The organism is Arthrobacter sp. ok362 (assembly GCF_900102785.1).
Taxonomy (GTDB): Bacteria; Actinomycetota; Actinomycetes; order Actinomycetales; family Micrococcaceae; genus Arthrobacter.
The window spans coordinates 150,141-205,260 of record NZ_FNGC01000007.1 but is presented as its reverse complement, the minus strand read 5'-3'; the positions used below and the strand labels follow the sequence as shown (position 1 = coordinate 205,260).

57 protein-coding genes and 1 pseudogene (2 of these 58 only partly in view) are annotated in these 55,120 nt (G+C 65.8%); 32 read left to right on the top strand and 26 right to left on the bottom strand.

Going from position 1 to position 55,120, the window contains the following annotated elements:
- The 6 genes from BLQ10_RS11345 to BLQ10_RS11320 form a co-directional block, all read left to right on the top strand.
- Window positions 1-1,834: the 3' portion of an aconitate hydratase gene (locus BLQ10_RS11345; protein ID WP_091561931.1), read on the top strand. 158 nt of this gene lie to the left of the window's left edge; 1,834 of the gene's 1,992 nt are visible here — the last part of the coding sequence; its start codon lies beyond the left edge, outside the window; its stop codon occupies window positions 1,832-1,834.
- A 92-nt stretch (window positions 1,835-1,926) separates the two neighbouring features.
- A complete protein-coding gene (locus BLQ10_RS11340; protein WP_175558583.1) occupies window positions 1,927-2,967 on the top strand; it encodes a DUF3616 domain-containing protein in 1,041 nt (346 codons plus the stop codon).
- A gap of 216 nt (window positions 2,968-3,183) precedes the next feature.
- Window positions 3,184-3,489 (top strand): hypothetical protein, encoded by a 306-nt coding sequence (locus BLQ10_RS11335; RefSeq protein WP_254785517.1) that lies wholly within the window; start codon window positions 3,184-3,186, stop codon window positions 3,487-3,489.
- 72 nt (window positions 3,490-3,561) lie between these two features.
- Window positions 3,562-4,077, top strand: a complete 516-nt coding sequence (locus BLQ10_RS11330) for a hypothetical protein (protein ID WP_091561926.1) — start codon at window positions 3,562-3,564, stop codon at window positions 4,075-4,077.
- Window positions 4,078-4,202: 125 nt separating this feature from the next.
- Window positions 4,203-5,477, top strand: a complete 1,275-nt coding sequence (locus tag BLQ10_RS11325) for an MFS transporter (protein WP_175558582.1) — start codon at window positions 4,203-4,205, stop codon at window positions 5,475-5,477.
- Window positions 5,478-5,574: 97 nt separating this feature from the next.
- Window positions 5,575-5,877, top strand: coding sequence for a hypothetical protein (locus tag BLQ10_RS11320; protein WP_091561922.1), 303 nt, complete (start codon window positions 5,575-5,577; stop codon window positions 5,875-5,877).
- Between the two features lie 87 nt (window positions 5,878-5,964).
- Here the strand turns inward: BLQ10_RS11320 and BLQ10_RS11315 are convergent, their stop codons facing one another.
- Both BLQ10_RS11315 and BLQ10_RS11310 read right to left on the bottom strand, forming a co-directional pair.
- Complete coding sequence (locus BLQ10_RS11315) at window positions 5,965-7,626, bottom strand: alkaline phosphatase D family protein (protein ID WP_091561919.1); 1,662 nt, start codon at window positions 7,624-7,626, stop codon at window positions 5,965-5,967.
- Between the two features lie 66 nt (window positions 7,627-7,692).
- On the bottom strand, window positions 7,693-8,463 hold the full coding sequence (locus BLQ10_RS11310) for a potassium channel family protein (protein ID WP_091561918.1): 771 nt from the start codon (window positions 8,461-8,463) through the stop codon (window positions 7,693-7,695).
- 287 nt (window positions 8,464-8,750) lie between these two features.
- Here BLQ10_RS11310 and BLQ10_RS11305 point away from each other — a divergent pair, with 287 nt between their 5' ends.
- Window positions 8,751-9,602: an MIP/aquaporin family protein gene (locus tag BLQ10_RS11305; protein ID WP_091561916.1), complete on the top strand. Its 852-nt coding sequence runs from the start codon at window positions 8,751-8,753 to the stop codon at window positions 9,600-9,602.
- A 417-nt stretch (window positions 9,603-10,019) separates the two neighbouring features.
- The gene (locus BLQ10_RS11300; RefSeq protein ID WP_091561914.1) at window positions 10,020-10,511 is read left to right on the top strand and encodes a protein-tyrosine phosphatase family protein; all 492 of its coding nucleotides are present in this window, start codon (window positions 10,020-10,022) and stop codon (window positions 10,509-10,511) included.
- Window positions 10,512-10,783: 272 nt separating this feature from the next.
- Here the strand turns inward: BLQ10_RS11300 and BLQ10_RS11295 are convergent, their stop codons facing one another.
- The gene (locus BLQ10_RS11295) at window positions 10,784-11,554 is read right to left on the bottom strand and encodes an alpha/beta fold hydrolase (protein ID WP_091561912.1); all 771 of its coding nucleotides are present in this window, start codon (window positions 11,552-11,554) and stop codon (window positions 10,784-10,786) included.
- A 122-nt stretch (window positions 11,555-11,676) separates the two neighbouring features.
- On the opposite strand from BLQ10_RS11295, the gene BLQ10_RS11290 reads away from it, so the two are divergent.
- On the top strand, window positions 11,677-12,891 hold the full coding sequence (locus BLQ10_RS11290; RefSeq protein WP_254785516.1) for an alanine racemase: 1,215 nt from the start codon (window positions 11,677-11,679) through the stop codon (window positions 12,889-12,891).
- Window positions 12,892-12,934: 43 nt separating this feature from the next.
- Here the strand turns inward: BLQ10_RS11290 and BLQ10_RS11285 are convergent, their stop codons facing one another.
- The 6 genes from BLQ10_RS11285 to pxpA all read right to left on the bottom strand — a co-directional run bounded on the left by BLQ10_RS11285 (window position 12,935) and on the right by pxpA (window position 17,638).
- A complete protein-coding gene (locus BLQ10_RS11285; RefSeq protein WP_091561909.1) occupies window positions 12,935-13,219 on the bottom strand; it encodes a hypothetical protein in 285 nt (94 codons plus the stop codon).
- 202 nt (window positions 13,220-13,421) lie between these two features.
- Window positions 13,422-14,408 carry a 5-oxoprolinase subunit C family protein gene (locus tag BLQ10_RS11280; protein ID WP_091561905.1) on the bottom strand — a complete coding sequence of 329 codons (987 nt, stop codon included), beginning with the start codon at window positions 14,406-14,408 and terminating at the stop codon, window positions 13,422-13,424.
- The gene (locus tag BLQ10_RS11275) at window positions 14,398-15,303 is read right to left on the bottom strand and encodes a 5-oxoprolinase subunit B family protein (protein WP_091561904.1); all 906 of its coding nucleotides are present in this window, start codon (window positions 15,301-15,303) and stop codon (window positions 14,398-14,400) included. Before BLQ10_RS11275 ends, BLQ10_RS11280 begins: the two co-directional genes overlap by 11 nt.
- The gene (locus tag BLQ10_RS11270; RefSeq protein WP_091561901.1) at window positions 15,300-16,652 is read right to left on the bottom strand and encodes an acetyl-CoA carboxylase biotin carboxylase subunit; all 1,353 of its coding nucleotides are present in this window, start codon (window positions 16,650-16,652) and stop codon (window positions 15,300-15,302) included. Before BLQ10_RS11270 ends, BLQ10_RS11275 begins: the two co-directional genes overlap by 4 nt.
- Before the next feature lie 2 nt (window positions 16,653-16,654).
- Window positions 16,655-16,894 (bottom strand): acetyl-CoA carboxylase, encoded by a 240-nt coding sequence (locus BLQ10_RS11265; protein ID WP_091561899.1) that lies wholly within the window; start codon window positions 16,892-16,894, stop codon window positions 16,655-16,657.
- A gap of 36 nt (window positions 16,895-16,930) precedes the next feature.
- Window positions 16,931-17,638 (bottom strand): 5-oxoprolinase subunit PxpA, encoded by a 708-nt coding sequence (pxpA, locus tag BLQ10_RS11260; protein WP_368086513.1) that lies wholly within the window; start codon window positions 17,636-17,638, stop codon window positions 16,931-16,933.
- Window positions 17,639-17,829: 191 nt separating this feature from the next.
- On the opposite strand from pxpA, the gene BLQ10_RS11255 reads away from it, so the two are divergent.
- Complete coding sequence (locus BLQ10_RS11255; protein WP_175558581.1) at window positions 17,830-19,275, top strand: PucR family transcriptional regulator; 1,446 nt, start codon at window positions 17,830-17,832, stop codon at window positions 19,273-19,275.
- 199 nt (window positions 19,276-19,474) lie between these two features.
- Here the strand turns inward: BLQ10_RS11255 and BLQ10_RS11250 are convergent, their stop codons facing one another.
- Window positions 19,475-20,515 (bottom strand): LacI family DNA-binding transcriptional regulator, encoded by a 1,041-nt coding sequence (locus BLQ10_RS11250; protein ID WP_091561892.1) that lies wholly within the window; start codon window positions 20,513-20,515, stop codon window positions 19,475-19,477.
- Window positions 20,516-20,802: 287 nt separating this feature from the next.
- Between BLQ10_RS11250 and BLQ10_RS11245 the strand changes: the two genes are divergently transcribed.
- The 6 genes from BLQ10_RS11245 to BLQ10_RS11220 all read left to right on the top strand — a co-directional run bounded on the left by BLQ10_RS11245 (window position 20,803) and on the right by BLQ10_RS11220 (window position 26,060).
- Window positions 20,803-21,822: an asparaginase gene (locus BLQ10_RS11245; protein WP_175558580.1), complete on the top strand. Its 1,020-nt coding sequence runs from the start codon at window positions 20,803-20,805 to the stop codon at window positions 21,820-21,822.
- A gap of 65 nt (window positions 21,823-21,887) precedes the next feature.
- Entirely contained in the window at window positions 21,888-22,775 is an 888-nt protein-coding gene (locus BLQ10_RS11240) for a polysaccharide deacetylase family protein (RefSeq protein ID WP_091561889.1), read from the top strand.
- The gene (locus BLQ10_RS11235) at window positions 22,775-24,163 is read left to right on the top strand and encodes an MFS transporter (RefSeq protein WP_091561886.1); all 1,389 of its coding nucleotides are present in this window, start codon (window positions 22,775-22,777) and stop codon (window positions 24,161-24,163) included. Before BLQ10_RS11240 ends, BLQ10_RS11235 begins: the two co-directional genes overlap by 1 nt.
- On the top strand, window positions 24,153-24,920 hold the full coding sequence (locus tag BLQ10_RS11230; RefSeq protein ID WP_091561884.1) for an SDR family NAD(P)-dependent oxidoreductase: 768 nt from the start codon (window positions 24,153-24,155) through the stop codon (window positions 24,918-24,920). The genes BLQ10_RS11235 and BLQ10_RS11230 overlap by 11 nt, the downstream gene beginning before the upstream one ends.
- A gap of 20 nt (window positions 24,921-24,940) precedes the next feature.
- Complete coding sequence (locus BLQ10_RS11225) at window positions 24,941-25,663, top strand: SDR family NAD(P)-dependent oxidoreductase (protein WP_091561882.1); 723 nt, start codon at window positions 24,941-24,943, stop codon at window positions 25,661-25,663.
- A 40-nt stretch (window positions 25,664-25,703) separates the two neighbouring features.
- A complete protein-coding gene (locus tag BLQ10_RS11220; protein ID WP_091561880.1) occupies window positions 25,704-26,060 on the top strand; it encodes a hypothetical protein in 357 nt (118 codons plus the stop codon).
- A 42-nt stretch (window positions 26,061-26,102) separates the two neighbouring features.
- Here the strand turns inward: BLQ10_RS11220 and BLQ10_RS11215 are convergent, their stop codons facing one another.
- Window positions 26,103-26,780 carry an FMN-binding negative transcriptional regulator gene (locus BLQ10_RS11215; protein WP_091561878.1) on the bottom strand — a complete coding sequence of 226 codons (678 nt, stop codon included), beginning with the start codon at window positions 26,778-26,780 and terminating at the stop codon, window positions 26,103-26,105.
- 118 nt (window positions 26,781-26,898) lie between these two features.
- Window positions 26,899-27,840 (bottom strand): DMT family transporter, encoded by a 942-nt coding sequence (locus BLQ10_RS11210; RefSeq protein ID WP_091561875.1) that lies wholly within the window; start codon window positions 27,838-27,840, stop codon window positions 26,899-26,901.
- On the opposite strand from BLQ10_RS11210, the gene BLQ10_RS11205 reads away from it, so the two are divergent.
- On the top strand, window positions 27,839-29,254 hold the full coding sequence (locus BLQ10_RS11205) for an aminotransferase-like domain-containing protein (RefSeq protein WP_091561873.1): 1,416 nt from the start codon (window positions 27,839-27,841) through the stop codon (window positions 29,252-29,254). The genes BLQ10_RS11210 and BLQ10_RS11205 overlap by 2 nt on opposite strands.
- A gap of 12 nt (window positions 29,255-29,266) precedes the next feature.
- Here the strand turns inward: BLQ10_RS11205 and BLQ10_RS11200 are convergent, their stop codons facing one another.
- Window positions 29,267-29,671, bottom strand: a complete 405-nt coding sequence (locus BLQ10_RS11200; RefSeq protein WP_091562043.1) for a type II toxin-antitoxin system VapC family toxin — start codon at window positions 29,669-29,671, stop codon at window positions 29,267-29,269.
- Between the two features lie 8 nt (window positions 29,672-29,679).
- Entirely contained in the window at window positions 29,680-30,018 is a 339-nt protein-coding gene (locus BLQ10_RS11195) for a YnfA family protein (protein WP_091561871.1), read from the bottom strand.
- A gap of 258 nt (window positions 30,019-30,276) precedes the next feature.
- On the opposite strand from BLQ10_RS11195, the gene BLQ10_RS11190 reads away from it, so the two are divergent.
- The 5 genes from BLQ10_RS11190 (at window position 30,277) to BLQ10_RS11170 (ending at window position 35,419) form a co-directional block, all read left to right on the top strand.
- Window positions 30,277-31,575 (top strand): acyl-CoA dehydrogenase family protein, encoded by a 1,299-nt coding sequence (locus tag BLQ10_RS11190; RefSeq protein ID WP_254785515.1) that lies wholly within the window; start codon window positions 30,277-30,279, stop codon window positions 31,573-31,575.
- A 91-nt stretch (window positions 31,576-31,666) separates the two neighbouring features.
- The gene (locus BLQ10_RS11185; RefSeq protein WP_091561869.1) at window positions 31,667-32,464 is read left to right on the top strand and encodes a dioxygenase family protein; all 798 of its coding nucleotides are present in this window, start codon (window positions 31,667-31,669) and stop codon (window positions 32,462-32,464) included.
- A 179-nt stretch (window positions 32,465-32,643) separates the two neighbouring features.
- Window positions 32,644-33,495, top strand: a complete 852-nt coding sequence (locus BLQ10_RS11180; RefSeq protein WP_091561867.1) for an SDR family oxidoreductase — start codon at window positions 32,644-32,646, stop codon at window positions 33,493-33,495.
- Between the two features lie 82 nt (window positions 33,496-33,577).
- Entirely contained in the window at window positions 33,578-34,084 is a 507-nt protein-coding gene (locus tag BLQ10_RS11175) for a universal stress protein (RefSeq protein ID WP_091561864.1), read from the top strand.
- A gap of 201 nt (window positions 34,085-34,285) precedes the next feature.
- A complete protein-coding gene (locus BLQ10_RS11170) occupies window positions 34,286-35,419 on the top strand; it encodes a DUF998 domain-containing protein (RefSeq protein WP_091561863.1) in 1,134 nt (377 codons plus the stop codon).
- Window positions 35,420-35,467: 48 nt separating this feature from the next.
- On the opposite strand, the gene trxB is transcribed toward BLQ10_RS11170, so the two are convergent.
- Both trxB and BLQ10_RS11160 read right to left on the bottom strand, forming a co-directional pair.
- Window positions 35,468-36,445 (bottom strand): thioredoxin-disulfide reductase, encoded by a 978-nt coding sequence (trxB, locus tag BLQ10_RS11165; protein WP_091561860.1) that lies wholly within the window; start codon window positions 36,443-36,445, stop codon window positions 35,468-35,470.
- Window positions 36,446-36,674: 229 nt separating this feature from the next.
- Window positions 36,675-37,319 (bottom strand): LysE family translocator, encoded by a 645-nt coding sequence (locus tag BLQ10_RS11160; protein ID WP_091561859.1) that lies wholly within the window; start codon window positions 37,317-37,319, stop codon window positions 36,675-36,677.
- Window positions 37,320-37,711: 392 nt separating this feature from the next.
- Between BLQ10_RS11160 and BLQ10_RS11155 the strand changes: the two genes are divergently transcribed.
- A complete protein-coding gene (locus BLQ10_RS11155; RefSeq protein ID WP_091562041.1) occupies window positions 37,712-39,238 on the top strand; it encodes an MFS transporter in 1,527 nt (508 codons plus the stop codon).
- A 59-nt stretch (window positions 39,239-39,297) separates the two neighbouring features.
- Here BLQ10_RS11155 and BLQ10_RS23070 read toward each other — a convergent pair.
- Window positions 39,298-39,552 (bottom strand): annotated as a pseudogene (locus tag BLQ10_RS23070) (cupin domain-containing protein); the annotation flags it as partial.
- A gap of 13 nt (window positions 39,553-39,565) precedes the next feature.
- Between BLQ10_RS23070 and BLQ10_RS22365 the strand changes: the two are divergent.
- Window positions 39,566-39,871: a hypothetical protein gene (locus BLQ10_RS22365; protein WP_175558579.1), complete on the top strand. Its 306-nt coding sequence runs from the start codon at window positions 39,566-39,568 to the stop codon at window positions 39,869-39,871.
- On the opposite strand, the gene BLQ10_RS11140 is transcribed toward BLQ10_RS22365, so the two are convergent.
- The 4 genes from BLQ10_RS11140 to BLQ10_RS11125 all read right to left on the bottom strand — a co-directional run bounded on the left by BLQ10_RS11140 (window position 39,850) and on the right by BLQ10_RS11125 (window position 42,741).
- Window positions 39,850-40,518 (bottom strand): GAP family protein, encoded by a 669-nt coding sequence (locus BLQ10_RS11140; RefSeq protein ID WP_091561857.1) that lies wholly within the window; start codon window positions 40,516-40,518, stop codon window positions 39,850-39,852. The two genes, BLQ10_RS22365 and BLQ10_RS11140, sit on opposite strands and share 22 nt — an antisense overlap.
- A gap of 39 nt (window positions 40,519-40,557) precedes the next feature.
- Window positions 40,558-41,712, bottom strand: coding sequence for an AI-2E family transporter (locus tag BLQ10_RS11135; protein ID WP_091561855.1), 1,155 nt, complete (start codon window positions 41,710-41,712; stop codon window positions 40,558-40,560).
- 106 nt (window positions 41,713-41,818) lie between these two features.
- Window positions 41,819-42,205 carry an SHOCT domain-containing protein gene (locus tag BLQ10_RS11130; protein ID WP_091561853.1) on the bottom strand — a complete coding sequence of 129 codons (387 nt, stop codon included), beginning with the start codon at window positions 42,203-42,205 and terminating at the stop codon, window positions 41,819-41,821.
- A gap of 92 nt (window positions 42,206-42,297) precedes the next feature.
- Window positions 42,298-42,741, bottom strand: a complete 444-nt coding sequence (locus BLQ10_RS11125; protein ID WP_254785514.1) for a hypothetical protein — start codon at window positions 42,739-42,741, stop codon at window positions 42,298-42,300.
- A gap of 231 nt (window positions 42,742-42,972) precedes the next feature.
- Between BLQ10_RS11125 and BLQ10_RS11120 the strand changes: the two genes are divergently transcribed.
- Entirely contained in the window at window positions 42,973-43,803 is an 831-nt protein-coding gene (locus tag BLQ10_RS11120; protein WP_091561848.1) for a class II glutamine amidotransferase, read from the top strand.
- Between the two features lie 165 nt (window positions 43,804-43,968).
- On the opposite strand, the gene BLQ10_RS11115 is transcribed toward BLQ10_RS11120, so the two are convergent.
- Both BLQ10_RS11115 and BLQ10_RS11110 read right to left on the bottom strand, forming a co-directional pair.
- Window positions 43,969-45,495, bottom strand: coding sequence for a hypothetical protein (locus tag BLQ10_RS11115; RefSeq protein ID WP_139164217.1), 1,527 nt, complete (start codon window positions 45,493-45,495; stop codon window positions 43,969-43,971).
- Between the two features lie 284 nt (window positions 45,496-45,779).
- Window positions 45,780-46,340: a potassium channel family protein gene (locus BLQ10_RS11110; RefSeq protein ID WP_091561844.1), complete on the bottom strand. Its 561-nt coding sequence runs from the start codon at window positions 46,338-46,340 to the stop codon at window positions 45,780-45,782.
- Window positions 46,341-46,588: 248 nt separating this feature from the next.
- On the opposite strand from BLQ10_RS11110, the gene BLQ10_RS11105 reads away from it, so the two are divergent.
- The 3 genes from BLQ10_RS11105 to BLQ10_RS11095 all read left to right on the top strand — a co-directional run bounded on the left by BLQ10_RS11105 (window position 46,589) and on the right by BLQ10_RS11095 (window position 50,959).
- Window positions 46,589-49,129, top strand: a complete 2,541-nt coding sequence (locus tag BLQ10_RS11105) for a helix-turn-helix transcriptional regulator (RefSeq protein WP_175558578.1) — start codon at window positions 46,589-46,591, stop codon at window positions 49,127-49,129.
- 214 nt (window positions 49,130-49,343) lie between these two features.
- A complete protein-coding gene (locus tag BLQ10_RS11100; protein WP_091561840.1) occupies window positions 49,344-49,796 on the top strand; it encodes a universal stress protein in 453 nt (150 codons plus the stop codon).
- A gap of 104 nt (window positions 49,797-49,900) precedes the next feature.
- Window positions 49,901-50,959 carry a hypothetical protein gene (locus BLQ10_RS11095; RefSeq protein WP_091561838.1) on the top strand — a complete coding sequence of 353 codons (1,059 nt, stop codon included), beginning with the start codon at window positions 49,901-49,903 and terminating at the stop codon, window positions 50,957-50,959.
- 39 nt (window positions 50,960-50,998) lie between these two features.
- Here BLQ10_RS11095 and BLQ10_RS11090 read toward each other — a convergent pair whose 3' ends face one another.
- Complete coding sequence (locus tag BLQ10_RS11090) at window positions 50,999-51,295, bottom strand: hypothetical protein (RefSeq protein WP_091561837.1); 297 nt, start codon at window positions 51,293-51,295, stop codon at window positions 50,999-51,001.
- Window positions 51,296-52,132: 837 nt separating this feature from the next.
- Here BLQ10_RS11090 and BLQ10_RS11085 point away from each other — a divergent pair.
- A complete protein-coding gene (locus tag BLQ10_RS11085; RefSeq protein WP_091561834.1) occupies window positions 52,133-52,468 on the top strand; it encodes a YegP family protein in 336 nt (111 codons plus the stop codon).
- A gap of 81 nt (window positions 52,469-52,549) precedes the next feature.
- Here BLQ10_RS11085 and BLQ10_RS11080 read toward each other — a convergent pair whose 3' ends face one another.
- Window positions 52,550-52,816 (bottom strand): hypothetical protein, encoded by a 267-nt coding sequence (locus tag BLQ10_RS11080; protein ID WP_091561832.1) that lies wholly within the window; start codon window positions 52,814-52,816, stop codon window positions 52,550-52,552.
- A 154-nt stretch (window positions 52,817-52,970) separates the two neighbouring features.
- On the bottom strand, window positions 52,971-53,408 hold the full coding sequence (locus tag BLQ10_RS11075; protein ID WP_091561830.1) for a hypothetical protein: 438 nt from the start codon (window positions 53,406-53,408) through the stop codon (window positions 52,971-52,973).
- 272 nt (window positions 53,409-53,680) lie between these two features.
- On the opposite strand from BLQ10_RS11075, the gene BLQ10_RS11070 reads away from it, so the two are divergent.
- The 3 genes from BLQ10_RS11070 to BLQ10_RS11060 all read left to right on the top strand — a co-directional run.
- Window positions 53,681-54,163: a hypothetical protein gene (locus tag BLQ10_RS11070; protein ID WP_091561828.1), complete on the top strand. Its 483-nt coding sequence runs from the start codon at window positions 53,681-53,683 to the stop codon at window positions 54,161-54,163.
- Window positions 54,164-54,277: 114 nt separating this feature from the next.
- The gene (locus BLQ10_RS11065; RefSeq protein WP_091561826.1) at window positions 54,278-54,784 is read left to right on the top strand and encodes a sigma-70 family RNA polymerase sigma factor; all 507 of its coding nucleotides are present in this window, start codon (window positions 54,278-54,280) and stop codon (window positions 54,782-54,784) included.
- Window positions 54,781-55,120, top strand: partial view of an anti-sigma factor family protein gene (locus BLQ10_RS11060; protein WP_091561823.1) — the beginning only. Its footprint extends 386 nt past the window's final position; 340 of the gene's 726 nt are visible here — the first part of the coding sequence; the start codon lies at window positions 54,781-54,783; its stop codon lies off the right edge, out of view. Before BLQ10_RS11065 ends, BLQ10_RS11060 begins: the two co-directional genes overlap by 4 nt.

Sequence of the window (55,120 nt, the reverse complement as noted above, 5' to 3'; positions counted from 1 at the left end):
GGCACAAACTGAAGTATCCGTGCAGTACGTAGACCACAACCTGTTGCAGGCCGACAGCAGGAACGCGGAGGACCATGATTTTCTCCGCTCGGCCTGCCGCCGGTTCGGTCTGTGGTTCTCGAAGGCCGGAAACGGAGTGTCCCATCCGACTCACATGCAGCGGTTTGGTATTCCGGGCAAAACCATGGTCGGCTCCGACAGCCATACCCCGGCCGCAGGTTCACTTGGGATGTTGGCAATCGGGGTCGGCGGCACCGAGGTAGCCCTGGCAATCGCGGGCGAACCGCTCTACCTGAAGATGCCGGAGATCTGGGGCGTGAGGCTTACTGGCAAGCTGCCGCCGTGGACCAGCGCAAAGGACATCATTCTCGAAATGCTGCGCCGGCACGGCGTGAAGGGCGGCAGGGACCGGATCATCGAGTACCACGGTCCCGGCCTCGCCACCTTGAGCGCGATGGACCGGCACGTGATTGCCAACATGGGCGCCGAACTCGGTGCGACGAGCACGGTTTTCCCGGCCGACGACCAGGTCCGGGCCTTCCTGCGCTCCGAACAGCGCGAGGACGACTTCACCGAACTCCTCGCCGATTCCGATGCCACCTACGACGTGACCGACGAGATCGATCTCGCTACGATCGAGCCGCTCATCGCGCTGCCCAGCTCGCCCGGCAACGTCGTTCCGGTGCAGGAGGTGGCAGGCAGGGCGGTGGCGCAGGTCGTGATCGGGTCCTCAGCCAACCCGGGCCTGCGCGACTTCGCCATTGTCGCTGCAATCACGAAGGGGCGGCAGTGCCACCCCGGACTGTCTTTCGACGTGAATCCGAGTTCCCGAGAGATCCTGCAGGATCTCACCAAGATGGGCGCCACGTTTGATCTGATCAGCGCCGGAGCCCGGCTGCATCAGACCGGATGCATGGGCTGTATCGGGATGGGCCAGGCCCCCGCGAACGGAAGCAACAGCCTGCGCACGATGCCCCGCAACTTTCCCGGCCGTTCGGGCACGAAGGAAGACTCGGTCTACCTGTGCTCACCGGAGACGGCCGCGGCTGCCGCGCTCACCGGAACGATCACCGACCCGCGGGACCTGACAGAGCTCTTCGATTTGGAATACCCCGAGATCGAACTTCCCGAGGTGTCGAGCGTGAACCTGACAATGCTGGAGAAGCCGTTGGCGCCGGAGGAAGCCGGCAAAGTAGCACTGGTCAAGGGCGAAAACATCTCCTCGCTTCCGGTATTCGGTCCCCTCGCCGACCGCATCGAGGCACCAGTCGCCCTGGTCGTGGGGAATGACGTCTCGACGGATGAGATTCTGCCAGCCGGTGCGCGCGTTCTGCCCTACCGCAGCAATATCCCCAAGCTCGCCGAATTCACCTTCGACCAGGTTGACCCCACCTACCCGGCCCGCGCAGCACGAACCCGCGACTCGACAGGCCACATCCTGGTCGGCGGCACCAACTACGGCCAGGGATCCTCCCGGGAACACGCAGCTATCACCCCGCGCTTCCTCGGGCTGAGGGCAGTCGTGGCCGTCTCGTTCGCGCGGATCCACTGGCAGAACCTGGCAAATTTCGGCGTCCTCGCACTCGAGTTCACGAATGCCGCCGATCACGACCGGATCGAACAAGGCGATGTTCTCCTGCTGACGGGGATACACGACGCCCTCGTGACAGGCAAAGAAATCCTCGTGCAGAACGAGACCCGAGGCGAGGTCTACCCTGTGCGGCACAGCCTCTCCAGTCGCCAGGTGGACATGCTCCTGGCAGGTGGTCTCATCCCTTGGCTACGCGAACGGAGAGCGCGGGACACCCGGGATGTGATGAAGGATTGGAGCTGAAATGAGGGACCGACCGCCGCTGATGAGGATGGGGTGACCCGCGGGTGAGCGGGTGGCCGCGGCCGGACGAGCCCTCCGGCAAAATCACCCTCGTGCTCGATCAGCGCAGCACCCTCGACCCGAAGGATGACCTTCGCGATGGGTTGTCCGCGGTCGCTCGCCAAGGCCCCCACCTTTGGGTCGCCAATGACGAGACGACCAGTGTCGAGCGCCTCACGCTTGAGGCTGGCGACCAGGCTCGCGCCCATCGCAGCTTCGATCTCACACAGCTCCTTGAGCTGCCCGGGGACAGAGGCGAGATGGACATCGAAGGCCTGGATGTCGAGAGTGACACGCTGTGGCTGGTCGGATCGCACGGCTCGGCCCGCAAGCAAGTCAAGGGCAACGCCACGCCCGCGGAGGCGCAGAGATCCCTGGCGACAGTGGAGGCCAGCCAGCGCCGACGGGTGTTGGCCCGACTCCCGGCTAAGACCCTCCTCGGTCCGGGCGGCAGCGGGACCGGTCACCAGCAAGGCCCCGCCGTGCTGGGCCTCGGTCGGGGCGCTGACCTGGTGGATCTCCTGGCCGATGACCCACACCTGGGGACCTTCATACAGCCTTCGACGACCGGGCGGCGCCCGATCCCGGGCAAAGACAACGGCATTGACTGCGAGGGCCTCGCCGTTGCGGGCGACCGGGTGTTCATCGGTTTGCGCGGGCCGGTGCTGCGCGGGTGGGCCCTGATCGTCGAGCTCCAGGTTGGCGACGGGTCGGGCCTGGAGCCGCAGCCGATCGGTCCCGGGAATCGTCGCTACCGCAAGCACTTTCTTCGCCTGCACGGTTTGGGCGTGCGGGATCTGTGCCGTCACGGAGAGGATTTGCTGGTATTGGCGGGACCCACCATGGAGCTCGACGGGCGTACGGCCGTGTTTCGCTGGCGGAACGCTCTGACGTCGCAGGCCGAGGCGGTCCTGCAGAAAGACGACTTGCATTGCGAATTTGACGTGCCGTTCGGTGAGGGTGAGGACCATGCCGAGGGGATCACCGTGCTCGACGACGGCAGGTCGGCCTTGGTTTTGTATGGGACACCGGCTGGAAAGCGGAAGACCGGACGCCATGAGATCACGGCCGATGTTTTCCGTCTCAGCACGTAGGAAACCAGGGTCGCCACGGTCCCGCCTCAGCCATGTCGGCCACCGGGACCCGCCTCATTCGTACTCCTCCGGTGAACAAAGTCTGCCACCGCGGCGTTCCCTCGGGAGCGCCCCGCAGCAACGGCGCTGCGATGCGACTTCTCTGGCGCACACCGGCGAAGGAGACGAGAATGGGCTCGTGCCCGCCCCGGGTCGAACCCCAAAGGAGGGATTATTATGACGCTGTACCAGCCTGAACCGGTCGAAATCTCAACGAGGATGCGACCGGGGGAGTGGAGCGAGGAAAGCCTGGTTGCCCTGGAAGCGTCGTATCGCGAACAGCTGTCGCGCATGGGCGCGGCCGCCTCCGAAATCGACGTCGCGATTGACCGCGACGACGGCGGCGGGGTCAGCGTGGTCGCATCCTGGCTTAAGCCTGACGTCGCGCAGGAGCTGACAGAGGTGGTGGGCGACACCGGGCTCGTGGCGATGGACCCCGACGCCGAGACAGGGCGCCCGACGCACGACGATTCGCCTCGGTAGCCTTCTGGGCCTGCCGGGGGCTCCTGTAGGGTGGTGACCCCGAAACAACTCTTCCATCAGAGTGGAGCTTTCATGGCACCGCAGATTTCCGGCACCGTCGATAAGAAATTGTTCGGACTCTACCTTTCGGACCACCTCGCGGGGGCCACGGCGGGGCAGGGCCGCATAGAGCGCATGGCGCGCGACTTCACGGACACTCCCTTCCACGCCGAGCTTGCGGCGCTCGCCACCCAGATTCGGGAAGAGCGGGAGTATGTACGTGGATTAGTGGGGGATTTTGGCTTGCCGCGGCGAACTCCGCGGCGGGCGGCGGCGTGGGTCGCGGAACGGGCCGGCCGACTCAAACTAAACGGGCGGGTGGTGAGCCGGTCGCCGATGACGCTGGTGCTGGAATCCGAGTTCATGCGGTCGGCTGTGATAGGAAAACTGGGGCTGTGGCAGACGCTGCACGACCTCTCCGGCGATCTGGGACTGGACGGGTCCAGATTCGACGGACTGGCCACGAAGGCACGCGAACAGATCGCCACCCTGGACCGGGTACATGAGTACGCGCGTCGGCGGTCGTTCTACACGAACCGGGGCAGCTGAAGAGGCCGGGTCGCGGCTCGGTCGATTGCGTTATGCCCTCAGCCCGAGTGGCTCTGGCGCGCGCCGGCAGGGGGGACGAGAATGGGCTCGTGCTCCCTCCTCGCCCAGGCGGGGACGGCGACGCGATGAACGCCGCCGCCCGAAAAATTCAGCGCATCTATCTGACGTTGACGCTGGGCAATACCCTTGCGGCCTCGTTCATCTGGGGGATCAACACCCTCTTCCTGTTGGACGCCGGACTCAGTAACCTCGAGGCGTTTGCCGCGAACGCCTTCTTCACGGCCGGCATGGTGCTGTTCGAGGTGCCCACCGGGGTAGTTGCCGACGGCTGGGGGCGCCGCGTATCGTTCCTGCTCGGAACCGTGACCCTCGCCGTCTCGACCTACTTTTACTACCTGCTCTGGCAGTTTTCCGCCCCGTTCTGGTGGTGGGCAGTGGCGTCGGTCCTGCTTGGCCTGGGCTTCACGTTCTTCTCTGGAGCGGTCGAGGCCTGGCTCGTCGATGCGTTGCGCTTCTCCGGGTATGAAGGCGGGATGGAGACCGTACTAGGGCGGGGCCAGATGGTGTCCGGCGTCGCGATGCTTGCCGGCTCTGTGGCCGGCGGCGTGATCGCGCAGGCCACCAATCTAGGCGTGCCGTTTCTGATGCGCGTGGGTGTGCTGCTGGCCATGTTCGCGGTGGCCTTTGCGCTCATGCGCGACGTCGGATTCACCCCCGAACGCTCGACCCATCCTCTCCAGGCGACCCAAGCTGTGCTTGCCGCGTCGATCGAGAACGGCTTGAAGAATCCGCCCGTACGCTACGTGATGCTGGCCGCGCCGTTCAGCGCCGGCGTCGGGATCTATGTGTTCTACGCCCTGCAGCCTTACCTGCTCAATCTGTTCGGTGACCCTCACGCATACTCCGTCGCGGGCCTGGCGGCGGCCATCGTGGCCGGAGCGCAGGTGCTCGGCGGCTGGATGGCGCCCCGCGTCCGGCGCCTCGTCCGCAGACGCACCACCGTGCTGATCCTGAGCAGCATCCTGGACGCTGTGATCCTGGCGGTGCTCGGGTTCACCCAGGCATTTTGGGTGGCCCTGGTGCTGTTGGCGCTCTGGGCGTTGGTATCGTCGGCGGGCATGCCGGTGCGGCAGGCGTACTTGAACGACATGATCGCCTCGAAGCAGCGGGCAACAGTGCTCAGTTTCGATTCACTCATGGGCTCAAGCGGTGGCGTGGTGGTGCAGCCGCTGCTCGGTCGGGCGGCCGATGTGTACGGCTACGCGGCCTCGCTGGCGATCGGCGGCGTGATCGAGCTGATCGCGGTGCCCTTCCTGCTTGCGAGCCGCCGACAACGCCACCAGGCCGATCAGGCCAACGCGCCGACCAGTACGACGAACACCGGATCCCAACCGGCGTAGGACGCCACACGGAATATCACTTCGGCCGGGCGCCTTACTTGGCGAGGCCTTCCGGGCCTACAGTTGGGCGTGTAGAACCGTCGACAGGAGCGCCTCAGTGATTACCCTGCAGATCGAACACCAGGTCCGGGATTTTGCCATGTGGCGGAAGGCTTTTGACAGTGATCCGCTGGACCGCGCCGCGTCGGGCGTGCGGTCATACCGGATCTCGCGCCCGCTTGACCAGCATGACTATGTGATGCTGGAGATGGATTTCGATACGCAGGCGGCTGCTGTGGACTTCCTGGGCCGGCTGCAGAACGATACGTGGAAAACCGGTGTGACAGCGCCGGCGCTGGTCGGTGAGCCATCGACCAGAATCATCGAAACGGTCGCAGTCGAGAACGTGGGCGCTCCCTAAGCCCGGCAGCGAGATTGCTTCGGGGATTGGCGCCATCCGTGCAGCGTTAACGCAGATGCCGCCCCCGGTGGGGTCGCCTGTGGGGTCCTAGGCCTCCCGCGGGGCCAATGTGAGGGAAGCGACACGTTCCAGCCCGGGATGCTCGTGGTCGCCGTCCTCCACCACGCCCGTCTGCCACCATAGGTTCAGCCCTTCCGGCACCACCTCCAGGTAGGCCAGGTTGTTTTGGAACCACGGGCCCCTGACGCCGGACCAGTGAAACGGCGGGTCCGGGACCTTTGCCGAGCGTGCGACCAAGGCACCTACCGGCGTGGCCAGGCCGTAGGACATGATGGCCGCGAAGGACCTCATCAGTCGGGGCAGCGGGTTGCGGATGGGGGAGCAGACTGCCTGCACGATCCGGCTGCCCGAGGGGCGGTCCACCTCCGCAACGTAGGAGTAGTGGACGTCCCCCGAGAGGAAGGTGATCGTTTCCGGTGCAGGGCCGCGTTTGCCATCGGCGACCTCGCTCGCCATGGCCGCCACTTCCCGGAAGCTGTTTTGGAATGCGCCCCAGTGTTCAAGGTCCAGCGCCTGGCGCAGCTTTTCGCCGGCCCGGGCGGCGCGTTTCCCCCACGCACCTTCGGAGACGGCCTCATTCCACGACTCGACGTAGTGCAGGCCCATCGGCAACAGGAAAGGCAGCGACGTCGCCACGAGCACGTGGCGGAAGCCGCCACGCATCCGGCCATCAAGCCAGGCCATTTCCGCAGAGTCAACCAGTGCCCGGTCGTCCGGCGTAAGGTCCCGGGCTGCGCGGGAGTCCACCACGATCAGCCGGGTGTCCCCGAAATCGCGGCAGTAGCTCCACCGGTAGGATTTCGGGTCCCGGTCAGCCCGCTCCGCAAAGCTGTCCAGCTCCGCGCCCACATCGATCTCATCCTCGCCTGCGTGCCGGACGATCCGCTGCCAAACAGCATCCTCCGCCCGCTCCTGCGGTGACAGGTTCCCGAGGTGCTGGTAGACCCAGTAGGAGGCCAGCCCCGCGACAATCCGCTGATGCCACCACGAGGTCGCCTCCATGTTCTTCTTCCAGGTCAGTGAGGTGTTCCAGTCGTCGCGGATGTCGTGGTCATCGAAGATCATGGCACTGGGCAGGGTGGACAGCAGCCACCTGTTTGCAGGGTCTGACCAGGCCAGATAGTAAAGGTGCGCGTACTCCTCGTAGTCCTTGAGCTCTTCGCCGGGAGGTGCCTCGATGTCGCGTCGGGCGCGGATGAACTCCTGCATCTGCTCGCTGGTCAAATCGGCGTACACCTGGTCTCCGAGGAAGGCCACCAGGTCCGGCCACGGCAGGTCTCCACCGGAGGCCATCCTCAGTGCATAGGCGCGCAGTGAGTCCACGCCGTGGGTCCGGTTGCCGGACGCATCGTGCGGGACGCTGGTTCTGCAGGAGCCATAGGCCATCCGCAGCGGCTTGCCGGTGGTCAGGGTGGCGATCATGGACGGCGGGAAGCCGGACGAGGGATCGGGCCAGACCTGTGTTCCGTTGACATCGAGGGCGTAGGGCGTGACCGTGCCGGGCTCCAGTCCGTCCAACTCCACCAAGGCGTAGTGGTGACCGTGAACTGCGAACGTACGGGCGGCCCAGTCCCTGCCGCCGGCACGGATGGAAACCCGGGCAGCGGATTGGGTCTCCATCCAGACACTCGCCGTCGTCTCATCTACGTACCGCACCATGGGGCCGAGCACCAAGGGGGAGGTGGTCATGAATCAGTTGTACCCGCTCCGGCCCGATGCGGCCATGGAGTTAAGGAACAGACAGCGTTATTGCCTTTAATGTGGTTCCTTGCGTTCTTGTCCTTCGGCCAGGCCATTGTCGGATTCACCAGGGCCCCGTGCCAGCTGCTCATGGAGCCTATTGATCTGGGTCGTGAGGCGGGCAAGCTCCTCGCTGCCGATGGGTTCGTCCGCTTTCTTCCGGACATGGGTTGCGGCCGTCACGCTTTCAACGAGCCAGGAGGACACTGCCGCCGTGACCATGCTCAGCACTGCAAACCCGCCGACCATCAGCGCGGTCGCAGCCCACCGGCCGGGAACGGTAACGGGGTAATAGTCCCCGTAACCGATCGTTGTAAGGGTGACCACCGCCCACCACAATGAGTCGCCCATGGTGGTGATGTTCGCGTTCGGAGCGCCCTTTTCGAAACTGAGGACGCTCAGCGCGACGGTGTAGACCAGAAGGATGGCGGAGACAATGACGTAGGCCATGACGCGGGTCCGGATGGCAGTGCCCGGGGCCCGCTCCATGACTCGACGCAAGGTGAATGGACGCAGGAGCCGCAATGGCCGCGCCACCGGGAGCACCACCATAAGCAGGTCCAGCGGGTGGCGGACGAACCATCGGCCCCGGCGGGGCGCCAGGAGCAATTTCACGACGTAGTCGACGCCGAAGGCAAGCCACGTTGACCCTATTAGGAGTGTCAGAGCGGCGGCGTAGGGGTCCGGCGGATCGACGATGACCAGGATGGAGTAGGCCGCCAAAAAGAGAAAAGCCGCGCCGACGAGGGGCCACTCGGAATACTTTTGCCAGGTTTCTTGCCTCATGGCTGAATGCTAGGACTTTGTCCCGCGGATGTCCCCACGAATTTGCAGGCCGAGACCCTGCTAGTCGTCGCGGCTGTCTGCCTTTCTCTTCCCCCGAACCGCGGGCGCCGCAGATGCTGATCAGCCCTGAGCTGCCCCAGGTGGCGGAAGGAACCAGCCAGCCGCCAACCAGTAATGAGCCACCCGCGCAGCGCTGACAACCGTCCCGGGCAGCGGTACATTGGGGGTCTTAGGTGCCGGCCTGCTCTGGGCAAGGCACCATTTCAGGACCGCGGAGGCGACAAGCCATGACGGAAGATCAGGGCAAAAAAGGCGCGCGTGAGAATCGGGCGCAGAACCACAATCTCGCCAGCGAACTGGGAGTTGTCGAGCAGAACATCCTATTGCGAATCCAGGATTTTGATGATCCCCGCCAGGAATGGCGGCGTTTGTTCTCGGAGTTGTACGGCACATTTTTGCTCGTCATTGTCGCGGCCGGCGGTGGGATGATGAGCCAGGCGTTCCCCGGTGTCATCAGCCGCACGGCGGCCGTGGTGGCCCCGGGCCTGATGGTGATGGGGATCATCCTGTTCATGGGCAAGATCTCGGGCGCGCATCTGAACCCTGCGGTCAGCATAGCGTTCGCCCTCCGCGGTGACTTTCCGTGGCGCCGGGTGCCGGGCTACATCGTTGTCCAGCTCATCGGAGCGACGCTGGCCTGCCTGCTGCTGCAGGGCGTGATCGGTGTTTCCGCCACCTACGGGTCAAACTATCCGGCGGCTGGTTATTCGGCAGGCGCCGCGTTCTGGATGGAAGCACTGCTGACGCTGGTGCTGGTCAGCGTCATCCTGGGAACGGCCTCCGGGGCCCAGAATGTCGGGCTGTTGGGGGCCTTTGGGGTAGGCGCGTACATTGCCTTGGCGGGCCTGTGGGGCAGCCCTATCTCCGGTACGTCGATGAATCCGGCACGTACGTTCGGGCCCGATCTCGCCAGCGGCAATTTCAACGACTACTGGGTGTATGTCGCCGGGCCGCTCGCCGGGGCCGTGGTCGCCGTCGGCATCGCCTTCATCCTGCGCGGCGCGGGCGGCGGCAAGTCGGGTTCCGGCGCCGCGCAGGGAGGCCTCTTCACCGAGGCCGCCGCGGAAGAGAAGCCGTAGCGCCCGGTTGGACCGTCCGCTGAGTGTCCTTTTCATGCCCGTGTTGGTGTACATGTCCTGGTCCGCGCTGATGGCCGAAGGGGCCACCGACTGGCGGTGGTGCGGGGTGTTGCGGGATCGGTCCGGCGCTACGGGAAGCCCCGCAGCACCGGACCGTGTGCGTGTCGCAGGTCTAGATAGCTAGCGGAAAAACGCCCTGAGGGTGGGACGCGGCGCCGAAGACACCGAACGCTTCGAACCCTGGCCGGAACCCAGTCCAACCGTGATGCCTCTCGCACGGCCGCACGCGAGCTCTGAAGCCCCTCTCCGGGACCACCGGCGTGCCCACGGCACTGAGGGAGGTGGCTGGGACGACCGTGCTGTGGTGCGGGATGAAATGGCGGAGAATTTAATCCAGGTTCTGCTGAAGGAGCGGACATGACTGTGGACCCGACCAGGATTGAGATTCAATTCGATCCGACTGTCCAGCGCATGCGTGGGATCTCCAAGCACGGCCTGCTGCCGTTCGACGTGCCGTTCGTCAGTGAAATCGTCGCGAATCTCTGGCTGGGCGGCTGCCAGGCCGGCCTGATCCTCCCCAAATTCGTCAAACATCTCGTTTCGCTGTACCCGTGGGAGTCGTACATTGTCGGGCATCCCATCAACTCGCTGCTCCTTGTAACCATGTACGACAGTGAGGATCAAGGTTTTGCGCAGGTCGATGCCATCTCGTACTGGGTCAACGTCTGCCGGGCGGACGGGCCGACCCTCGTGCATTGCCAGGCGGGCCTCAACAGATCGGCGCTCGTCGTCGCGCGGGCGCTCATCCTCGAAGGGATGCCGAGTGCGGAAGCGATCCGTCTGGTTCGCGAGAAGCGCTCTCCCGCGTGCCTCTGCAATCCGTCGTTTGAGCGGTGGCTGCGGCAATGAGCGGCCGCGGATGCGGATCCAGAGGGTGATGACGCCCGGCGGACGGCCGTCTCGCACGTGGCGGGAGTTGGTCCGTGCCGGCGGACCGGTGTCACCTTGGTTGAGGCGCTCGCACTTTCTCATCGGCGGTAATTCCGGCGACTACTGGTCAAAGCGGCGGGGGAAGTATTCGACGGCGGGCGGTCGCCTCGAGGTGCTGATCGACGTCGGAACTTCCGGCCGCGCAGTACACCGCGCCTAGAGAGCGGCCCGCATCCACGATCACCAATTGCTCAGCCGCCGAGGAATTCCTCGGTCACCCGCCCAAGCTCGTCCGGATGCGTCCAGATGAGCGCGTGGTCAGCCGCGTCGATCATGACAAGGCGCGACCTGGGGATACCATTGTGGAGCATTTTCGCGTGATGGATCGGTACCGCCTGGTCGTTGGCGGCGGCGACGACGAGCGTCGGACAGTCGATCTCGGCCAGCCGGCGCCTGCTGTCGAACGCCATCGCAGCCTTCCAAGCGGACGCCATCACCCGGGCGTCCTGGCCTGCCATGAGCCCGGCGAGCCAGTCGGCACGTTCGGCGCCCAGCTGTGGAGCGGCCTGCGCGACTATCAGCTTTGACAGCCGCCGCATCCCGAAGATCTGGAGCGCAGGCGGCAGGAGGAGGCCTTCAACCCACTCGCGCCATGTGGCCATGTTGAAGGCATAGGTGCAAACGAGCACGAGGCGGTCGCATCGCCCGGGATAGTCCAGAGCCAGTTGTTGGGCGATGGCACCACCATGCGAGTAACCAAGAACGTCCGTGGAGTCGATGGCGAGATAGTCGAGCAAGCGCGCCAGATCAGCTGCCAGCATCGCGGCCGTGTAAGGCGGCGGAAGTCCCCGGCTTCGCCCGTGGCCGCGCAGATCCGGGATGATCAGGCGATGCCGGGCGGAGAGACGCTCGAGCAATGGGTGGAACGTCTCGCCGGTGACCATCAACCCGTGCACCAGCAGCAGGGGCCTACCCGATCCGCGCTCGGTGAAGTGAAGTAGGTCTGAAGGTGCAGAGCTCATGTCACCAGTGCAGTGTCAACTGGCCAATTCCGCCAGACCCATGGCTCTCAAGTAAATTTGTCGGAGTGTCGAAGCAGCTAGTGCCGAAGCAACCTATTGGGACCGAAGAACCGGGGAGTGGTGTGAACAAGCTGAGCGAGAGCCAGGGCGGGGCCGATGGAGTCTTCGCGGCAAGGATCGTCGACGGTCCGGCGTATCCGCAGCTGCGGCTCGACAGCGATGCCCTCGAAAACAATATCCGGGTCATGGCGGAGTGGTGCCGGGAGCGGGGCGTGGAACTCGCCCCGCATGTAAAGACAACGATGTCGGCGCCGATCATCGAGCGGCAGTTGGCTGCCGGCGCAGTTGGGGTTACCGTCGCCACCGTGGACCAAGTGGCCTCCGTGCTGGCTTGGGGAAATGGCCACGTTCTCGTGGCCAATGAGATCGTCGACAGGTTCGGACTAACGCGTGTCCGCACGTGGCTGGAGGAAGATCCCGGACGGGAGATCCGTTGCTTCGTTGATTCTGCAGCCGGGGTCAGGGCGGCGGGGGAAGTCTTCGACGGCGGCGGAGGGCTCGCCCTTGAGGTGCTGATCGACGTCGGCACACCCGGCGGCCGCACTGGAGTACGCAGCCTGGACGAGGGTCTGCTGTTGGCTGAGCTGGTCCGGGACACGTCGGGACTGAGGCTGGTAGGGGTTGCCGGTTACGAAGGTGTCGTGCCCAACAGCAGGGCGGCGGATACGGTCACCGCGGTTGACCGACACTGCCGGCTGGTGCGGGACGTGTATCTGGAGGCGGCGAAGTTCTTTGAGACTGCCGCTCCCATTTATTCAATGGGTGGATCCGCGTTCCCGGACCGCGTGGTTGAGTTCCTTCCCGACGGCGGCCAAGTGCCTGGAACACGGATCATTCTCCGGTCAGGTTGCTACGTCACCCACGATCACGGCACGTATGCCGCCGTCAGCCCCGTTCCGGGACTCATTCCAGCGATTTCCGTTCGCGCCGTCGTCCTGTCCACCCCGGAAGCGGGGATGGCCGTCGTCGGTGCCGGCAAACGGGATCTTCCCTACGACGCCGGACTGCCAACCTTCCTCTCGGCCCGGACGGCGGACGGTGCCGAAAAGAAGGGCGCAGCCGCAGAAGTGCGAAATCTCTACGACCATCACGCAGTCCTTACCGGCGTCACCGGACTGGATGTCACCGATACAGTGGATTTCGGGCTATCCCATCCCTGCTCCGCGTTCGACCGCTGGCCTGAATACGTGCTCACCGACCGGGACGGTCACGACGTTGGAGTGTGGCACACCGACTTCCGCCGATCGTCCCTGACGGCCGTGCCCGGCAACGGCTGATTCCTGGCCGTCCTGGACTCCTGGCCCTCACTCCATCTTGGCCTTACTCCTTGAGGTGCCGGGTCAGCACTTCGAATTCCTCGACGCCTAGGATCTGCATGTGCTGTTCCGCGCTGGTTTCGGAACGGATCTTGCCGGCAGCCTGCTCGCTGCCGGCAAGGGCGTCCGCGTCCTCCCACAGCGTGATGGACAGTGACTTGTTGTCCTTCCCAAGCAAGTAGTAGATGCCCAGGCATCCCGGCAGCTCAAGCACCCGCTTGACGGTGTCATCTGAGGGTGTCCCGGTGCTGTCCGGGCCGGGCTGGTAGGTGCTGACGCGAGCGAACATGACTGTCCTCCTTGATCCAGGTCCGACGGTTGGAGCACCTGACGCCCAAGCCGTTGAACCGGGAGCTGGATCCTTGGGATATCGCGTCCTGGTGGCGGGCGGCCAGGTCTCCTCAGACCAGTAAGGACCCGTCAGCGCAGAAGCACAAGGCTCCTGTTTCGGGGCCATCCGCCACAGTCCGCCGGGTCCGCCGGCCCGCTGCTCAGCTGCCCTCGCCGATGGCCGCCCGGGCGTTCCTCTTGAGCTCGGCGAGTTCTTTGCGGGCCACCAGGGCCTCGTCCAGGCTGATTGCCACGAACCTGGTGGACGTGCCGGGGGCGGCGCGGGCCACCAGATCCATGTCGGCGCTGATGACCGTGCCCACCATGGCGTAGCCGCCGCCGGAGACGGCGTCGCGGTGCAGGATGATCGGCTGGGTGCCGCCGGGAATCTGGATGGAGCCGACGGCATAGCCGGCATCCACGATGTTGGACGGATCAGAGCCGGCGCCGAATGGCTGTTCCCGCTCCTTCCACTGCACTCCGGGACCTGAGTACCTCAGCCCCATCCGGTCAGCCACCGGTGTCACCTTCCACTCGCTGTGGAGGAGGCCGTCCAGTCCCTCGTCCGTGAGCCGGTGGTCGTACAGGCCCAGGACAATCCGGACGGCCTGTTCCTTGGCAAAGGCGGGACGGAATTCGTCCGGAACTGTATCGGCGTCGGGCAGGGCTCCGGCGTTGAGCGGGGCGCCCACCGGAACCTGGTCACCGGCCTCCAGCTTGCGGCCTTGGAACCCGCCGATCGCGCCCAGGCTGTAGGTGGACCGGCTGCCGAGCACCTCGGGGACATCGATGCCGCCCTGGACCGCGATGTAGTAGCGCGTGCCGCCCCGGATGACCCCGAAGCTGAGTTCGTCGCCGGCCTTCAGCTGCAGCCGGGTCCATTGGGGCCGGGTTTCGCCGTTGACCCTGACGTCCACAGGTGCCCCGGTGACGGCGACGACGGCATCCTGGTGGGTAGTGAGCACCGGGCCCAGGTACGTGCATTCGAGGACGGCTTCCTTGGCGGTGTTGCCCACCAGGGCATTGCCGAGTTCGGCCGAGTATTGGTCCATGGAACCGCTCTGCGGGATGCCCACGTTGTAGTGGCCGGTGCGTCCCTGGTCCTGGACCGTGGTGGCCAGCCCGGGGTTCTTGATGTCAAACGCCATTGAGGGCCTCCATGAGTTCTTGGTTGTAGCCTTCGGGATCCGCCAGCGCCTGGGACAGATCAAATGTCACGGGCACTTGCCGGTAGCGGAACGTCCCTGCGGAGATCTCGGCCTGGATGTTGTTGTATTCAGCCTCGGTGACCGGCCTGAACTTCACGATGTCGCCCGGTTTGAAGAACACCATGAAGTCCTTGAAGTCGGCCAGGGACTGGGCCGGATCGAAGATGGGCGCGGCAGCGACCCCGAACATCTGGTAGCCGCCGGCACCCCGCACGGAGTAGATGCAGCCGAAGCAGCCGCCGTGGCCCACGGTCAGTTTGGGGGTATCGGTGCGGGGACTCAAATACTTGGGGACTTCGAGTTGTTTTTCCCGCTCTACCAGCTGGAAGAGGAACGGCAGGCCGGCGACGAAACCAACCATGGAGACAAGCCACGGTTGCTCATGGTGGCGCTGGATGAATTCGGCGGCATCCTTGAGGTGGTTGACCTTGGCTGCGTAGTCAATGTCGGAGCCGCCGGGCTCCTGATGGAATCCTTCGCGGAATCGTTCGGCCACTTCCGCCGTGAACGGGTCCTCGTACCAGACCGGGACCTCGATGATCCGGGTTTCCAGCGAATGGTCGTGGTGGTGCGTTAGATCCCCTTCGATGGTCCGGATAGTCTCTTCAAGGGTCGACGGCGGCAGGACGTCGGGATCGAACCTCACCAGCAGCGAGGCGTTGGCGGGGCAGACGTCCACGATGCCGGGCAGCTGCATGGCCGAAAGCTTCGCGGCGATGGACATCACCCTGAAATTGGCGGCCAGGCTCATGGACTCCGAGACCTCAACGAACAGGAATTCGTCTCCGCCCCAGGTGTAACGGGCCTCCAACGCGGCGGGTTCCGGGCTGCTCATTGTGCCTCCATCAGATCGGGGACGGTTTCGAGGAATTTCGAGTGGTGGGTGACGGCCGCAAATTCGGGCCGGCTCAGCAGCTTCTTGTGCACCGGGATGGTGGTCTTGACCCCTTCGATACGGGTCTCATCCAGGGCCGTCAGCATCGCCTCAATGGCCAATTCGCGGGTGTCCGCATGCACAATCAGCTTGGCCATCAGGGAGTCGTAGTACGGAGTGACCGTCGAACCGGTCTCCACCCCGGTGTCCACCCTGATGCCTGCGCCCGCGGGCCAGTCCATGGCCGTGATGAGGCCAGGGCTGGGGAAGAAGTGGTGGTTGGGGTCCTCGGCATTGATACGGCATTCGATGGAGTGGCCGTTGAATGTGATGTCGTCCTGGCGGAGGGTCATCGCCCCGCTGAACGCGATCTGCAGCTGTTCGCGGATCAGATCGACCCCCGTGATCTGCTCGGTGATCGGGTGCTCAACCTGGATTCGCGTGTTCATTTCGATGAAGGCGGCCTCATGGTTCACCGGGTCATAGAGGAATTCGACCGTTCCGGCGCCGCTGTAGCCGCACTCGCGGGCCAGCTCCACGGAGGATTCCCGGATCCTCTGGCGGACGTGGTCCGGGAGGTCAGGCGCCGGTGCTTCTTCAATGACCTTCTGGGAGCGCCGCTGCATGGAGCAGTCGCGGTCGCCGAGATGGACGAAGTTTGTGCCGTCGCCGAGGACCTGTACCTCCACATGACGGGCATGCTGCACAAAGCGTTCCAGGTAAACGGTGGGATCGCCGAAAACGGCCGCCGCTTCGCCGCGCGTCTGCTCAATGGATTCCAGAAGCTTGTCTTCGCTGTGCACAAAGCGGATGCCCCGGCCGCCGCCGCCGGCGGAGGCTTTGATCACGAGCGGGTAGCCGATCCCACTGGCGATTTCTACGGCGTCGGCGGCCGGATCCAGGGGCCCGTCCGAGCCGCGGAGCACGGGAACGCCGGCCTTCCGGGCCGATTCCCTCGCCAAGGACTTGTTGCCCATCATCGCGATGGCGTCCGCACGCGGCCCCACCCAGATCAGGCCCGCATCAGCGACCTTCCGGGCGAAGTCCGCATTTTCGGAGAGGAACCCGTAGCCCGGATGGACGGCATCGCAGCCGTTGTCCACGGCCGCGGCAACGATGGCGTCCTGGTTCAGGTAGCTGGCGGTGGCAGGCGCCGGACCCACCACGACGACGTGGTCAGCGGACCGGGCGGCCAAGGATTCGACGTCGGCTTCGCTGGCCACCACGAATGTCTCGACGCCCATGTCACGGGCGGTCCGGGCGATGCGCACGGCGATCTCGCCGCGGTTGGCGATGAGCAGTTTCTTCATGGCTATCCTTCCCGGACTATGACGATTGCGTCGCCTGGGTTGACCATGTCGCCCTCGTTGACCTCAAACGACTCCAGGGTGCCGGCCACATCGGACTGGATTTCGGTGAACTGCTTCATGATTTCGATAATGCCGAGGGTCTGCCCGACCTCGATGGCGTCGCCTTCATTGGCGAAAGGCGGCTTGCCCGGGCCGGGCTTGCGGTAGAAGACGCCGGGGAGCGGGGAAACGATGGTTGCCACGGGATGCTCGCTTTCAGATGGTTTGGTTAGATCGGTTCAGCCCAGGACCGCACGCACTGCGGTGGCCACTGCGACAGAATTGGGTGCGTCGGAGTGGACGCAGATGCTTTGGAACTGGATGTCCAGCTCGGTGCCGTCAACAGCGAGGACGGGCTTGCCGGCCAGCGCCCTGCTGACACGCTCGGCGGCGGCGTCGGGATCGGTGGGCGCCGGGCGGCGCTGGATCAGCAGTTCACCGGCCGGTCCGTAGTTGAGGTCAACATAGAGTTCGGGCACGAAGTCCACCCCCATGGCCCGGCACACGCGTTCGTGGGCGGTCCCCGCGAGCCCGAAAAACGGGACGCCGAACTGCAAGGCTGTGCCGGCGGCGGCCCGCATCAGTTCCTCGTCGCCGGCCAGCATGCCGTAGAGGGCGCCGTGGGGCTTGATGTGGTTCAGTTCCAGCCCGTGCTTTGCGAGGAACGCCGTCAGGGCTCCGGTCTGATACAGGATGATCGACTCGACCTCCGCCGGGGTGAGCACCATTCGGCGGCGTCCGAACCCCACAAAGTCCGGCAGCCCGGGGTGCGCTCCGACTGCCACGCCGTGCTCTGCGGCCAGCGCCACGGTCCGTTCCATGACGTCGGGATCGCCGGCGTGGTACCCACAGGCCACATTGGCGACGTCGATGATGCGCATGAGTTCTTCGTCGTTGCCGAACTCGTGGAGGCCGAGGCCTTCGCCCATATCGGAGTTCAAGAGCACCCTCCGTTGTACGTGGGGGGCGGCAGAGGAAGAGGTGTCAGCAGAGGTGTCGGGGGTCACATTAATTTGCATGGGTGCAACGCTACTCAGCAATTCACACGCCCGATATTGTGCAGGTCGCTGAATCTGCGGGCATCAATTATGGTTGTTGCACTGTCCGGTGGTGAGTCCCGCCGTGGTTGGAGGGTTCCGTGCGAATTTCAGATTTAGCAGACGACGCCGATCTCAACATCCGGCTCCGGGTTGCGGGCGGCGAGGGCCGACTGGCCCGGCCCATTACCTGGTGCGCCCCCACCGAACACATGGACCCCACGCCCTTCCTCAGCGTGAACGCCCTGGTGCTGACCAACGGCATGGGCCTGAACGTCAAGGACTTCAGGACCTGGGACGCGTACGTGGAACGGCTGGTTTCCGTCCCCGTCTCTGGGCTGGCGTTCGGCTTGGGCGCGGCGCACAGCGAGCTGCCAGCCGGCCTGCTCCGTGCCTGCGAGGTGCACGGCCTTCCGCTGTTGGAGCTCGCGCCTCAGGTGCCCTTTGTGTTGGTCATGCGGCACGTAGAGCGGGTCATCGCCGCCGAGCGTTATGAGGAGCTGCGGAAGGGCTGGGAACTGGCGGACCAATGCACCCGGTTGGCGGCCGACGGGCACTCCCTCGCGGAGGTACTGGCGCGGGTGGCGGATGCCATCAATGCGAGGGTGGCCGTGATCGACCAGAATGCGTTCGAGCTTGTCTCGGCTGGCGCGGCTCACGGCGGGACCGCGCGGACCGCGCTGCGCCTGCCCAGCGGCGAATCCGAGCAGTTCAGGCTTGCCATCGAGGGGATCGGGAGCAACATTGTGCTGCAGCCCATTCTGGGCCCTGTGGCTGCCGTGATCGCCATGCAGCTGAGCTACACCCTCGGGTCGCATTCGCCGCTGCATTCCCGGGAAGCCGCACGCTTCATGGAGGCCCTCTATGAGGACCGCGGCGAGCCCTCCGCGCCGCTGCGCCGCTACGCCGTCGAATCCGGGTTCGATCCTGACAGCGACTGGGGTGCGGTGCTCATCGGCAGCTCAGAAGAGGTGGCCCCCGCAAAGCTGCGTGCCATCGCCTGGCGCGCCCGGGTAGGGCTGCAGGCCGGGTTCGGCACGGTGCGGTTCATGGAAGAAGCCGGGCTGACGACTCTCTTGCTGCAGCACCGGCACGCGATGGCCGACTTGCTGGATGCCGCGCGGGGATTCTTTACGGACGCCCCGGAACTCTCCGTCATCGTCTCGGAATCGGCGGGCCTCAGTGAACTGCCGCTGGCGCTTCAGCTTGCCCGCCGCCACCTGGGACGGCCCGGCGTGCACCAGGCGCCGCTGGCCGATCTCGCCGGCATTGCGCAGGGACTGCCCAGCCCGGGCCTGGTGGCAATGTGCCAGCGGCTGCTGGCTCCCTTGGCCTCCGATGGCGGCAGCTCGCTGCGGGAGACCTTCGACGCGTACCTGCGCCATAGCGGGAACTCCGCGAAAATCTGCGATGAGCTCTTCATCCACCGCAATACGCTCAGCTACCGGCTGCGGAAAATCGAGGAGCTGCTGAAACTGGACCTGTCCGATGGCGAAGTCCGCGCCACGTGCATGCTCGCCCTCGGCATCGTTGCGGCCGCCCGCTAATCAGAATGTGCAGATTGCACGAAAAATAGCCTCAACCTTGGGCGAACTTCCGATATGACGCTGTGAGTCGGATCACTAATCTCAACTCATGGGCGTGGAGCCTGCACGGTCGGGTCATTGGTTGACGGACTGGGCGGGACCATACGGCCTACCGATTCGATCCACTAAGTCGACTGACTGGAGGATTCCCCTTGCCGTGTCACACCGCGTTCCCGAAGGCGCTGCTTTCCCGCACGCACAGGACCGGCTCCAGCCTGACGGATTCGACCTCCCGGCCGTCCAGGACGCCCTTGAGGAGCTGCACCGCCGTCCGCCCGATGTCCAGCATGGGCGAGCGGACCGAAGAGAGCGGGATGGGAAGTTCCGCGGCCAGGGAGGTGTCATTGAAGCCAACCACCGCCACGTCGCGGCCGACGCTGAGGCCATGGGACCGCACGGCTCCCATGGCACCGATTGCCGCGAAGTCGTTGACGGCGAACAGTGCAGTCGGGCGGGGGTTGCAGTGAGCCAGGATGATCTCGGCCGCTTCCCGTCCGCCGGCGGTGTCGAAGCGGGACCACACCACTGCGTTCCGGGGAATCTGCCCGCCCAGCGCACGCCAGCGGTCCACGAAGCCGGCCGTCCGGTCGACGGCCGTGCTGGCATAGGGCTCGCCGGCGATCACGGCGACGTTCCGATGCCCCTTCCTCCACAGGTGGTCGGCCACAAGCTCGCCGCCAAGGACGTCGTCGCACGTGGCCGACGGGAAGCCCGGGACGCGGCGGTTCATGAGCACGAACGGCACCTTCCGGGCAGCCAGCTCCCGCAGCAGACCGCTATCCAGGTGTGCGTCGCCGATGATCAGCCCGTCCACGCGTCGGGCCAGCATGGTGTCCGTCTTGCGGCGCTGTTCCTCCGGGTCGTCGCGGGAATTCATGACAAAGGTGGAATAGCCGAGCTCCGCCGCGGCCTCGTCAATTCCCTCGTACATGATTGCCAGAACGAGGTCCGAGAGCCGGGGGACGATCACGCCCATGAGGCGCGTGCGCCGCGTCCGCAGGCCGGCGGCCTGCGGGTCGGGGGAGTAGCCGCGCTTCCGCGCCAGCTCGCGCACGCGTTCGGCCGTAGCCACGGAAGCTGCCCCTCGGGCCACTTCGGAGCCCGAGTGCAGGATCCTGGACACGGTCGACGGGTGGATGCCGAGCTCGCTCGCGAGATCCTTCAGCGTCACTGTCCGGCCACCGGCCGTGCTCTCGTCCATCAATTTCCCTGCCTCAGCTCAAAAGGTCGTCTTCACCAAGAGTGCCTGATGATGCCTCGATCCCTGCTCCAAGCACCCTTGACGTGTCGCACATCACATTCTATAGTCAATCAAACAACGTACCCAATCGATTGGGTAGACGGAATCCCGGCAGCCTGCGGCAAAGTATTTACCCCCTTGAAACTTCCGGGAGCATCTGCAGGAAACATGGCAGGAATAACTTTTAGTCAACAACCCAATCGATTGGGTAAGCATCCGGAAATGGATGCAAGACAAACGGAGTGGAAATGACAGTCACAGATTTGGGCGGTCCCCACGTGGTGCTGCTCGCCACGGGAGGAACCATTTCCTCCCGTGCGTCCGAGGGCGGGGGAGCCGCAGTGGCGTCCGACACCGGGGAGCAGGTGTTCGCCAGCATGGGGGTTCCAGCGGCGTATCCGGTCCGCGTTGTCGATGTTTTCCGGAAGGGTTCGTACCTGCTGACAGTCGACGACATGATCGCCATCTGCGCCAGGATCCGGCAAGCGCTGGCCGACCCGCAGGTGCTGGGCGTCGTGGTCACCCACGGTACGGACACGATGGAGGAAACGGCGTATCTTGTTGACCTCACTCACGATGATCTCCGCCCGGTGGTGTTCACGGGCGCGCAGCAGGCGGCCGACGCCGACTCGCCGGACGGTCCCGGCAATCTGTCCCGCGCCGTCGCCGTCGCCGGTTCACCGCAGGCGCGGGGAAAGGGCGTGCTGCTGGCGTTTGCGGGGACCATCTTCCCTGCGGCCGGAGTGCGCAAGCGCCACACAACGAGCCTTGATGCGTTCGCCAACCCGGACTTCGGAACCGCAGGATCGGTGAGCCAATCCGGCGAGGTCGAGATCCAGGCGGTACGGCCCGGAATCGCGCCCTTGCCGTTACCGGGCATGGACGCCGGTTCGCCGCGTGTGGACCTTATTGCTGCCTACCCCGGAGCGGACTCCACTCTTCTGCGGGCCGCACTCCAGGCCGGGGCGGCCGGGATTGTGCTGCAGGGGACGGGAACTGGCAACGCCAACCGCGTGCTCTGCCGGGAGGTCGCCGATGCCACCGCGGCCGGCGTCGTCGTGGTGACCAGCACCCGGGTGGAGGCCGGCGCCGTCGTGCCCCGATACGGCGACGGCGGCGGCGGGGATCTGCGCGCTGCCGGTGCCATCCCCTCCGGGCTGCTCAGGCCATCCCAATCACTGGTCCTGCTGAGCCTATTGCTCAGGCTCGGCACCCCCGCCGCCCGGATTGCGGAGACCTTCGCCCTGCGGGGCACGCTCCCGGACTAGTTCCCGCACCGAATCCGAATCTCACGTACAAACCTCAACAAAAAGCGCAGTGAAAGGTTGATCTCATGACAAAGGACATCCAAGTCGCTTTCGGCGTCGACGTCGACGCAGTTGCCGGAATGCTCGGCTCCTACGGGGGCGAGGACTCGCCCTGCGATATCTCCCGCGGCCTGTTCAGCGGCGAGGTCGGCGGCCCGCGCCTCATCCGGCTCCTCGAGAAGTACAGCCTGCCCGCTACCTGGTTCGTGCCCGGCCACTCGATCGAGACCTTCCCGGACCTGACCCGGATGATCGTCGACGCCGGGCACGAAATCGGCGTGCACGGGTACTCGCATGAAAACCCCATCGCCATGACCCGCGAGCAGGAGACCGCCATCCTGGACCGCTCGATCGAACTCATCGAGAAGGTCTCCGGCCGACGGCCCACGGGCTATGTCGCTCCCTGGTGGGAATTTTCCCCGGTCACCAACGAGATCCTGCTCGAACGCGGGATCAAATACGACCACTCCCTGATGCACAAGGATTTCGAGCCCTACTACGTCCGGGTCGGCGACAGCTGGAAGAAGATCGACTACACCAAGGCTGCCGAGACCTGGATGGAGCCGCTGGTCAGGGGCACGGAAACCGACCTCGTCGAGATCCCCGCCAACTGGTACCTGGACGACCTTCCTCCCATGATGTTCATCAAGGCGGCCCCGAACTCCCACGGATTCGTCAGCCCCCGGGACATCGAACAAATGTGGCGCGACCAGTTCGACTGGGTGTACCGGGAAATGGATCAGGCCGCCTTCACCATGACCATCCACCCGGACGTCTCGGGCCGCCCCCAGGTCCTGCTCATGCTTGAGCGCCTCATCGAACACATCAACTCCCACGACGGCGTCAGCTGGCTGACGTTCGACCAGATCGCGGACTCGTTCCTCGCCCGCAGCCCCCGAAAGGAAAACCAGTAATGACCATCCAACAGCCCGCCGTCGACCTGACGCAACCCGCACCGGACGAAAAACGCCGCTTCCCGGTATTCTCCAAGCACCACACAACCACCGCCACCGTGCTGGCGCTGTGTGCCTGGACCGTCGCCGTGTTCGACTTCGGACTTTTCGGCACCCTCCTGCCGGCCATGCAGCAGGAATTCGGCTGGACCGCGACCGAGGCCTACGCACTCAACACCTGGATCGCCGTCGGCACCGCCATCGTCTGCTTCGGAATCGGCCCCGTCATTGACCGGCTCGGCCGCCGCAAGGGCATGATGACCACTATCGGCGGAACCGCGATTGTCTCCGGCCTGACGGCCCTGATCCCGACCGGAATCCCGTTCCTCAGCAACGGCCTGCTGGTGCTGGTCCGTTCCTTCGGCGGGCTCGGTTTCTCGGAGCAGGCCGTCAACGCGACCTACATGAACGAGGTCTATCAGGTCACCGAAGTCGCCGACAAGCGCAAGCGCCCCGGCTTCCACTACTCCTTCATCCAGGGTGGCTGGCCGCTGGGCTTCCTGCTCGCCAGTGCCCTCGCCCTCGTCTTCCTTCCGTCCCTTGGCTGGCGCGCCCTGTACCTGATGGCGTGCGTCCCGGCGGCAATCATCGTGTGGGTCATCTCCAAGAAACTGAAGGAGACGCCGCAGTTCGAACTGCACCACAAGCTGACCCAACTTGAGAAGAGCGGCAAGACCGAGGAAGCCCACTCCCTGGCCCACGCATTCGGCGTCGAGCATTCCTCCGCGGCCCCGCTCAAGCGCATCTGGGAGCCGCACCTGCGCCGGAACACGATCGTCTTCTCCCTGGCCTGGATCTTCAACTTCTTCGGCATCCTGATCTTCAGCATTCTCGGCAGCTCCGTCCTGAAGAACGCCAAGGGCGTGGAACTTTCCGATGCCTTCTGGATGCTGATCGTCATCAACGCGCTGGCGTACTTCGGCTACGTCTTCCACGGGTGGCTCGGTGACAAGATCGGCCGGAAGCGGACGATCATCGGCGGCTGGATTCTCTCCGGCATTTCGTTCACCATCATGCTCAGCCCGCTCGCCGAGAGCCCCTTCATGATCATCGCGACTTACGGCGCCGGACTGTTCTTCCTGGTCGGACCGTACGCCGCGATCCAGTACTTCATGGCCGAGTGCTACCCCGTCAGCTGCCGTGCCACCGGCACCGCCTTCATCGGCGCCATGAGCCAGCCCGGTACCATTCTCGGCGGTGCCCTCTTCACGGCAGCAGCCGCCAGCGCAGGAACCGGTGCTGCCGCCCTGTGGGTCGGCGCGGCCGGAACGCTGTTCTCCGGCCTCCTGATGATCGCCGCAAAGCCGCCGGCCGAGGCCCTGCTCGAGGATCACCCCCATGACGCCTGAGAACAGGGTGGCCGTGATCACAGGAGCGGCCAGCGGCATTGGACGGGCCCTCGCGGTCCACTACGCCCACCGCGGCGTACATTCGGTGATCGGCACCTTTCCCGGCGACCCGCACGACCCGGAGGAAACCCTGCGCCTGGTGAAGGACGCCGGCGGCCAGGGGGTCGTCCATGAAGTGGATGTCCGCAGTACTCCGTCCGTTGATGCTTTCGCCGAACGCGCCGTCCACGAGTATGGCCGCCTGGACTACGCGGTGGCCAACGCCGGAATCCTGCGCAACTCACCGCTGGAGGAGATGACCGATCAGCGCTGGCACGACATGCTCGACGTCGACCTCACCGGCGTGATGCGGACCCTGCGCGCCGGGTCCGCGAAGATGGCCGACGGCGGAGCGATGGTTGCCGTGTCCTCCATTGCCGGCGGCGTCTACGGGTGGGAGGAACATGCCCATTACGCAGCCGCCAAGGCCGGTGTGCTCGGGCTGATCCGCAGCGTGGCCGCCGAGTTGGGGCCGCGCGGCATCCGCGCCAACGCCGTTATCCCCGGACTGATTGAAACGCCCCAGTCCCTGGATCCGGTGAACTCCCTCGGGCCCGAGGGCCTGCAGCGCGCCGGGCTGGAGATCCCCTGGGGCCGGGTCGGACGGCCCGAGGAGGTTGCCAGCGTCATCGGCTTCCTGACCTCCGATGACGCTGTCTACGTCACGGGCCAGTCGCTGATTGTCGACGGCGGCCTCACCATCAAGATGCGTGCCTGAAAAGCCCCGGAAGGACAAGCATGAACAACCCTGACGCCTCCCGAACCACGGAGGGCCGCGCTGTAGTGGTCACCGGGGGAGCAAGCGGCATCGGCAAAGCCATCGCCGAAGCCTTCACCGCCAACGGCGACAGAGTCGCTGTCCTGGACCGGTCGGGCGCGGCGGGAAGCATCGCCGTCGACGTCTCGGATGAAGAGAGCGTGAAGGCGGCCTTCGCCGCCGCACGGTCCCAGCTCGGCAGCATCGACATTCTCGTGAACAGCGCCGGCCTGCTGACGGAATCGCCGCTGGAGGACATGACGCTTGCCATGTGGAACGAGACGATTGCCGTTGACCTGACGGGTGTCTTCCTCTGTTGCCGGGAGGTGGTGGGGGAGATGCGGCAGCAGAAGTGGGGCCGCATCATCAACATCGCCTCCCAGCTGGCGATCAAGGGCGGCACCGGGCTGAGTCACTACAGTGCCGCCAAAGCCGGAGTCGTGGGGCTGACCAAGGCCTTGGCCCTGGAAACCGCCGCCGACAACGTGCTGGTCAACACCATCGCTCCGGGCCCCATCGAGACGCCCCTGGTTGATGGCATCTCCGAGGAGTGGAAGGCGGCGAAGCGCGCCGGGCTGCCGCTGCTTCGCTTCGGGCTGGCGGCCGAGGTGGCCCCGACGGCGCTGCTTCTTGCCAGCGATCCGGGCGGCAACTTGTATGTCGGGCAGACACTCGGGCCCAATTCCGGCGACGTCATGCCCTAGGAGGGACTTTCACATGTGCGGTGCCTGCGGACGAAGTGTAGTGCGCGATCCCGTCCTGGGGCCGATCAGGACGCTGCGGAAGCACCTGATCGTCGCCCAAACGATCAACGGTGCCTGCCACTCCTGGCCGGGAGCCCCGAAAGTGGCCGCGACCAGCAGCGGCTGGCTGGTCTCGGGACCGAAGGGCGTCACGGAAGCCGTGTCAACCGTGGAAGCGCTGTGGTGGGCTGTCCTACGGGGCAAGCCGGGGGCGCGGTGGCAGGACCTGCGTCGTGCCGCGGACCTGGAAACGGGGGACCTGGAACCGGGCGAGCTGGACACGGCGGAACTGGCGCTCCGGGTGCTGAAACTCGGCCACGAGATGGCACAGGATTCCGCTACTGAAACGGACTCGTGACGCGGTAAGGGTCCGGGGCTGCGGGTATCCAGCAACCGGCCATCAGGAAGGAGGCCCGACCGGGACGTCGGAGTGCGGGCAACGAATCTGCTCGTCTGCCTGGGCACGCGCGTTCTCGACGTCAGCGGCGCTTTGCAGCTGCCCGCGGGCCCGCAGCCCGGCCACCACACCGTCAACGTCGGCGTCGGGCCGGTTCTGGCTCAGCTTGTGCTTCGCCTCGATCCGGGTGATGAGAAGTTCGACGCCGACGATCGCACGCAACTGGCCGGCAATGTAGCGCTCGGGGGCGTCGTCGACCGTCCACGGCCGCTTCGAGCCGGCTTCATTGTGATCGCTGAGCCGTCTCACATGGCTGGCGAGCCAGGCCGGGTCGTCGTGGATGATGAGGTTGCCGTACACGTGGGCGGTGGAATAGTTCCAGGTCGGAACGACGCGTCCGTGCTCTGCCTTGGACGCGTACCACGACGGCGAAATGTAGGCGTCGGCGCCCTGGATGATGGCGAGCGATTCACCGGCGGCAGGTTCGGACCACTGGGGATTGTTGCGCGCGAGGTGCCCGTGCAAGGCACCGTGTTCACCCGACGTCGGGTCGAAGACAAAAGGCATGAGCGTGGCGAGGATGCCGTTCGCCGTTGCGGTGATCAAGTTGGCGGCGGCCGGGCGGCTGAGCAGTTGCTGGACTGAAGCGGGGCCGGCAGCGAAATGTGCGGGGATGTACACGGGGATCTTCCATTCGGATCGCGGATCGGACACGGGCTGCGGAGTGTGGGGCGTGCGCGCGGTTTGCCGGCAAGGGGCCGGGAGGAACCGCGGTGGGGTCAGCGGGACTGTTGCGCCGTCACCTCGCCATCTTGGCCCTAGGGGGGCCGGACCGGGAGCGGACGGCCAGGCCGGCACAGAAAACCACCGCGGCGCCGCCGACGATGGTGGTCCAGGTCAGGTCCTCGCCCAGTATGAGCCCGGCCCAGCAGATGCTCAGCACAGGCTGGACGAGCTGGATCTGGCTGACCTGCGCCATAGGGCCGATGGCCAGGCCGTGATACCAGGCGAAGAAGCCGAGAAACATGCTCACAACCCCAAGGTACGCGAAGGCCGCCCACTGTACAGCAGTGGCGGATGGCGGCTGCCCGGCCATGGAGAAGGCCGCCATGCCCACCATTAGGGGAGATGCGAGAACAAGTGCCCAGGAGACGGTCTGCCACGCGCCGAGTTCGCGGGCCAGCTTGCCACCTTCGGCGTAGCCGATCGCCGCTGACACGACCGCGCCGAAGAGCAGCAGGTCCGCCAGCTGCAGCTGTCCGATGCCGCCGGACTGCACGGACGCGAAGCCGATGGCCGCAACCGCGCCAACGCCGGTGATGGCCCAAAAGGTGTTTGACGGGCGTTCATGGCCGCGAAGTACCGCCATCGTCGCGGTCCCGGCCGGGAGTAGCGCGATGACGACGGCTCCGTGGCTGGCGGGAACGGAGGCGAGGGCGAAGGAGGTCAGCAGCGGGAAGCCGACCACCACTCCGCCGGCGACGACGGCGATGCGCGCCCACTGGACACCGCGGGGCGGACGCTGCCGGGTCAGAGCGAGGGCGCACGCCGCGAGGGCCGCAGCGACAACGGCCCGGCCCGATCCGACGAACAACGGAGACAGCCCGACAACCGCCACACGGGTGAACGGCACCGTGAAGGAGAAGGCCGCGACGCCGAGCAGTCCCCACCACAGTCCGGTTGCCGGTCGGGTGGATAGCGGTTGGTCTATATCGGTAGTAGCGCTACTATTGGCTCTCATGTACCACGATAGCACCTCGCGAATTGCGGCTCGGCTCCGGGAATGGATTGCAGATGCCGCGCCCGGTGCCCGGCTGCCCTCGACGCGGTCCCTGGTTGCCGAATACCAGGCCAGCCCGGTGACCGTGCAGAAGGTGCTCCGGATGCTCGACGCGCAGGGCGTGATCGAGAGCCGTCCCGGCGTGGGGACCTTCGTGCGGGCCGTCCGGACAGCCCGGCCTGCGGACTACGGCTGGCAAACGTCCGCGCTGGGCTCACCCCGGGCGCCGCTGCGCCCCGTCTCCACCGCAATGCGCAGCGCGCCGAACGATGTCATCGCATTCCACTCCGGCTATCCGGAGCGGGAACTCCTGCCCGAGCGCCTGGTGCGGGCGGCCCTGACGCGCGCAGCCCGGGGTGAGGCGGCCTTGTCCCGTCCGCCCGCGGCGGGCCTGCCCGAACTGCAGTCCTGGTTCGCGCAGGAACTCCGGGCCGCCACGCCGGCCGGCGTCACGCCGCCAACGCCGAGCGACGTGATCGTACTCCCAGGCAGCCAGAGCGGGCTCAGTTCCGTGTTCCGGGCACTGGTTGGCAGCGGGCAGCCGCTGCTCGTGGAATCTCCAACGTACTGGGGGGCTATCCTGGCTGCGGCGCAGGCCGGGGTCCGTGTTGTCCCGGTGCCGAGCGGCCCCGAGGGCCCGGACCCGCAGGAACTGGCCCGCGCCTTTGACGAAACCGGCGCGCGGGTTTTCTATGCGCAGCCGAACTACGCCAATCCCACCGGCGCGCAGTGGCCGGCCCGGGTGGGCGAGGAGGTGCTGGAGGTGGTGCGGGCATCTGGGGCGTTCCTGGTTGAGGACGACTGGGCGCATGATTTCGGCATCACCACCGTGGCCGCGCCCGTGGCCGCCCGTGACGATTCCGGCCATGTCGTCTATCTTCGCTCGCTGACTAAGAGCGTGTCCCCGGGCATCCGCGTTGCCGCGGTAACCGCCCGCGGCCCGGCACGCGACCGTATTCTGGCGGACCGCGGCGCCGAATCGATGTATGTCAGCGGCGTCCTCCAGGCGGCCGCCCTCGACGTCGTGACGCAGCCGGCGTGGCAGACGCACCTGCGCGGGCTGCGGCACCAGCTCCTGGTCCGGCGCGACCTGCTGGTCAGCAGCCTGCGGGAGCATGCCCCCCAGGCCCACGTGGAGCACGTGCCCACGGGCGGGCTGAACCTCTGGGCACGCCTGCCCGACGGGACCCACGTCGACCGAATTGTCAGTGACTGCGAGGCTGCCGGGGTCATCATCGCCGCCGGCACCGAGTGGTTCCCGGCCGAGCCGGCGGGACCGTACATCCGGCTCAACTACGCCGGCCCCAACCCGGGTGCCTTTCGGGAAGGCGCCCGTATCCTCGGCCAGGTGCTCGAGCGCGCCGTCGGGAGGTAGGCCGGAGCCGCCCTATGCGGGCGTAAGCAGCACCTGGGGCTCCGCGATCGTCACGAATGCCTGCACGGCCTTGGCAAGCCCGGCATCGAGCGTCACAAACGCGTCCGCCTGAAGCCGGGTCAGGGCCACGTATTCGGCGTCGAGGGTGTCTTCCCATCCAAGCTGCTCGGCGAGCCTCCAGGCAGCGCGCTGCAGGACACGGTCGCCGAGGAACCGGATGCGAAGGCCCCGCAGGTAGTCGAGCTGACGATCGGCCTCGGCCTGCGTCACGTCGCCGCGCCGGACCGACTGGTACAGGAGCGAGAGCACCTGCGAGCGAAGTAGCGTCGGCGCCACCAGTTGATGATCCTCGGCGATCGCCGCCCCGCCACGGGCGAGATAGAGGGCCACATCCGGGCCAATCACGAATCGGGTCACGGTCACCTTCAGCCGGCGTCGCGGGGAACGAACATGATGACGGCGACCCCGAACAGGCAGATCACCGTGCCCAGGATGTCCCACCGGTCGGGCCGGAAGCCGTCGAAGATCATGCCCCACATCAGGGAGCCGGCCACGAACACGCCGCCGTACGCGGCGAGAATGCGGCCGAAGTGGGCGTCCGGTTGGAGCGTCGCGGCAAAGCCGTAGATGCCCAGCGCCGCGACCCCCAATCCGGCCCACCACCAGTCCCGCCCCTCGCGGACGGACTGCCAGACGAGCCAGGCCCCGCCAATTTCAGCTGCCGCGGCAAGGATGAAGAGCATGATCGTTTTCGCTATGGTCACGTCTTCATGATGGCACTGTCTTGATGTTGGCACTGTCTTCTCGTTTGGGCTGCCCGGTCACTCGCCCGCGCGGTGCACGCCGATGCCTCCGCCGGACCCGTCACACAGGGACATCGCTTGCGCCGCCAGCAGACGGGTATTATAACTTTAATGTTCAAGTAAAATTGGGTGAGGGGCCAGGGAAGCGACGCCGTCGGGCTGATCGCTTCCGTTCTGTCCGGACACTTGAACCCATTGCCGAAGACCTGAGGACCTGAGATGACCATTGCGTCAATCAAGCGCGATTACACTGCCCGCGCGATCGCGCCCCCTTCCCACGTCGGCGTGGGCGATGATGCGCGGAAAGCCACCGTCCGCGCCGAGCCGGGGGCCCGGGGCGGTGCTGCGGAGCCTGCCGTCGTCCCGACCGGCGAGGACATGATCGCCCGGGCACAAGGGCTCGTTGCCGGCCTGCGCGAACGGGCCGAAGAAACGGAGCGCCTTCGCCGCATCCCGGACGCCACCATGGTTGAGCTGCAGGCCGCCGAAATCTTTCACACACTTTCGCCGAAGGCCGTCGGCGGATTCGGCATGGGACTGGAGACCTATGCTGAGGTGGTGCGCCGGCTCGCCCGGGGCTGCGCCTCCACTGCTTGGAGTGTCGGCCACCTGATCGAGCACGTCTGGATGCTCGCGCGGTGGCCCCGGGAGGCGCAGGATGAAGTCTTCGCCAATGGTCCTGCCCCGTTGGCCGCCGCTACCGGTTCGCCTGCAGGTGTGGCCGAAAATGTCCCCGGAGGCTATGCCATCACGGGCCGGTGGAACTTTGCTTCCGGGGTCATGCATTCGGAGTGGGCGCTGCTCGCCGCGCAGTACGGCAGCGTGCGTTTGCAGTGCCTCGTGCCGCTGGCCGACGTCGAGCTCCTCGATGTGTGGCAGACGGCCGGGCTGCGGGGGACCGGGAGCAACGACATCCGGGCCGAGAACCTGTTCGTCCCTGAGTATCGAACGCTGGACTGGGAGCTCCTGGGCGCGGAAGCCAACCCGGGCAGCATGCTGCACCAGGATCCGCTGGTCCACACGCCCATGGGGCCGCTCCTGAACATGGTGGCTCCGGCCGCCGCACTGGGCTCCGCCGAGTACGCCATCGAACTGTTCCGCGAGCTAATCATGGTGCGGAAGGTCAAGCACACGGTGGAGGATCGCCAGGCGGATTCACCACTCGCGCAGGTCCGCTATGCCCAGGCCTATGGACTGGTTGCTACGGCTCAGCTGCACTGGCGGGAAGCAGTCCGGTTGGTCGCGGCTTCCCATGCTCGCACGCCCTCAACCATGACGGACCGGGAGCGCGGAGCATACCGGCTGTCCCTTGCGCTGAGCGGCGAAGCATCGGCCGAGGCGGTCCGCCTCATCATGACGGGATCGGGCGGGAGCGTCCACCGACTGTCGAACCCGCTCCAAAGGATCCAGCGCGACGTCAATGTCCTGATGAATCATGCGGCGCTCACCAGGGATCCTGTCCTCGAGCAGGCGGGACGGGGCCTCCTGGGCCTGGGGTTCACTGTGCCCTCGTTCTGACTATGCGCTCGTTCTAACCGTGCGCTCGTTCGGAACTGTGCCAGCGCACAGGAAACTTGAAGCTTCAATAAAAACGAGTTACGCTGATTCCATGACTCAGACAGCCGACCGGCCTCCCGTCCTCTTCCTTAGCCATGGAGCGCCCCCGCTGGCCGACGACTCCACATGGACCCGCGAACTCAATGGCTGGTCCGGCACGTTCGGCAAGCCCAAGGACATCCTCATGGTCTCCGCCCACTGGGAGAATGCCCCCGTGACGCTCAGTGCCACCGGGCGTGATCCCGGGCTGGTCTACGACTTCGGCGGCTTCGCCCAGAAGTACTACGAGGTGGCCTATGACGCGCCGCAGGCGCCCGAGCTGGCTGCGGAAGTGGAAAAGCTCGTGGCCGCCCACGGCCATCACGTGGCGCGCGACGAAAGCCGCGGCCTGGACCACGGTGCATACGTTCCGCTGAAAGAGATGTACCCGGCGGCGGACGTGCCGGTGGTGCAGATGTCCATGCCGACGCTCGATCCGCAGGGATTGTTCGACCTCGGAGTCTCACTGGGGCCCCTGCGTGAGCGGGGCACGCTGATCGTCGGGTCGGGATTCACCACGCACAACCTGCGCTGGTTCAATCCCGCCGGCGGACCGGACAGCACCCCGCCCGCGGCGTCGAGTGAGTTCGACCACTGGGCCGAGGAGGCCATGGCCCGCGGCGACGTCGACTCCATCCTGGACTTCTTGAACAAGGCGCCGGCCGCCCGCGAAGCGCACCCCCGCAGTGAGCACTGGGCCCCGCTCTATGTTGCCCTCGGGGCCGCCTACGCCTCGGGCGACATTCAGGCCAAGGCGGCGATCGACGGGTTCTGGTTCGGGCTGTCCAAGCGTTCGTGGACCCTGACCTAGACGTGAGGTCCGAACCGTAATCGTCGGCCGCAGTTGCCGGCGACGCACAACGTAATACCGGGAATGACGTGCAGGGGGAGTCGGTTGTGGACTCCGGGCGCCGGTTCGCCGGCCTGCCAGAAACTTGGCATGAACTTCACCACTGATTTGAACTTCACCGCGAATTCTAGGAGCACAACATGACGATTGCAGTAACGGGTGCCACAGGACAGCTGGGGCGGCTGGTCCTCGAAGAACTTCTCAGCAGCCAGGAACCGGGTTCGCTCGTGGGCGTGGTGCGCGACGCAGCGAAGGCCGAGCAGCTCCGTGCCCGCGGCGTCCAGGTGCGGGTCGCGGACTATTCCGATCAGGCGGCGCTCACGGAAGCCTTCGCGGGCGTCGACAAACTCCTGCTGGTCTCCGGCAGCGAAGTTGGCTCCCGCGTCGCCCAGCACGCCAACGTGGTCAACGCGGCCAAGGCCGCAGGGGTCGGGTTCATCGCCTACACGTCCGTCCTCGCCGCGGACACCACCGAGCTGATCCTGGCGCCCGAGCACAAGGCGACAGAGGAGCTTATCCGCGCGTCGGGGCTGGACAACACAATCCTGCGCAACGGGTGGTACACCGAAAACTATGCCCAGACCGTGGCCACGGCCCGGCAGACGGGCGCCGTTGTGGCCGCTGCCGGTGACGGCAGGGTGGCCAGCGCCACACGGGCAGACTATGCGGCCGCCGCCGCGGCTGTGCTCAGCTCCGCCGGGCACGAGGGGCGCACTTACGAGCTCTCCGGCGACTACGCCTGGGACTTCAAGGAACTGGCGACGGCGATCACCAAGATCGCGGGCAGGGAAGTTGTCTACCAGCCCGTCTCGGCCTCCGAACTGGTTGAGGTCCTGACCGCTGCCGGGCTCGACGGGGGCACTGCAGGATTCCTCGCCGCCCTGGACACGGACACCAAGGCAGGTCTGCTGGCTACCGTCACTGGCGAACTGTCCGGGCTGATCGGACGGCCGACGACGCCGTTGCTGCAGGCTCTGGAGTCCGCGAGCTAGTGCCTTCGCCGAAGGGCCGGCAATGGGCATAATGAAGGCGTGGATTCTCTGCACGTCCGGGGCATAGACGGCCAGTGGTTCCGTGGAACCGCCAGCTGATTTCGGGCAGGCCGGTCACGGGGCGTGGACGGACGGCCCGCTGGTCCTCGGCGCGCCGTGGGAAATCGAAGAGCGGCTGGTGCGGACCGCCGCAGGGCTGGCCGCTATAACCGGGGCGCACTTGATTTGCGCATTCGTGGACCCGGCCAGCTATCTCACGGAGTGGGAGCCGGCTGGTTTCCTGGACGCCACTTCCTTGGATCCTGTCCGCAATATGGAAGCCGAATTCCCCGCCTCGCAGCTGCTCGCCGGCCTTGAGGGCTTTCTCGGGCCGCCGGGCGGGTCGTGGTCCTTCAGGGTGCTGAACGGTGAAGTCGCCCAGGCCCTGGGCCGGCTGGCGGAAAGCACGGATGCGGCCGCGCTGATAGTCGGCGGACAGCGGCCCGGGCGGATTGCCCGGATGAGCCGGCTGCTGGAGGGCTCGGTCAGCGTGTCCCTGACACGTCTGCAGGCCAGGCCCGTGCTGATCATTCCGCATTTGGGGCCGTAACCCGCGCCCGGCCATGCCGCCCGCAAACATGGGTGCGGCGCCCACGCCGTCCGCCCCGGCGCCCACGGGTTTCATCCGCTCTGGGTGACGGCACCAAGCCCAAGCGGTCATAACGTTGGGTTATCGCCGGTGTAGGCCGCCCGGGGCTGGCCCTGACGGCGGAACTGCAGCGGTTGCAACGCCAGCGAATCGAAGTGAGTGATGTCGGACCCAACCCACCGCGCAGCCGTCACATCCGAGTCGCGGGCGCTCGTCGTGGGCAGCGCCGGCTTCCTGGTCCTAGGCGTCGTCGCGTTCCTGCTGGTGTGGCGGGAACCTGTCCCATTGTCCGGACGAGGATCGGCCGGTGACATAGCGGCTCTCGGCACGGCGGTTCTGGGGGCAGGGGCAGCGGTGGCCGGTTGCGTGCAACGCGGGAAGTCCTGGTCACTGCCGGCCCGCGGGGGCAGCCGGATTCGCAATGGCATCGACATCGCAGGTCTCTCGCTGGCACACGCGTGTATCTTCCTGCTCGGCTGGCTGGCGCTTTTCTCGATCTTCCAGCGGGCGTTCATCGGCGCAGTCCTCTATCCACTGGCGGCTGCCATCCTCGTCGGGACTACGGGCGCCATCAGCGCCTACACCGCCTACCTCTCCGCGCTCAGCATGACCGCCTACCGGCTCTCCGCGCTCCTCGCCGGGTTCCTGGTCACCGGGGTACTCACAAGCATGCTCACTGCCGAGAACCCGCAGTGGTGGCAGGAGAACCTCAGCGCACTCGGTACAAGCTCCGACGTTTCCGGGGTGGCGTTCAACTTCACCTTGATCGTCGCCGGCGTCGTGGTCACCACCCTGGCGGGCTATGCGACGGCGACGCTCGCGGCGACCGCGAAGACCGCCTCGGCGCGGCATCAGGTCAGGGTACTCGAAGGCGGCATCGTCCTCATCGGCGTCTTCCTCGCCGGCGTGGGATTATTTCCCGTCGATGAGCGCTTCGGGATTCATACCCTGGTCGCTTCCGGCATGGTGGTGGTGTTCGCGTCCTTGATCGTCCGTATCCGAGCCCTGGTTCCCTCCATCTCGGGGACCTTCGCTGCGCTAGGATGGGTCTTCCTGGCAGTCATAGTCGTCGCTGCTGTGCTGTGGTTCCCCGTCGGCTATTACAACCTCACCGCTGTGGAGCTCATCGCATCCTCGCTGGTCTTCGCCTGGCTCATCGTCCTGATCCGCAACCTCGCCGCCGTCGATGCCGACCAGTTCGGCGCAGACCTCCAAGCGCGCCGGCTGTCACAGCCCACCGGTGCGGCAGCCCGGCCTGCCCCAACCGCAACGGACGAAACATCGGCCGAACCGTGAGTGCCGCCGGCCAGGTGTGAAGCTTCCCCCCGTGGCCGGTGCCGTGGTCTACGAGTGGGTGGGTTCCTCGACCAGGGCGGTGGCGATGCTGGCGGCGTCGTCGAGCGCCGCAAGATAGCGCTCGGCGTCGAGGGCCGCGGCGCAACCGGTCCCGGCGGCGGTGATGGCCTGCCGGTAGCGGTGGTCCACGGCATCCCCGCAGGCGAAGACGCCGGAAAGGTTCGTGACCGTGGTGGGGGAGTCGACCTTGATGTAGCCCTCGGCGTCGAGGTCCACCTGGCCGCCGAGCAGTTCGGTCCGCGGGACGTGGCCGATCGCGACGAAGATGCCGGTGGCTCCGTGTTGACGGGTTTCACCGGTGCGGGTGTCGGTCAGGGTGACGCCGGTGACCTTGGAGTCCCCGTGGATGGCGGTGACGGCGGAGTTCCACGCGAAGCTGATCTTGGGGTTGTCCTTGGCGCGCTGGGCCATGATGCGGGAGGCACGGAGCTCGCCCTTGCGGACAACCACCGTGACGGTCTTCCCGAAGCGCGTCAGGAAGGTGGCTTCCTCCATGGCCGAGTCGCCGCCGCCTACCACGATGATGTCCTGGTCCCGGAAGAAGAAGCCGTCGCAGGTGGCGCACCAGGAGAGTCCGTGGCCGCTGAACTTCTTCTCCTCGGGCAGGCCGAGTTCCTTGTAGGCGGAGCCGGTGGCGAGGATGACGGCGGGCGCTTCGTGGGTCTCCCCGGCTCCGGTGTCCACTCGCTTGAGATGGCCGGCGAGCCGGACTTCGGTGACGTCGTCGAACACCACCTTGGCGCCGAACTTCTCTGCCTGCTGCTGGAGGCCGTCCATCAATTCCGGGCCCTGGATGCCGCCCGGGAAGCCGGGGAAGTTCTCCACCTCGGTGGTGTTCATGAGGGCGCCGCCGGCGGTGACCGCTCCGGCGACGACCAGCGGCTCGAGGCCGGCGCGGGCGGCGTAGATTGCCGCGGTGTAGCCGGCAGGACCGGATCCGATGATGATCAGCTGTTGAGTGCCCATGGGGGTGTCTCCTGACGGAGCTGAACTGACGGGGAACTACGGGGTAACAATAATGAACGCCGGGCCGCCCGGGGGCCAGCGCGCTGGCCATCGCTCCGGGAGACCATGTGGCGTTCATACTTGCACACGGTCCCAGAGCCAGCCATCACCCGTTTCGGGTGACCCGGAGACCCTCGCGGGACGGCGCAGCTTTGTTGCGCAGCTGTGCGGCGCGGGTTGTAGGGAGCGGCTAGGCGGAGACCAGCGTCTGCGTCAGGATCGTGCCGCCAACCCCGACCAGGACCGCGCCCGAACTCCCGACGACGATCCGGCCGGTTCGGGGCCGGGCGAGAAAACCGGTCACTTTCCTGAGCCCACTAAGCACCAGCACGTACCAGGCCAGCGCGATCAGTAGAAAAATGGCCGCCATCAAGGCGTGCTGGGCGAAGGCAGGCAACGGGGCAACAGTAAATTGCGGGAACAGGGACAAGTAAAAGACCGCGACTTTCGGGTTGAGCAGGTTGCTCACCATTCCCTGCACGAAAGGCGAACTCCCACCGGGTTGGCGTCCAGGGCCGGGTACCGCGGGCAGGCTGTCTTTCATGGGATTTCTGGCGAATGCCTCTGCGAGCGCCCGGGCACCAAGGTAGAGCAGGTACGCGGCCCCGGCGATCCGGATTCCGGTCCCAAGAACCTCCGATGCCCCCAGCAGCGCCGTGACACCGAGCACGGCCAGCGCGGCAAGAAACGTGTTGCCCACCATGATTCCGGCGACGGCGGCTGCTGCGGCCCGAGGGCCGCGGGCCGCATTCCTGAGGACGAGCGCAAAGTCCGGGCCGGGCACCAGGACCACGACAAGGCAGGTCAGCACAAAGGCCGCTAGCTGTTCGAGCATCTTGGTTTGCCTCCGGGGATCGGGCGCTTTGGTGGGACGTGAAAAGACTGCCGGGCAAGCTAGGGCAGTCTTCAAGGTTAGGCCATCTTGGCGGTGGCCCGTGTTCGTCCCTGGCCACTCCGACCCTTGGGGGCTGAAACCTCACCCGCCGGGCATGATTCGCTGTGGACGCCGGAAAGCTAGCGTGGCATCAACATCGCACTACGGTGGGCTCTGGCGAGACATGTTCCCCTGCTTGCGCCTGCCCCGCCCAACGCCAGAGGAGGCGGCATGTCCGGCTGTGCAACGACCAGGGACGCGGCTCGCCGCGGGGACGGCCAACCTTGAACTCTCCCAACGACGGCAACTCCCAGACGGTGCCGTTCAACCAGAAACTCGCTCTGCTGCTGGCGATGGCGATGTTCGTCCTCGTCGTCGATACGTCGATCATGAACGTCTCGATCTCCGCCGTGGTGAACGACATTGGCGCGACCGTCAGCGGGCTCCAGTCGACAATCGCCCTTGAGGCGCTTGTATCCGCGGCCTTTATCCTTATCGGCGGCAAGATCGGCGACCTGTTCGGGCGCAAGCGCGCTTACGTCATCGGGCTTGCCTGCTACGCCGTCGGCGCCGTGTCGATGACCCTGGCCCAAAGTCTGCTCCCGATCATCATCTGCTGGGCCCTGATCGGCGGCCTTGGCGCCTCGCTGCTCCTTCCCGCCATGCAGTCCCTCATCCATGGAAATTTCGAGGGAGATGCCCAGCACCGGGTCTACGCCCTGGTCGGCGCCTCGGCCGCGATCGCCGCCGCCGTCGGGCCTCTGCTGGGCGGCTTCCTCACCACGTTCCTGTCCTGGCGCGTCGCCTTCCTGCTCGAGGCCCTCATCATCGCGATCGTCCTGTCCGGAATCAAGCTCGTCAAAGACGTGCCATACACCGGGCCCCGGGAACTGGATATCTTCGGATCATTCCTGTCCATCGTCGGCATGGGCGGCGTCGTGCTCGGCATCTTGGTCTGGCAGGAAGGCGGCGAGGCGGTGGCCGCACTCCTGGCCGTGGGCGCCGTCGGACTGGGCGGCCTGGTCTACTGGCTCATTCAGCGCAAACGCCGTGACAAGCCGACACTGCTGGATCCGGACTTGTTCCAAGCGAAAACCTTCCGCTTTGGTGCCACGGGACAAATGCTCCAGCAGATCGCTCTGGGCGGCACCATGATCGTTCTGCCCATCTACCTTCAGATGGTCCTCGGATACAACGCGATGCAGTCAGGTCTGTCGATCGCCCCGCTCTCGCTCACCATGTTCGCGGTCGCCATGATCGCCGGGAAGAGATCCGGGATGCGGCGCCCGGCCAGCCTCATACGGTGGGGCTTCCTGTTTCTGATCGTGGGTTTGGTGGTGCTGGTCCCAATCGTGCCGCGCGCGGACTCCGGCTGGTGGCTCCTGATCCCGCTGATCATCTCGGGATGTGGCCTGGGGCTGCTGGTATCCCAGCTCAACAACTACACCTTGTCCCCGATTTCGGACGAGCGAGTCAGCGAGGCCGCCAGCGTGAACTCTGCCGCGGGATCGTTCGGCTTATCCTTCGGGCTCGCGTTCGCCGGCGGCATCATGCTGGCATCGCTGTCGACCATCTTCATCGGCTTGTCGGATTCCAGCACGGTCCTCCCGCCCGCCGATAAGCAGCAGGTCGCGACGGTTCTGGAAGACGACGCCCAGGTGATGAGCGACGCACAACTCCAGGAACAGATCGCCGGACAACCGGAGGACATCCAAAACGAAATCATCCGCATCAACACGGAGGCACGGCCCCTGGCCCTCCAGATCGCACTGCTCGTCCCGATCCTTGCCGGTCTCGCCGGGCTCGGCACCTCCTTCCGCATGATGCGGCTCCCCGACCCCAAGCCCGCCGGTACCGGTGAGGGGAGCGTCCTGGGCTGAGCCCTCGGGTTCCAATCGCGGGCCGGTTGGTATCGGGCCACGACGAAGAACTTCATGAACGGTGACCGGGTCCGCCAGGTGGCCGTGAACCCCTCGGGGAAGGAGTAGATGCCGCCGGTGACGAGCTCGATTCTTTCCCCGGCGGGGGTTTCCAGCTCGGCTTCGCCCTGGATGACGTGGAAGTTGTCGAAGCCGAGGATGGCGCGGTAGTGGAATTCGCCGTCCTCGGGGCTAATCCTCCACAGCCCCGCCGGCGGGCCTCCTTCTGGCCAGATCGCCCCGTTCCTGGAGGACCTGGTCAAGCGTGACCTCATCAGGGTGCTCGACATGGTCTTCCTGAGGAAGACCGAGGATGGCACGCTGGAGACGGCCGAAATCTCTGACCTCGACCCGAGCGAGCTCGGCGAGGTGCGCATGGCCGAGGCCGACCTGGCCATGGTGCTCTCCGAGCACGTGCCGTTGGCTAGCGTATCCAGGTTCGCCTGTGAGGCTGGAGCTACGGACACGGAGCTGTTCTCCTTCCTCGCACTCAGCTTCGGCCTTGAGCAGGACCCGCGTTCGGCCGTCGCTGCCTCGCGGCGGCTCAGGCCCAATCTGCCTGGCAACCCAGGTCAGAGTTGCAGGAAGCCGTAGCCGACGATCAAGAGCCCGATCGCCAGCGTGACGATCGCCGCTATCCGGCGTCCGTGGCGCTGCAGCCAGTTGTAGAGGGTGGTCAAGGGTGCTTGGGCGCGTTCCGGTGAGTGTAGCCACACCCCGACGGGAATGACGACGGCGGACTGGGCCACGGCGGCGTAGGCGAGGACCAGCACGCTCCCTTCCAGCGGCGGCGGTTCCTGGACACTGATCACGGCGCCTGCCGTGACGGCCAGCAGGATTGCCTTGGGACGCAGGTTCAAGCCCAGGCCCAGGACCACGAATTCCCAGGGCCGGGCGGAGCGGAACCTCGACGTCATTTTGCCAAGCATGGCGTTGTCCCGCTGGCCCTTGCTCACGAAGAGGTACACGGAGTACCCAATCAGAATTGCTCCGATAGCAATGGCAATCTGGGCCAGTAGTTCGTCCTTGCGCAAGAGCGGCGGCCTGCCGGGAAGGAATTGCAGCCCGACCGCCGACAGGCCCACCACCATAATCGAACCCGCCAGGCTGCCGATCAGGAAGGGCAGGGCGCCGCGGCGTGGATCTGGGGAGAGCAGAATCATGATCGTCACACTGACAGGCACGGTGCTCATCGCCCCGGCGAGGCCGAAGAGCACCAGGCTGGTGATGGTGCTCAGCATGCGTCTCTCACCTGCCCCGGGCAGGACCCTGACGGCACGTCACGCCTTCGGCGCGCTGCCGGTGTCCGGGCGGCCTGGCCGCGGCCGGCCGCGGCGGGCCCGGATCGCCTCATCCTCTTGTTTGAGGAGCATTGCCACGTCCGTCTGGTCGCCCGTCAATGGCCGCCACCATGCGATCCTAGGATCGGAATCGAGCAAGATGGCGCGAACGAAGAGCGTCAGTGGTACGGCGAGGATGGCGCCGACAGGGCCCAGGACCACGGCCCAGAAGAGGACGGAGACAAAGGTCAGAGTCTCGCTGAGCGACACAGCGTTGCCCACGAACTTCGGTTGAATGATGGACTGGATGACGCTGTTGATCCCGCCATAGATGACGATGATGGCCAGCACGGTCGGCCAGCCACCGGTGAGGAATCCAAAGAACAGCGGGGGGACGATCGCGATGAAGTACCCGATGTTGGGGATAAAGCTGCAGATGAACGAGAGCAACCCCCAGAGCAGGGCCCCGGGGACTTGCAGGATGACCAGGACCAGCCAGTTGAACACGCCTTGGGCGAGCCCGAGGACCGTCGTGGCGACCATATAGCGGCGCACGCTGGTTCCGAAGCCGTCAAGGGCGGTGACCAGCGCCGGCCGGTGGTAGTTCAGAAGGGCCAGGATCACCGGTACGCGCGAGCCATCCAGCGCCATAAGGATGAGCATTGTCAAGATGATCACGAGGCTGGTCACCAGGCTCGCGATGTTTCCAAGGAGGCCGCCGAGGAACCCCAGGATACCGCCCGGAGTAACCCCGTTCAGGACTTCCTGGGCTTGCTCAGGGCCAAACCCCATAGACTCCAGCGCACTGGCGATCGTGGCGGCGAGTTGCTGCACTTGGGGGGCGTATTGCGGCAGCAGTGCGGAGAACTGTGCCAGTGAGGCAATGAGGACCGTGGCGAAGGCGGTCAGCAACCCGAAGACGGCCGCGATTGTGGTCCCCGTGGCTATGCCCCGGGATATTCCTCGTCCTTGCATCCAGCGGCGCAGGGGATGAACGCACAGGGTGAGCACGAACGCGAAGAACACCGGTGTGACGATTCCTCGCATCGCACCAAGGCCGAAAGCGACTACGGCGGCGCCGGCCAGGGCGAGCAGGATGGTTACGCTGCGGGGGAGGGCCGGACGTGGATCGGATTCCGATGATGCCGGCTCCATTGAGCCCTCCTTGGTTCAGCCTGGCTCCAGCTTAGAGGCGAGGAGACCTGCCGAGTAGTGAGTTCATTGTGGCTTGTCCCCGACTATGAGGGTTTCCCAATCTGAGTCAGACGCCTGCTTTGCTCTTGATCCGGTTGAACTCCTCCGCAGTGATGGTTCCAGCGTCCATGAGCGCCTTGGCCTTGGCGATCTCCTCAGTCGGGCTCGCTGCGGCTACCTGGCGTATATACGCATCGGTTTCAGCCTGGCTCTTGCGGGCCTGGGCCATTGACCGCTCCGCCATCCCCTTGCCGCGCGCAATCATGTACGCCAGCACGGACAGGAGAGGTACAAAGACCAGGAAGAGGATCCAGACGGCCTTCCACCAGCCGCTGAGTTCGTGGTCCCGAAAGAGGTCGCCGATCACCATGAACAACGCCCAAAGGAAGGCGAAGAACGCATAGAAGATGAACAGCCACCAGAAAAGTTCCCAAAAGTTCTCGAAGAAACTCATTTTGGCTTCCCTACTTTCATTTGGCGAACGTTGTTTGTGGACGGGGCTCTGGGCGGGGATGAGTTCAGATGTGCGGGTTCCGGGCGGCCGACCTAGCACTCGATGTCATTCGCGAGGTCGCTGATGGCGGCCTGCACGTTCGCGGCTTCGTCCCGCAGGGAGTTGGCTGCCTGGCTTAGTGTCGCGGTGTCGGGAACGGCGTTGACTGCGGCAGCAAACTTTTGTTGGGCAGACTTGACGGCATCCACCCGTTCTTTGGCCGCGTCACCGGCTGCATTAAGGAGATCGTCGTAGGCCTTCTTGACCTGATCCCGGGCCGACTGGATCTGCTCCACTGTGACACCTGGCTTGAGCGTGTCCTTAAAATTTGTCAGGGATGCGGAGAATGCATCGGAGGCGGCGCAAACCGGTGAAACGCTCTTAGTCTGGCTGGTCGCGGGGCTGGTGCTCGGGGTGGTGGTGCTGCAGCCGGCGAGTAACGCGATGGCTGCCCCCAGCGCCATCATCCGCGCTAGGACTGGTTGTGGTCTCGTCATTGCAAGGCCCCTCTCTCCGTAGGCTTGCACTTCTCATGGGCTGACGCCTGGCAGCCCAATCACTGGCAGGTACCACCAGTGTTGGCTTTGGACAACGCAGGCGCGTCACCCGCCGGGGGTGATCCTGCAGGAGGTGCCCAGTCCCGCCCACGGCTGGTCGAATCACCCCCGGATGATGATGTGCGCGCCCGGTACGCGTGATGGACTGCTGTCCAAAATGAGGAGGACGTCATGTGCCGTTGGCTCGCGTATTCAGGTTCGCCCGTGAAACTTGATGATCTTTTGTACAAACCTGTCCACTCGCTCGTCATGCAGAGCAAACACGCACGCATGGGAGTCGAGACCACCAACGGCGACGGATTCGGCGTTGGCTGGTATGGATCGGCCCCGACGCCCGGAGTGTTCCGCAGCACCGAGCCGGCCTGGCATGACCGCAACCTCCGCGAATTGTCCGCGCTGGCATCGGCCGGCCGCGTTTTCGCACACATCCGGGCCACGACCGGATCTGCGATCCAACAGACAAACTGCCATCCGTTCCGGCACGGCCGCTGGCTGTGGATGCATAACGGGCTCATCACGGATTTCCCGACGGTCAAGCGCGACTTGGCCTTCGCCGTCGAGCCGTCGTTGTTTCCGTTAATCGAGGGAGCGACGGACTCGGAACTGTTCTTCTACGTCGCGCTCACGTTCGGCCTGGAGCAGGACCCGCGTGCTGCGGTCGCCTCCGCGGTTGGACTGATTGAAGACGTCGGAAAGCGCCACGGCATCCAGTACCCCATCCAGATGACTGTGGCAACCACCGACGGCGAGAGCACGTGGGCGTTCCGCTACTCGAGCGAAGGCATGTCGCGGACGCTGTTCCACAGTGCCGACATCTCCACACTTCGCGCCCAGTACCCGGACAACCCCATGCTCCAAGGGCTCTCCTCCGACGCGCGCGTGGTGGTTTCCGAGCCGCTTGGGGATCTGCGGGGCGCGTGGAGGGAGATACCGGAATCTACCTGCCTTGTGGTGCACGGAGCCGGAGAAGACCTCTTCCCGTTCTCGCCGACAGCTCCCTAAGCTGCAATGCGCCGGCCGCAAAGTGCGGTCGGCCTAGCGCGGCCGGCTAATGCCGGTCGCAACCGGCCGGCCCGCCGCAAAACAGGACACTGTGAAAACGCAGGTCGCTCCTGATCAGGCGTCAGTCTCTCAGCAGTCGCGAGCCCTCAGGGGGAATGCGTGCCCTCAGGGGAGACGGAGTGTGGGATTCGGCTCGTCCGGGGGGCCACCCGCGCTGGCGGACTTTGCTGGGGCGGCCTCCGGGGAACCAGCCGCCCTGGCCGGCACGTGGGGAGTGGCGGGCACGGCGACAGGTTCGGTGACGGGTTCGGTGACGACAGGCTCGCCGCCTGAGACGGCTGGCACGCCGCCGGGGCCGGGAGCAACGGCGGGGCGGCACAGCAGTTCGATCACGAGAATGGCCAGCACGGCCAGGACCGCTGTCCAGATGGCGACGGCCGCCGTCGGGTCCTGCCAGAAGATCAGTACCAGCACAGCGATACCGACAACCGCGGCTTCCAAAATCCGCCGGTAGCGGGCCAACCAGAGTTGCCACGGTTGGGCCTGGCCTGCTCCGACCTTCCCGGTGATGTAGTCTCCCGCACGCGCCAGGCCGTGCCGGACAAACTCCGCCGGACGCGAGTGCCCGCCCAAAAACGCGGCCAGAGCGATGATGAGTCCCACCACGAAGACGAGGCGCAGGCTGGTGCGCAGCGGCACCAGGAATGTCTCGACGAGGTTTTGAGCCGCCGCCGGGGTGACAGAACCCGGCGGAATCGAGTTGAGGAGGACAGTTCGCCCGATGACAAGTCCCAGGGCCAGCAACGCCATGGCTATCGCCACGGCCAAACCGACACCGCTGGTGGTGCTCCGTTTCCGGCCACGTGGGGCCACAGCGATTGCGCCTACGGCCGTAATCACCGTCAACCACGCCAATATCGGGGCGGTCGCATCCAGCGTTCTGATGGCGTTCGTGGCCCGGACCAGTTCGGGCGACTGGAACAGGGTGATCTGCCTGTCAATGTCGGGGATCCTGGCGGCGATGCCGACCCCCTGGTCGACGAGGGCGGTCTTGACCCGGGCAACGATCTCCTTGGTAGAGATTGTCACCGTGCCGCTTTGGTCGATACTTACGGCGCCGCCCGTGTTTCCGGTGGCGAGGTTCACGATGCCTTGGTGCGCCACCCGATTCACCTGGATCCAAAGATCCTGGAACTGCGGTGTGGCCACGAATTTGGATACGGTGGAATGAATGAGGTTCCTGGTCTGCTCCGCAATCACCGGTGCCAGCCCGGTGATCACCGCGGCCACGCGCGGCGCCGTCTTGCTGAGTTCGTTGAGCGCATCCCGGGTGATAGCCTCGAAGTCCACGGAATCGGAGATCTGTTGTGTGACCTTGTCCGTGATCTCGGCCTGGATCGCAGGGTCCGAGGCCAGCGGCGCCACCGTTGCCACGTAGCGATCGGTGTCCAGGATTTCACTGCGCAAATACATGGCAGGCACGGCGGCGAAGGCCAACACGGCCGTCAGGACCACCAGCACGATGGCCACTATCCGGCGAGCCAGCCCCTGATGGCGTGGCCCGGAGGGCTTCGGTGGGGCCTGCCGTGTGTCGTCCCGTTCTCGCTGCAACCGGGCAACTTCTGCCCGTAGCCGCAGTATTTCTTCCTGTTCGGTGCTGCCGGAACTTGGGGGCTGTTCTTGGAGAGACATGGGGTACCGCCTAGGTAGCAACTCGTCGACCGGGCCCGATGTACCGCGGTTGGGCACTCATGACAATTTTCATTGTCCACTCGGGGCGTTCGTGCAAACCCACCCACACCGGGTGATCTAACCCCGCGGGCAAGGGGCCGCCGCTCATGCCACGCCGTGTCGATCAGCCCGCCGCATCGCTGTCCGGCCATGAGTTTTGCGTGTCCGCTGCCTCATTTCCCGCCAGGCTTCTGCCAATTGCCCCCTCATCATCCGTTTCGGGTGATGAGGAAGGCGGGTTAGGCTCACAGGCCCAGGCGCCGGCCCGCCGCGAAAAAGGCCACTTTGCCGACTAAGAGGAGAGCCCCCAAATCAGCAATCATTTGGACCGAAACGACTGACCGCGCCAGCTGACTCACCGGGGTAATGTCGCCGAACCCGACGGTGGCAAAGGTGGACGTTGTGAAGTATAGGGCGTCTGTTTTGGTGAGGGATTGGCTAAACGACGATGGGTCCGTTAGAGACAGTGACATGTATAGCAGCGAGAAAAGACACAGAAACATGAGAACGGCCTCGACCACAGTCACGGCCGCCCGGACCTGGGGGATATGCGCTGCGAGTATCATCCGCAATTGAAGGGACAGGGCCGCGAGAAAGACTAATACGATAGCCGCCAGACGGATCCAGGCGGCCGCCGGATTGTCCCCGTTGAATCCCCCGATCGGGATAACGAAGTAGAGGGAGAGGACTAGCACCGTAAAGGCAGCCAGACGTACTCCCGCCCAAATAAGGACCTGCCGCCGGCCTGCTTTGTCGAGGTCACGGAGGAAAATCGGGCCCGGCTGGCTTCCGTGCTTCGTCGCCATGACTGATGATACCCCCGCCCCCGGAATTCGCGCCGCGCCGCAGATGTGTAGCGCCGACTGCTATTTGGCCGCATCACGCGGAGGCGCACAAGGGGTCTTTGCGCCCTGTTAGGGCCCTTTTGCGTCGGCCTAGCATGTGCTACGTGGGAGAAATGCCAAATGTCGGATGGCTGCCTGGTCCTCAGTTCAAGATCCGGCCGCCCTTGCGCGGTCTTGGAGCGTTGGGGCGTCCTCGTCTGGAAAACGCATTGTCCGCGTCCGCCGATTCGCACCGCCTGACGCTCGTCGCAGCGCCGGCTGGCTACGGCAAGTCCACATTCTTGGGCGACTGGGTCCGCAACTGCGATCTGCCGTGCGCCTGGCTGTCACTCGATCGGTTCGATACCGAACCGGTACGGCTTTTTCACGGGGTTGTCGGGGCAATCCAGCGTGCGGCAAGCACGTTGCCCCTGCCGGGCAGCGATGCACTGCTGGCCCTTGACCAGTGCCTTGCCCATGACCGGGCGGCCTCCTACGACCTTTTGCTCCGGGCCCTCGAGGAGCTCACGGAGCCGATTGTCCTGGTGATTGACGACGTCCATTTGGCCGGGCCGGGGCTGGCGAACGGAATCGTGGGAGTGCTCGCCGCGTCGGCGCCCCCATCATTGCGGCTGGTCCTCTCAGGGCGGGGCCATACGCCCATCCAGCTGGAAAGGTTCCGGTACGGCGAGGGCCTCGGTGAACTGCGCGCCCCCGAACTTGCCTTCACACAGGAGGAAGTCGCCCAGTTTGCGTTTTCGCTCGGACAAGACGCGGCCTTTGACGCCGGATCCCTCTGGACGATGACTGCCGGCTGGCCGGTCGCCGTGCACGCGAGCATCGTAGCGCTGGCGCAGTCCGGCACCGTGCCGGTCACGACGCCGGGCACCACTGCTAAGCACGTACCGCTCGCCGACTACGTCGCGGAAGAGATCCTTGACCAGCTCGAACCGTCGCTGGCGGAGTTCATTTTGCGGGCAACAACCTGCGACTGGCTTGGCCGCCGACTCGCCGTCGAACTCTATGGCCGGCCGCACGGCGGCGTGCTGCTTGAGGAGTGCCTGCGCAATGGCCTCTTCATCGAGGAGCACGATTACCGCGGCGGTGAATCGATGTACCGCTGGCATTCCCTCTTCGCGGCGCAGTGCCGGCGAATCCTGGAGCGGCGCGACCCCCTCCTTGCAGAGCGTCTTCACCGCGTGGCGGCGCGGTACTACCAGGACACCGACGTCGTCGAATGCGCAGCCCAGGCGCTGCAAGGGCGCGCACCACGCCAGGCCGTGATGTCGCTAGGGGCGCACTGGCTCGACTTCGTGCTCGGCAACGACGCCCAGACTCTCGAACGGCTGTGCCGGGACCTGCCCACGCCGTGGAGCGAGGACCCTGAGATATTGATGATCAGATCCGTCTGCCGCCAACTTGCCGGCGACAGCACCGCGGCGTCCGAGCTCACCGTGCGGGCGCTGTCGCGGACGTTTGTCCTGGATGCGCTTCGCCGCCGGAGGCTTGAGGGTTGCCGGGCCCAGTTCGAACTGACGCCGGGCATCGGCCGCACGGACCTCCACGCCGCCCCGGCTGAAACCGGCCGGCTGAGCAGGGACGTTTCTGGAGACCGCCACTCCGCCGCCTGTTCGACAGGACTCTTCCTGCTTGCCCAGGCGGAATTTCGGTTGCACCGCACCGGCGAACACGCGGCTGCCCTGCTCCAGGCGGCCGGCGGGACCGGCGCCCCGGAGCAGTTGGAAGCAATTGAGATCTGCGCTCAAGCGGATCTGGCGTTGGCGTTTGCCGGAGCCGGTGATCTGTTGGGCGCTTCAGAGCATGCCACGCGGGCGGTGGAGCGGGGAGACACACTCGGCTGGAGTTCGCAGGAACGGATGGCTCCGGCCTGGCTGGCACGCGGAATTGCGTGCTACTGGAATGACAACCTGACGGCGGCGCAAACTTACCTGGCGAAGGCCCAGAGATTGGGCAGTGACCTGCTCCCGTCCGGGCCACTGAGTGTCATTTATCGGGTCCTGACTGCTTGTGCCACTGGCGACCCGGCCCGGCTTGACGAATCCAGCTCGGTTTTGGAGTCCTTCCACACACGTGGGCTGTTCAGCGGGTCTTGGAACGCCTTGCACACGATTGCCGTAGCGAAGGTCGCTGATGCCCAGGGCGACTTGGACGGTGCGTTGGCGATGGCGCAACCGCTGGGTGCTGGCGGGCACGGGGCACTGGTGGATACGTTGCTGGCGGAGCTGCTGCGTCGCGGAGGGGAGATCACCGCCGCCCAACGCTGCACGGAGTCACTGGCTCGTCGTCGTGGCAACTCGTATGTCGACACCTGCGCGAGTTTGACCGAGGCGCTTGTGGCGCACGGAACCGGAGATACTGCCACGGCGCATGAGCGGATTGAACATGCGGTCCACCGGGCCGAGCCAGGATCCGTCCTCCGCCCCTTTGCGGAGCGGAGAGAGGAACTCGCTGAATTGCTCGTGCAGCACGCTGTCTGGGGCACCGCCCACGAATCCTTCATCGCAGCCCTGATGGCACGTGACAGCCAAGGTGACGCCCGGCTTCGGACACAGTCCTACTGGAGCCTGACCGAGCGCGAACGCGAAGTCCTGGCCTACATGCGCTCCATCATGACCGCGGCCGAAATTGCAGATGCGCTGTACATTTCCGTCAACACGGTCAAGACGCACGAACGGTCTATCTACCGGAAACTCGGGGCCGGAAGCCGGCGCGATGCCCTAAAAACGGCCGCCAAGCGCGGCATCGTTTGAACCTACTGCCGGGAGGGTCCGGGGCCGGGAAGTTCACCCGGACCGGGTGAGGTCAGGGTTGCGTGAGGGCTTGTTGTAACCGTCAGTGATTGAAGACGGCGGAACAGAAATTTGATGCGGCCGTGAAGGCTGTTCCCAATGACGCGACGCAAGGTTGCCCGCGGAGGGCCGGAGGCCTCTAGGCACCCCTTGGCGGCGGTGAAAGTCTGGAATCATGACAAATTCGGATCCCTTTGTGATTGTGGTCGGGTTCGACGGCTCCGAGCAGTCGCGCGGCGCCCTCGAATGGGCCGTCGACGAGGCACGGTACCGCGATGCCGAGCTGCGGATAGTGACTGTTTGGAGCAAGGCGCCTATGTCGTGGTACCCCGCGCTGCTGGAAACCGCCGCAGGGGAAGTCGTGGCAGAAGCCTCTCCGGAGCAGCAAGCCGAGGCCCTCGGCGCGGAGGCGGCGCGGGCCGCGGCGGGTGTGAGCGTGGTGACGCGGACCGTCCACAGCGACTCGGCGGCGTCGGCAATTCTTGACGCCGCACGGGAAGCCGATCTGGTGGTGGTCGGCTCCCGCGGCCACGGCGGCTTCGCGGGCCTGCACATCGGATCGGTCTCTGCCCAGGTGGCCGGCCACGCGCCGTGCCCTGTCCTGGTGGTCCGCCCGATACCGTCCTGAGTCTCCGGCTGTCCGGCTGCGGACGCTCAGGGGCGAAGCCCCCTGCCTGCTCGGCGGCGGCGACCCCTAATGTCAGCGCAGGCTGGGAGCGCTATCATCGGCGCATGACTGTCCTGGACTGGCTGCTGGATTCGGATCCTTCCCTTCGGTGGCAGGTGCTGCGGGATCTCGCCGGCGCCGCGCCCGAGGCGGTTGCCGCAGAGCGCGCGCGGGTCGCGACCGAGGGGTGGGGCGCCCGCTTGCTCGCATTGCGGGATGACGACGGCCAATGGGCGCACGGCGCCTACTTCCCCGCTGACGGCGACCTTTCCGAAAGCGCCAGTTCCGAAAGCGACGGTCCCGAAACCGCCGGTACCGACGTCGACCGTTTCGAAAACGACGGTGCGGATCATTCCGGCCGTGACGAAGGATGGGACAGCTGGCCCCAGCCGTGGACGGCGACGACGTACAGCCTGCTCCTGTTGCGTGACTTCGGGATTGACCCGCGCAGTGAGCCGATGCGTCGGACAGTTGCACTTGTCCGGGACAACTGCCGTTGGGAGGAGGGCGGTCAGCGGTATTTCGACGGCGAGGTGGAGGCGTGCATTAACGGCATGACGGTGGCGCTCGGCGCCTACTTTGATCAAGACGTGGACGGCGTCGTCTCCCGGCTGATCAGCGAGCAACTGGACGACGGCGGGTGGAATTGCTGGGCGGAATCCGGCGCCGTGGTGTCTTCCGCCGCAACGACGATCAATGTACTCGAGGGCCTGCTGGCCCATGAGCGGGCCACTGGCGGTTCGGAGCAGTCAGCGCACGCGCGGCGTCGGGGCGAGGAGTATCTGCTGGAGCGAGGGCTGTTCCGGCGTAAGAGCACCGGCGAGGTCATCGACCCGGCCTGGCTGACATTCTCCTTCCCAACCCGGTGGCACTATGACGTACTCCGTGCCTTGGAGTACTTCAGTTCGGCAGGAGATCCGCCGGACCCGCGCGTCGCCGAAGCCGTGGAGCTGCTCCGGACAAAGCGGCAGCCCGACGGGACCTGGCTGCTCGAAAATACGCATCCCGGGAATGTCCATTTCACGGTTGATGACGGTGATGGCCGGCCCAGCCGGTGGAACACCCTCCGGGCGCTGCGTGTGCTCGATTGGTACGGGTCCCGCTGTGTTAGCGGGTCGGCGTGAATATGACTGTGTGAATTTATCGGTGTGAATTACATGGCTTCAGGGCAGGACCTTGTAGAGGTCGATGACCGTCTCTTCGGGCGCAGCGGTGAAGCCGCCCTCAATTCCCTGTTGCATCCGGGGCATCAGGATCGTGTCCCGGAATTTCTCCCAGCTCTCCTTCGAGTCATGGACGGCCATGATGGTCCAACCGCCCTCGGACGACCCGCCGGCGTGGAAGATCTGACCCTCCGGCAGGCGGCCCTCGCCTGGATGGACCGCCGCAAGCGACGCCTCGTACTGCTCCTTCGTGCCTCCCCGGAAAAAGTGCACGATTCCGTAGGGCGTGGTCTCCATGGCTACTCCTAGGCTGGTGGATGGGACTCGACAAGGCCAGTCGTAGACTTCGCCCTCGGCCATGTCAAGGGGTCAGTTAAGGAGGCTCATTTCCTCAACATCGCATCCTTCTTTCCTGTCAGTGGACCGCGGGCTGTCCCCGAGACTGCCTCGGGTTCTCCGCAGCGACGACATCCATTTCCAATGGATGAAACACTTCTGCCGATCCGCTCCGCGTTGCTGGGCGCCAGACGGCTGCTTCGAGGTGGCCTGCGGGCGGTGGGCCTAGGCGGCAGCGGCGTTCGCCGATACGGTCCAAAGTCCCTGTTTTCGGGTCAGTCCTCCCGGCTACTCTGGGTGAGGCGCATGGCGGTCCGTGATGCGAGCCGGTGCGCCTTCGGCCAAGAACAATGGGGGGTACGTTGTCCAACGATTCAGTCATGACCTGGTTTCCCGGCGATGCGGGCCGCGTAGCGGCGGCAGAGCCTTGCGAAAGGAGCGACGCCGTCGCCCCCTCTTGGGACCGGGTCATCCCGCCGCCGTCCCTGGGCGCCAGCCGCGTTGCCTACTGCCGCGACCATTGGCCGCCCCTATAGAGGCGCCGCGGAGGCGGCATTGTTCCTGCCCGGGGCGGACCCCCCGGCGGGTAAGTGCGGGGGACTGTTGGCTGCTATTTACCTAGGATTTACCTGCCCGGCCTTGTGGGCGTTTCAAGGCCGCAGCGAGACTCATAAGACGGGCTGACGTCATCTGTTCAGCCGCAAGGACAAACCAAACCAGTGGGCAGCAGCGAAGCTTTCCCCTTCACTCCGTGGCGATGATGTCCGGACGGGGAGCCCGCGAATCGGGAGGACCGTCATGGCCGGCACATTTGAACTCTTCGTAGATGCCGATGCTTGTATCAGATTCCGGCTCAGGGCCCCGGATGGGACAGTGCTGGCCGTCTCAAAGGGCTTTGTAGACAAGCCCGCTGCGGTTTCCGGCATCACCGCTATGCGCGAGTACGCCGGCATGGGGCTGGTCAGTGACCTGTGCCCGGAAGAGTCGCCCGCAAGTCCACCGGAACCGCGGACAAGGACCGCCCCCACACCGGTGCCTGGCGTCGACCGGCGGGTGCACGACAACGATCTCCGGATCCGCGCCAAGGCCCTCCGCCGCCCGGCGCACGGGCCGGGCGCGCTCGGCGTCGGCTGATCCGGCAGGTGTCGCGGCAGCCCGGCCCCGGCCGACCGGGGCTGGCCGTCTCAGGCGGATGTCTTGGATACCGGTGCGCGGTTAGGGGTCCATTCCAGCGTGCACCGGAACGAACTCGATCTTGTTCGCGGGGTGGACCGTCTTCTTGGGGGCCCGCGAGAACCCCTTGGCGTCCAGGTGGTTCTGGGCCCGGTACTCGGTCAGGGCCTCGTCGTAGATGCCGTTGAGCCGGCGCCCGGAGTAGACCTGCTCCGAGCCGTCCGTGAACGTGATGCTGATGAGCGACTTTTCGGGGAAATGCCTGTTCATGCGGATGAAACCCTCGGCGTCTTGCTTGAGATTGATCATGTGGTGACTACTTTCGTGATCGAGTTGATCCAGTCTCCCGCCTTCGCTGTGCCTAATCCAACCGACTGAATCCAACCGACTGAATCCAACCGACTGAACCCAACCTGCCGAACCTCTCCGGCTGGCGGACGTCGTCGATTGGGGTGGCCTGCACTTACTCGGCGGCATATGCGTCCACCGCCTGCTCCAGCACGGTGCTGTAACGGCCCCAGGAGTCGGCGGGTGCGGCCGCTACCAGGACACTGCCACGCCGCGTTCCTGCAACGAGGCAGGCGATCTCCCGGTATTTGTGCCCGCCAACGCGGGTTACATACGTGTCCTCCACACATGAGCCGGGGCCTCCGCGGAACGGCATTCCGGCTCGGTTCGCCAGCCGGGTCGCAGATGCGGCGTGTTCGCCCGTGAGGTGGGCAAGCCGAAACTCGGGCCAATTGGACTGGGACTCCTCGCCTTGTTGCGGCGTGGCGTTGAGATAGATCCTGAGGTCACCGTTCGGCGCCGTAACGGTTGCGGATACGGTGCCGGGGTCGCCCTGGGTGGGAGTTGCATCGGGCGGGACGGACAATACCGCTGTTGCGTCCGGCAGTTCCATAGACTGCCATCCCGCCGGGGCAGGGCCGGCGTCGAACCAGGAGAAAGGTGTTGCGCCGGACGGAGGAGCCGAAGGCTTCTGGATCTCAGTCCCGGTACCGCAGCTGGCCGCCAGCACCGCCGTCGTCCCTAGCAGCGCGACTATCAACATCGCCCGTCGGGGGCGCCGTAGATGGGCACTGGTAGTCCTACCTGTTGCCGTCACCGTCGTCCGGCCCGCCGTTGTTATCGGCATCATGATCGTTCCCGCGAGGTGCCGGGGCGGGCTGCGGAATGATGGGCCGCGGAACCATCGGCCGCGGAACCATCGGCTGCGGAACCATGCGCCGCGGAATGATGGGCCGCGGAACCATCGGCTGCGGAACCATGGGCCGCGGGGCCGTGGCCGCCGGCGGAACGACACGTCGCGGGGCGGGGGCGGCCCGCCGGACCATCGGGGCCCGGACCACCGGGGCCGGCGCCGGTGCCATACGGGCCGCGGCGGGCCGTGCCGCCGGTGCCGGCACGGCCGGTGCGCGGACCAACGGCGGGTGGGGGTTGGGGCGGACGGGGTCCTTGGGTGAAGGCGACGGGCTGGCCATCGCGGGCGCCGGAGTGACCGCAGCAGGGGGAGGTGCCGGCATTGCCGGGTGCCCGGCGAAGCAGGCTCCGAGCAACAGCGTCGTGCCCAGCGCAGCGGCAGCATACGCCGGGCGGGAAATCTTCATGGTGAGCTCCTGGAAGAAGGCCGGCCGTGTTCAGCCGGGCTGTCCCTAGAACGGTGCCGGCAGCCCCGGAGTTCAACGCGGCCTCCGGTTTCCGAGCGCGGCCGCCTGGGAGAGCGGTGAACCGATAGCCAGCCGGCGTCGTAGTACATGCAAGGAGGCGGAAATGTCCGATCAGGAGGCTGAGCTACTGCGTTCGCTGCAGGAGGCCTACGGCCCGGCACTGTGGCGGTTCGTCATGAGAATGACCGGTGACAGCACCCTGGCCGACGACGTCGTACAGGAAACGCTGATCCGGGCCTGGCAACACCCGGCGATTCTGCAGCGCCCGGAGGCGGCGGTGAGAGCCTGGCTCTACACGGTAGCCCGCAATCTGGTCATCGATGACCGGCGCAGCGCCCGACGCCGGCACGAGACTCGGACGGAGCAGCTTCCGGAGATTCCAGACGCGGACCGGGTCGACAGGATCTTGGATGCGTGGCTCGTATCGGATGCCCTGGCCGGATTGTCCGCCGAGCACCGGGCCGTCATCATCCACTCGTACTACCGCCGGGAGACAACGGCCGAAATCGCGCAAAGCCTGCAACTGGCCGAGGGAACTGTGAAGTCGCGGCTGCATTACGCGCTGAGGGCGCTGCGTCTGGCGCTGCAGGAAGGAGGCGTGACTCCATGAGCCAAAATGGAATCGATGAGTACCGCAGCTGGGATGCCGCGTATGTGCTGGGCTCCTTGGCGTCCTCTGAACGCCATGAGTTCGAGGAGCACTTGTCCGGTTGCGGGGGATGCAGGGCAGCCGTGGCCGAGCTTGCCGGGCTGCCATCACTGCTGGCCGCTCTTTCACCCGAAGAGGCACAGGGCCTCGGACAGGCCGACGGCGCCAGGGCGACGCGGGGGTTGCTCCCGGGGCTGGCGAAGAAGGCCCAGCGCGGACGCCGGCGCGTGCGCCTTGCCGTCGCCGGACTAGTGGTCGGCGCGGCCGCCGCGGCGGGCGCGGCCACCGTTGCGGTCA

Excerpts from the sequence above, each read along its gene's own strand:
- BLQ10_RS11205 (WP_091561873.1), top strand. The coding sequence starts at position 27,839 with ATGTACCACGATAGCACCTCGCGAATTGCGGCTCGGCTCCGGGAATGG.
- BLQ10_RS11125 (WP_254785514.1), bottom strand. The coding sequence starts at position 42,741 with ATGACGAGACCACAACCAGTCCTAGCGCGGATGATGGCGCTGGGGGCA.
- BLQ10_RS11225 (WP_091561882.1), top strand. The coding sequence starts at position 24,941 with ATGAACAACCCTGACGCCTCCCGAACCACGGAGGGCCGCGCTGTAGTG.
- BLQ10_RS11180 (WP_091561867.1), top strand. The coding sequence starts at position 32,644 with ATGACGATTGCAGTAACGGGTGCCACAGGACAGCTGGGGCGGCTGGTC.
- BLQ10_RS11130 (WP_091561853.1), bottom strand. The coding sequence starts at position 42,205 with ATGAGTTTCTTCGAGAACTTTTGGGAACTTTTCTGGTGGCTGTTCATC.
- BLQ10_RS11090 (WP_091561837.1), bottom strand. The coding sequence starts at position 51,295 with ATGGAGACCACGCCCTACGGAATCGTGCACTTTTTCCGGGGAGGCACG.
- BLQ10_RS11325 (WP_175558582.1), top strand. The coding sequence starts at position 4,203 with ATGAACGCCGCCGCCCGAAAAATTCAGCGCATCTATCTGACGTTGACG.
- BLQ10_RS11115 (WP_139164217.1), bottom strand. The coding sequence starts at position 45,495 with ATGTCTCTCCAAGAACAGCCCCCAAGTTCCGGCAGCACCGAACAGGAA.
- BLQ10_RS11275 (WP_091561904.1), bottom strand. The coding sequence starts at position 15,303 with ATGAGCAGCCCGGAACCCGCCGCGTTGGAGGCCCGTTACACCTGGGGC.
- BLQ10_RS11080 (WP_091561832.1), bottom strand. The coding sequence starts at position 52,816 with ATGATCAATCTCAAGCAAGACGCCGAGGGTTTCATCCGCATGAACAGG.
- trxB (WP_091561860.1), bottom strand. The coding sequence starts at position 36,445 with ATGGGCACTCAACAGCTGATCATCATCGGATCCGGTCCTGCCGGCTAC.
- BLQ10_RS11160 (WP_091561859.1), bottom strand. The coding sequence starts at position 37,319 with ATGCTCGAACAGCTAGCGGCCTTTGTGCTGACCTGCCTTGTCGTGGTC.
- BLQ10_RS11095 (WP_091561838.1), top strand. The coding sequence starts at position 49,901 with ATGACTGTCCTGGACTGGCTGCTGGATTCGGATCCTTCCCTTCGGTGG.
- BLQ10_RS11190 (WP_254785515.1), top strand. The coding sequence starts at position 30,277 with ATGACCATTGCGTCAATCAAGCGCGATTACACTGCCCGCGCGATCGCG.
- BLQ10_RS11315 (WP_091561919.1), bottom strand. The coding sequence starts at position 7,626 with ATGACCACCTCCCCCTTGGTGCTCGGCCCCATGGTGCGGTACGTAGAT.
- BLQ10_RS11280 (WP_091561905.1), bottom strand. The coding sequence starts at position 14,408 with ATGGCGTTTGACATCAAGAACCCCGGGCTGGCCACCACGGTCCAGGAC.
- BLQ10_RS11240 (WP_091561889.1), top strand. The coding sequence starts at position 21,888 with ATGACAAAGGACATCCAAGTCGCTTTCGGCGTCGACGTCGACGCAGTT.
- BLQ10_RS11285 (WP_091561909.1), bottom strand. The coding sequence starts at position 13,219 with ATGTTCGCTCGCGTCAGCACCTACCAGCCCGGCCCGGACAGCACCGGG.
- BLQ10_RS11235 (WP_091561886.1), top strand. The coding sequence starts at position 22,775 with ATGACCATCCAACAGCCCGCCGTCGACCTGACGCAACCCGCACCGGAC.
- BLQ10_RS11085 (WP_091561834.1), top strand. The coding sequence starts at position 52,133 with ATGGCCGGCACATTTGAACTCTTCGTAGATGCCGATGCTTGTATCAGA.
- BLQ10_RS11310 (WP_091561918.1), bottom strand. The coding sequence starts at position 8,463 with ATGAGGCAAGAAACCTGGCAAAAGTATTCCGAGTGGCCCCTCGTCGGC.
- BLQ10_RS11185 (WP_091561869.1), top strand. The coding sequence starts at position 31,667 with ATGACTCAGACAGCCGACCGGCCTCCCGTCCTCTTCCTTAGCCATGGA.
- BLQ10_RS11230 (WP_091561884.1), top strand. The coding sequence starts at position 24,153 with ATGACGCCTGAGAACAGGGTGGCCGTGATCACAGGAGCGGCCAGCGGC.
- BLQ10_RS11100 (WP_091561840.1), top strand. The coding sequence starts at position 49,344 with ATGACAAATTCGGATCCCTTTGTGATTGTGGTCGGGTTCGACGGCTCC.
- BLQ10_RS11270 (WP_091561901.1), bottom strand. The coding sequence starts at position 16,652 with ATGAAGAAACTGCTCATCGCCAACCGCGGCGAGATCGCCGTGCGCATC.
- BLQ10_RS11245 (WP_175558580.1), top strand. The coding sequence starts at position 20,803 with ATGACAGTCACAGATTTGGGCGGTCCCCACGTGGTGCTGCTCGCCACG.
- BLQ10_RS11120 (WP_091561848.1), top strand. The coding sequence starts at position 42,973 with ATGTGCCGTTGGCTCGCGTATTCAGGTTCGCCCGTGAAACTTGATGAT.
- BLQ10_RS11305 (WP_091561916.1), top strand. The coding sequence starts at position 8,751 with ATGACGGAAGATCAGGGCAAAAAAGGCGCGCGTGAGAATCGGGCGCAG.
- BLQ10_RS11075 (WP_091561830.1), bottom strand. The coding sequence starts at position 53,408 with ATGGAACTGCCGGACGCAACAGCGGTATTGTCCGTCCCGCCCGATGCA.
- BLQ10_RS11295 (WP_091561912.1), bottom strand. The coding sequence starts at position 11,554 with ATGAGCTCTGCACCTTCAGACCTACTTCACTTCACCGAGCGCGGATCG.
- BLQ10_RS11070 (WP_091561828.1), top strand. The coding sequence starts at position 53,681 with ATGATGGGCCGCGGAACCATCGGCCGCGGAACCATCGGCTGCGGAACC.
- BLQ10_RS11110 (WP_091561844.1), bottom strand. The coding sequence starts at position 46,340 with ATGGCGACGAAGCACGGAAGCCAGCCGGGCCCGATTTTCCTCCGTGAC.
- BLQ10_RS11065 (WP_091561826.1), top strand. The coding sequence starts at position 54,278 with ATGTCCGATCAGGAGGCTGAGCTACTGCGTTCGCTGCAGGAGGCCTAC.
- BLQ10_RS22365 (WP_175558579.1), top strand. The coding sequence starts at position 39,566 with ATGGTCTTCCTGAGGAAGACCGAGGATGGCACGCTGGAGACGGCCGAA.
- BLQ10_RS11170 (WP_091561863.1), top strand. The coding sequence starts at position 34,286 with ATGTCGGACCCAACCCACCGCGCAGCCGTCACATCCGAGTCGCGGGCG.
- BLQ10_RS11300 (WP_091561914.1), top strand. The coding sequence starts at position 10,020 with ATGACTGTGGACCCGACCAGGATTGAGATTCAATTCGATCCGACTGTC.
- BLQ10_RS11335 (WP_254785517.1), top strand. The coding sequence starts at position 3,184 with ATGACGCTGTACCAGCCTGAACCGGTCGAAATCTCAACGAGGATGCGA.
- BLQ10_RS11140 (WP_091561857.1), bottom strand. The coding sequence starts at position 40,518 with ATGCTGAGCACCATCACCAGCCTGGTGCTCTTCGGCCTCGCCGGGGCG.
- BLQ10_RS11250 (WP_091561892.1), bottom strand. The coding sequence starts at position 20,515 with ATGGACGAGAGCACGGCCGGTGGCCGGACAGTGACGCTGAAGGATCTC.
- BLQ10_RS11135 (WP_091561855.1), bottom strand. The coding sequence starts at position 41,712 with ATGGAGCCGGCATCATCGGAATCCGATCCACGTCCGGCCCTCCCCCGC.
- BLQ10_RS11155 (WP_091562041.1), top strand. The coding sequence starts at position 37,712 with ATGGCGATGTTCGTCCTCGTCGTCGATACGTCGATCATGAACGTCTCG.
- BLQ10_RS11330 (WP_091561926.1), top strand. The coding sequence starts at position 3,562 with ATGGCACCGCAGATTTCCGGCACCGTCGATAAGAAATTGTTCGGACTC.
- BLQ10_RS11210 (WP_091561875.1), bottom strand. The coding sequence starts at position 27,840 with ATGAGAGCCAATAGTAGCGCTACTACCGATATAGACCAACCGCTATCC.